The 57,120-nt window shown below is 54.7% G+C and carries 52 protein-coding genes (1 of these 52 only partly in view); 33 read left to right on the forward strand and 19 right to left on the reverse strand.

Annotated elements, in window-relative coordinates; translation table 11 throughout:
• Positions 1-252 precede the first annotated feature (252 nt).
• Positions 253-2,565 carry a 1,4-alpha-glucan branching enzyme gene (glgB, locus tag AC0QHF_RS24485; RefSeq protein ID WP_324706883.1) on the reverse strand — a complete coding sequence of 771 codons (2,313 nt, stop codon included), beginning with the start codon at positions 2,563-2,565 and terminating at the stop codon, positions 253-255.
• 1,041 nt (positions 2,566-3,606) lie between these two features.
• Between glgB and AC0QHF_RS24490 the strand changes: the two genes are divergently transcribed.
• Together AC0QHF_RS24490 and AC0QHF_RS24495 are read left to right on the forward strand one after the other, a co-directional pair.
• Positions 3,607-4,188, forward strand: coding sequence for a hypothetical protein (locus AC0QHF_RS24490; protein ID WP_324706884.1), 582 nt, complete (start codon positions 3,607-3,609; stop codon positions 4,186-4,188).
• A gap of 74 nt (positions 4,189-4,262) precedes the next feature.
• A complete protein-coding gene (locus AC0QHF_RS24495; RefSeq protein WP_324706885.1) occupies positions 4,263-6,113 on the forward strand; it encodes a peptidoglycan D,D-transpeptidase FtsI family protein in 1,851 nt (616 codons plus the stop codon).
• Positions 6,114-6,156: 43 nt separating this feature from the next.
• Here AC0QHF_RS24495 and rnhA read toward each other — a convergent pair whose 3' ends face one another.
• From rnhA to AC0QHF_RS24515, 4 genes are all read right to left on the reverse strand, one after another.
• Positions 6,157-6,666: a ribonuclease HI gene (rnhA, locus tag AC0QHF_RS24500; protein ID WP_324706886.1), complete on the reverse strand. Its 510-nt coding sequence runs from the start codon at positions 6,664-6,666 to the stop codon at positions 6,157-6,159.
• Positions 6,667-6,783: 117 nt separating this feature from the next.
• Entirely contained in the window at positions 6,784-8,274 is a 1,491-nt protein-coding gene (locus AC0QHF_RS24505) for a TldD/PmbA family protein (RefSeq protein WP_324706887.1), read from the reverse strand.
• Positions 8,275-8,422: 148 nt separating this feature from the next.
• The gene (locus AC0QHF_RS24510; protein WP_324706888.1) at positions 8,423-8,989 is read right to left on the reverse strand and encodes a hypothetical protein; all 567 of its coding nucleotides are present in this window, start codon (positions 8,987-8,989) and stop codon (positions 8,423-8,425) included.
• A gap of 198 nt (positions 8,990-9,187) precedes the next feature.
• Positions 9,188-10,108, reverse strand: coding sequence for an ABC transporter permease (locus AC0QHF_RS24515; RefSeq protein ID WP_324706889.1), 921 nt, complete (start codon positions 10,106-10,108; stop codon positions 9,188-9,190).
• An 80-nt stretch (positions 10,109-10,188) separates the two neighbouring features.
• Between AC0QHF_RS24515 and AC0QHF_RS24520 the strand changes: the two genes are divergently transcribed.
• Complete coding sequence (locus AC0QHF_RS24520; protein WP_324706890.1) at positions 10,189-10,908, forward strand: Uma2 family endonuclease; 720 nt, start codon at positions 10,189-10,191, stop codon at positions 10,906-10,908.
• Between the two features lie 200 nt (positions 10,909-11,108).
• On the opposite strand, the gene AC0QHF_RS24525 is transcribed toward AC0QHF_RS24520, so the two are convergent.
• Both AC0QHF_RS24525 and AC0QHF_RS24530 read right to left on the reverse strand, forming a co-directional pair.
• Positions 11,109-12,107 (reverse strand): nucleoside hydrolase, encoded by a 999-nt coding sequence (locus AC0QHF_RS24525; protein ID WP_324706891.1) that lies wholly within the window; start codon positions 12,105-12,107, stop codon positions 11,109-11,111.
• 16 nt (positions 12,108-12,123) lie between these two features.
• Positions 12,124-12,912 carry a hypothetical protein gene (locus tag AC0QHF_RS24530; protein WP_324706892.1) on the reverse strand — a complete coding sequence of 263 codons (789 nt, stop codon included), beginning with the start codon at positions 12,910-12,912 and terminating at the stop codon, positions 12,124-12,126.
• A gap of 197 nt (positions 12,913-13,109) precedes the next feature.
• On the opposite strand from AC0QHF_RS24530, the gene AC0QHF_RS24535 reads away from it, so the two are divergent.
• Positions 13,110-13,244 (forward strand): hypothetical protein, encoded by a 135-nt coding sequence (locus AC0QHF_RS24535; protein WP_324706893.1) that lies wholly within the window; start codon positions 13,110-13,112, stop codon positions 13,242-13,244.
• Positions 13,245-13,290: 46 nt separating this feature from the next.
• On the opposite strand, the gene AC0QHF_RS24540 is transcribed toward AC0QHF_RS24535, so the two are convergent.
• Both AC0QHF_RS24540 and AC0QHF_RS24545 read right to left on the reverse strand, forming a co-directional pair.
• Positions 13,291-13,584: a TIGR03792 family protein gene (locus AC0QHF_RS24540; protein WP_324706894.1), complete on the reverse strand. Its 294-nt coding sequence runs from the start codon at positions 13,582-13,584 to the stop codon at positions 13,291-13,293.
• 124 nt (positions 13,585-13,708) lie between these two features.
• Positions 13,709-14,233, reverse strand: a complete 525-nt coding sequence (locus tag AC0QHF_RS24545; RefSeq protein ID WP_324706895.1) for a DUF937 domain-containing protein — start codon at positions 14,231-14,233, stop codon at positions 13,709-13,711.
• Positions 14,234-14,468: 235 nt separating this feature from the next.
• On the opposite strand from AC0QHF_RS24545, the gene AC0QHF_RS24550 reads away from it, so the two are divergent.
• From AC0QHF_RS24550 to AC0QHF_RS24590, 9 genes are all read left to right on the forward strand, one after another.
• Entirely contained in the window at positions 14,469-15,521 is a 1,053-nt protein-coding gene (locus AC0QHF_RS24550) for an anthranilate phosphoribosyltransferase family protein (protein WP_324706896.1), read from the forward strand.
• A 300-nt stretch (positions 15,522-15,821) separates the two neighbouring features.
• Entirely contained in the window at positions 15,822-16,445 is a 624-nt protein-coding gene (locus AC0QHF_RS24555; protein ID WP_324706897.1) for an alpha/beta hydrolase, read from the forward strand.
• Positions 16,446-16,521: 76 nt separating this feature from the next.
• Positions 16,522-16,734: a protein IsiD gene (gene isiD / locus AC0QHF_RS24560; protein WP_324706898.1), complete on the forward strand. Its 213-nt coding sequence runs from the start codon at positions 16,522-16,524 to the stop codon at positions 16,732-16,734.
• A 9-nt stretch (positions 16,735-16,743) separates the two neighbouring features.
• Entirely contained in the window at positions 16,744-18,024 is a 1,281-nt protein-coding gene (gene coaBC / locus AC0QHF_RS24565; protein ID WP_324706899.1) for a bifunctional phosphopantothenoylcysteine decarboxylase/phosphopantothenate--cysteine ligase CoaBC, read from the forward strand.
• Between the two features lie 19 nt (positions 18,025-18,043).
• A complete protein-coding gene (locus AC0QHF_RS24570; protein WP_324706900.1) occupies positions 18,044-18,394 on the forward strand; it encodes a VOC family protein in 351 nt (116 codons plus the stop codon).
• A gap of 196 nt (positions 18,395-18,590) precedes the next feature.
• Positions 18,591-19,847, forward strand: a complete 1,257-nt coding sequence (rodA, locus tag AC0QHF_RS24575) for a rod shape-determining protein RodA (RefSeq protein ID WP_324706901.1) — start codon at positions 18,591-18,593, stop codon at positions 19,845-19,847.
• 188 nt (positions 19,848-20,035) lie between these two features.
• Positions 20,036-21,229, forward strand: coding sequence for a hormogonium polysaccharide biosynthesis glycosyltransferase HpsP (hpsP, locus tag AC0QHF_RS24580; protein ID WP_324706902.1), 1,194 nt, complete (start codon positions 20,036-20,038; stop codon positions 21,227-21,229).
• Between the two features lie 698 nt (positions 21,230-21,927).
• Positions 21,928-22,872, forward strand: a complete 945-nt coding sequence (locus AC0QHF_RS24585) for an RNA polymerase sigma factor (protein ID WP_324706903.1) — start codon at positions 21,928-21,930, stop codon at positions 22,870-22,872.
• Between the two features lie 137 nt (positions 22,873-23,009).
• The gene (locus AC0QHF_RS24590; protein ID WP_324706904.1) at positions 23,010-23,429 is read left to right on the forward strand and encodes a PEP-CTERM sorting domain-containing protein; all 420 of its coding nucleotides are present in this window, start codon (positions 23,010-23,012) and stop codon (positions 23,427-23,429) included.
• 751 nt (positions 23,430-24,180) lie between these two features.
• On the opposite strand, the gene AC0QHF_RS24595 is transcribed toward AC0QHF_RS24590, so the two are convergent.
• Positions 24,181-24,693 (reverse strand): REP-associated tyrosine transposase, encoded by a 513-nt coding sequence (locus AC0QHF_RS24595; RefSeq protein WP_324706905.1) that lies wholly within the window; start codon positions 24,691-24,693, stop codon positions 24,181-24,183.
• Positions 24,694-25,278: 585 nt separating this feature from the next.
• On the opposite strand from AC0QHF_RS24595, the gene AC0QHF_RS24600 reads away from it, so the two are divergent.
• From AC0QHF_RS24600 to AC0QHF_RS24645, 10 genes are all read left to right on the forward strand, one after another.
• On the forward strand, positions 25,279-26,022 hold the full coding sequence (locus tag AC0QHF_RS24600) for a DUF502 domain-containing protein (protein ID WP_324706906.1): 744 nt from the start codon (positions 25,279-25,281) through the stop codon (positions 26,020-26,022).
• A gap of 33 nt (positions 26,023-26,055) precedes the next feature.
• Positions 26,056-26,685: a transcription antitermination factor NusB gene (nusB, locus tag AC0QHF_RS24605; protein ID WP_324706907.1), complete on the forward strand. Its 630-nt coding sequence runs from the start codon at positions 26,056-26,058 to the stop codon at positions 26,683-26,685.
• 196 nt (positions 26,686-26,881) lie between these two features.
• Positions 26,882-27,727, forward strand: coding sequence for a YaaW family protein (locus tag AC0QHF_RS24610; protein WP_324706908.1), 846 nt, complete (start codon positions 26,882-26,884; stop codon positions 27,725-27,727).
• On the forward strand, positions 27,727-29,040 hold the full coding sequence (locus tag AC0QHF_RS24615; RefSeq protein ID WP_324706909.1) for an O-antigen ligase family protein: 1,314 nt from the start codon (positions 27,727-27,729) through the stop codon (positions 29,038-29,040). The genes AC0QHF_RS24610 and AC0QHF_RS24615 overlap by 1 nt, the downstream gene beginning before the upstream one ends.
• A gap of 61 nt (positions 29,041-29,101) precedes the next feature.
• Positions 29,102-30,934: an N-acetylmuramoyl-L-alanine amidase gene (locus tag AC0QHF_RS24620; protein WP_324706910.1), complete on the forward strand. Its 1,833-nt coding sequence runs from the start codon at positions 29,102-29,104 to the stop codon at positions 30,932-30,934.
• A gap of 60 nt (positions 30,935-30,994) precedes the next feature.
• Entirely contained in the window at positions 30,995-32,038 is a 1,044-nt protein-coding gene (locus AC0QHF_RS24625) for an aromatic ring-hydroxylating dioxygenase subunit alpha (RefSeq protein ID WP_324706911.1), read from the forward strand.
• An 83-nt stretch (positions 32,039-32,121) separates the two neighbouring features.
• A complete protein-coding gene (locus tag AC0QHF_RS24630) occupies positions 32,122-32,457 on the forward strand; it encodes a hypothetical protein (protein WP_324706912.1) in 336 nt (111 codons plus the stop codon).
• Positions 32,457-32,756 carry a hypothetical protein gene (locus tag AC0QHF_RS24635; protein WP_324706913.1) on the forward strand — a complete coding sequence of 100 codons (300 nt, stop codon included), beginning with the start codon at positions 32,457-32,459 and terminating at the stop codon, positions 32,754-32,756. Before AC0QHF_RS24630 ends, AC0QHF_RS24635 begins: the two co-directional genes overlap by 1 nt.
• A 37-nt stretch (positions 32,757-32,793) precedes the next feature.
• The gene (locus AC0QHF_RS24640) at positions 32,794-34,845 is read left to right on the forward strand and encodes a serine/threonine-protein kinase (RefSeq protein ID WP_324706914.1); all 2,052 of its coding nucleotides are present in this window, start codon (positions 32,794-32,796) and stop codon (positions 34,843-34,845) included.
• A gap of 112 nt (positions 34,846-34,957) precedes the next feature.
• Positions 34,958-36,169, forward strand: a complete 1,212-nt coding sequence (locus AC0QHF_RS24645; protein WP_324706915.1) for a DNA cytosine methyltransferase — start codon at positions 34,958-34,960, stop codon at positions 36,167-36,169.
• Here AC0QHF_RS24645 and AC0QHF_RS24650 read toward each other — a convergent pair.
• Together AC0QHF_RS24650 and AC0QHF_RS24655 are read right to left on the reverse strand one after the other, a co-directional pair.
• Entirely contained in the window at positions 36,141-36,557 is a 417-nt protein-coding gene (locus tag AC0QHF_RS24650; RefSeq protein WP_324706916.1) for a hypothetical protein, read from the reverse strand. The two genes, AC0QHF_RS24645 and AC0QHF_RS24650, sit on opposite strands and share 29 nt — an antisense overlap.
• A 176-nt stretch (positions 36,558-36,733) precedes the next feature.
• Positions 36,734-36,970, reverse strand: a complete 237-nt coding sequence (locus AC0QHF_RS24655; RefSeq protein WP_324706917.1) for a hypothetical protein — start codon at positions 36,968-36,970, stop codon at positions 36,734-36,736.
• Between the two features lie 17 nt (positions 36,971-36,987).
• Between AC0QHF_RS24655 and AC0QHF_RS24660 the strand changes: the two genes are divergently transcribed.
• Together AC0QHF_RS24660 and galT are read left to right on the forward strand one after the other, a co-directional pair.
• Entirely contained in the window at positions 36,988-38,544 is a 1,557-nt protein-coding gene (locus AC0QHF_RS24660; RefSeq protein WP_324706918.1) for a HEAT repeat domain-containing protein, read from the forward strand.
• A gap of 433 nt (positions 38,545-38,977) precedes the next feature.
• A complete protein-coding gene (gene galT, locus AC0QHF_RS24665; RefSeq protein ID WP_324706919.1) occupies positions 38,978-39,982 on the forward strand; it encodes a galactose-1-phosphate uridylyltransferase in 1,005 nt (334 codons plus the stop codon).
• A gap of 757 nt (positions 39,983-40,739) precedes the next feature.
• Here galT and AC0QHF_RS24670 read toward each other — a convergent pair.
• Together AC0QHF_RS24670 and AC0QHF_RS24675 are read right to left on the reverse strand one after the other, a co-directional pair.
• Complete coding sequence (locus AC0QHF_RS24670; protein ID WP_324706953.1) at positions 40,740-41,234, reverse strand: GNAT family N-acetyltransferase; 495 nt, start codon at positions 41,232-41,234, stop codon at positions 40,740-40,742.
• Between the two features lie 122 nt (positions 41,235-41,356).
• A complete protein-coding gene (locus AC0QHF_RS24675) occupies positions 41,357-42,664 on the reverse strand; it encodes a pentapeptide repeat-containing protein (RefSeq protein WP_324706920.1) in 1,308 nt (435 codons plus the stop codon).
• Positions 42,665-42,767: 103 nt separating this feature from the next.
• Between AC0QHF_RS24675 and hypF the strand changes: the two genes are divergently transcribed.
• From hypF to AC0QHF_RS24700, 5 genes are all read left to right on the forward strand, one after another.
• Positions 42,768-45,185, forward strand: coding sequence for a carbamoyltransferase HypF (gene hypF / locus AC0QHF_RS24680; protein ID WP_324706921.1), 2,418 nt, complete (start codon positions 42,768-42,770; stop codon positions 45,183-45,185).
• A gap of 48 nt (positions 45,186-45,233) precedes the next feature.
• The gene (locus tag AC0QHF_RS24685) at positions 45,234-47,060 is read left to right on the forward strand and encodes an ABC transporter ATP-binding protein (protein ID WP_324706922.1); all 1,827 of its coding nucleotides are present in this window, start codon (positions 45,234-45,236) and stop codon (positions 47,058-47,060) included.
• Positions 47,061-47,342: 282 nt separating this feature from the next.
• Complete coding sequence (hpsE, locus tag AC0QHF_RS24690; RefSeq protein ID WP_324706923.1) at positions 47,343-48,359, forward strand: hormogonium polysaccharide biosynthesis glycosyltransferase HpsE; 1,017 nt, start codon at positions 47,343-47,345, stop codon at positions 48,357-48,359.
• A 7-nt stretch (positions 48,360-48,366) separates the two neighbouring features.
• On the forward strand, positions 48,367-49,398 hold the full coding sequence (locus AC0QHF_RS24695) for a hypothetical protein (protein ID WP_324706924.1): 1,032 nt from the start codon (positions 48,367-48,369) through the stop codon (positions 49,396-49,398).
• Positions 49,395-50,276, forward strand: coding sequence for a polysaccharide pyruvyl transferase family protein (locus tag AC0QHF_RS24700; RefSeq protein ID WP_324706925.1), 882 nt, complete (start codon positions 49,395-49,397; stop codon positions 50,274-50,276). Before AC0QHF_RS24695 ends, AC0QHF_RS24700 begins: the two co-directional genes overlap by 4 nt.
• On the opposite strand, the gene AC0QHF_RS24705 is transcribed toward AC0QHF_RS24700, so the two are convergent.
• Complete coding sequence (locus tag AC0QHF_RS24705; RefSeq protein ID WP_324706926.1) at positions 50,262-51,062, reverse strand: tetratricopeptide repeat protein; 801 nt, start codon at positions 51,060-51,062, stop codon at positions 50,262-50,264. The genes AC0QHF_RS24700 and AC0QHF_RS24705 overlap by 15 nt on opposite strands.
• 5 nt (positions 51,063-51,067) lie before the next feature.
• A complete protein-coding gene (locus AC0QHF_RS24710; protein ID WP_324706927.1) occupies positions 51,068-51,679 on the reverse strand; it encodes a cysteine dioxygenase family protein in 612 nt (203 codons plus the stop codon).
• Positions 51,680-51,833: 154 nt separating this feature from the next.
• On the opposite strand from AC0QHF_RS24710, the gene AC0QHF_RS24715 reads away from it, so the two are divergent.
• Entirely contained in the window at positions 51,834-52,352 is a 519-nt protein-coding gene (locus tag AC0QHF_RS24715; RefSeq protein WP_324706928.1) for a peroxiredoxin-like family protein, read from the forward strand.
• Positions 52,279-52,509: a DM13 domain-containing protein gene (locus AC0QHF_RS24720; protein ID WP_324706930.1), complete on the forward strand. Its 231-nt coding sequence runs from the start codon at positions 52,279-52,281 to the stop codon at positions 52,507-52,509. The genes AC0QHF_RS24715 and AC0QHF_RS24720 overlap by 74 nt, the downstream gene beginning before the upstream one ends.
• Positions 52,510-53,011: 502 nt before the next feature.
• On the opposite strand, the gene AC0QHF_RS24725 is transcribed toward AC0QHF_RS24720, so the two are convergent.
• From AC0QHF_RS24725 to AC0QHF_RS24735, 3 genes are all read right to left on the reverse strand, one after another.
• On the reverse strand, positions 53,012-53,905 hold the full coding sequence (locus tag AC0QHF_RS24725) for a polysaccharide deacetylase family protein (protein ID WP_324706931.1): 894 nt from the start codon (positions 53,903-53,905) through the stop codon (positions 53,012-53,014).
• Positions 53,906-54,026: 121 nt separating this feature from the next.
• Entirely contained in the window at positions 54,027-55,385 is a 1,359-nt protein-coding gene (locus AC0QHF_RS24730) for an FAD-binding oxidoreductase (RefSeq protein WP_324706932.1), read from the reverse strand.
• 39 nt (positions 55,386-55,424) lie between these two features.
• Complete coding sequence (locus AC0QHF_RS24735) at positions 55,425-56,018, reverse strand: Uma2 family endonuclease (RefSeq protein ID WP_324706933.1); 594 nt, start codon at positions 56,016-56,018, stop codon at positions 55,425-55,427.
• Between the two features lie 138 nt (positions 56,019-56,156).
• Here AC0QHF_RS24735 and dprA point away from each other — a divergent pair, with 138 nt between their 5' ends.
• On the forward strand, positions 56,157-57,120 hold the 5' portion of the coding sequence (gene dprA / locus AC0QHF_RS24740) for a DNA-processing protein DprA (protein ID WP_324706934.1). It continues 176 nt past the right edge of the window; 964 of the gene's 1,140 nt are visible here — the first part of the coding sequence; the start codon lies at positions 56,157-56,159; its stop codon lies off the right edge, out of view.

Here is a 57,120-nt window from a genome sequence, read left to right on the forward strand (position 1 = left end):
TCTTGCTCTCTGCGAGACAGAGTAACAGGTTAGGGCTAGAAAGCCCCGTCGCTGTCTTCGCGGGGATTGGTTACCCTTCCCCCTTGCCAACACCCGACACCCCATCGGAGTCGGTCTGCTCCGAAACCCGGTCTGATCTCATGTCCGCTCAAATCGTTCGGATGCCAACGATTTCTAGAATTCGACCGTCAAAAATTGGTGCGATCGATGAGGGTCCGAACTTGACATGACATCAGACCGGCGGCGGTTTATTTAACTGTCCGCACCCTCCTCAGCTTCCACCTGCTGATAGGCTTCGGCCGTTTTCTCCCGGTCCAACTTGAGAATCAGTACCCCCAGGGGTGGCAGGCACAGATCGATGGAGTGCGGATAGTTGTGGAACCACCACTCGTCCGTCCACTTGCCACCCAAGTTCCCCATGTTGCTGCCGCCGTACTCCCCGGAGTCGCTGTTGAACAGCTCCGTATAAAACCCGGGTTCCGGAACCCCCACCCGGTAGTGGCTGTGGGGCTGGGGCGTGAAGTTGCACACCACCACCACAAATTCATCCGTATCCTTCGCACGGCGGATGAAAGAGACCACGCTGTGGCGGTTGTCGCTACAGTCGATCCACTGGAACCCTTCCTCGGAAAAATCATTTTCGTACAGAGTTGGCTCGTTGCGGTAGAGGGTGTTGAGATCCTGGAAAAAGCGCTTGATCCCCTGGTGCGGCGGAAATTGCAGCATTTCCCACTCCAGGGTACCCCAGGCGTTCCACTCCTTCCACTGGGCGAACTCCATGCCCATGAAAATGGTCTTTTTGCCGGGATGGGCGAACATATAGGTGAACAGTGCCCGCACGTTGGCAAATTTCTGCCAGTCATCCCCCGGCATTTTGCCCAGCATATTGCTCTTGCCGTGTACCACCTCGTCGTGGGACAGGGCCAACATGAAGTTTTCGCTGTGGTGATACCAGATGCTGAACGTGACGTTATTTTGGTGGAACTGGCGGAACCAGGGGTCCATGTGGAAGTAGTCCAACATATCGTGCATCCAACCCATGTTCCACTTCAGGTTGAAGCCCAAGCCACCCACATAGGTGGGCCAGGATACCATCGGCCAGGAGGTGGACTCCTCCGCGATGGAGAGGATGCCGGGGTAGTAGCTGAAAAGGACGTGGTTGGTTTGGCGGATGAAGTCGGCCCCCTCGATATTTTCGCAGCCGCCGTACTGGTTGGCGACCCACTCCCCGTCTTCCCGGCAGTAGTTAAGATAGAGGATGGAGGCTACCGCATCCACGCGGATGCCGTCGATGTGATACTTGTCGAACCAGAACAGGGCGTTGGAAACCAGGAAGTTGCGGACTTCATTGCGGGAGTAGTTGAAGACCAGGGTTCCCCAGCCCTTGTGTTCGCCCTTGCGGGGGTCGGCGTGTTCATAGAGGTGGGTGCCGTCGAAGAAGGCGAGGCCGTGGCCGTCTTTGGGGAAGTGGCCGGGAACCCAGTCCACGATGACACCGATGCCGTTGAGGTGGCACTGGTCCACGAAGTACATGAAATCTTCGGGGGTGCCGAAGCGGGAGGTGGGGGCGTAGTAGCCCGTCACCTGGTAGCCCCAGGAGCCATCGAAGGGGTGTTCGGCGACGGGGAGCAGTTCGATGTGGGTGAAGCCGAGTTCTTTGACGTAGGGGATGAGACGGTCGGCCAGTTCCCGGTAGGTGAGGAAGCGACTGCCCGGGTCGAGTTCTACCGCTTGGACGGCGGGTTCGACGGTGCCGTCGGGCAGTTGGTGGGGTTCGGAAAAGGGGGCGCGGTTCCAAGAACCCAGGTGGCACTCGTAGACGGAGATGGGGTGGAGGAGGGGGTCATTGTGGCGCCGTTGTTCCATCCAGTCCGCATCGTTCCAGGTGTAGGTGTCCAACTCGGCGACGATGGAGGCGGTTTTGGGGCGGACTTCCTGTTGGAAGCCGTAGGGGTCGGATTTTTCGTAGATGTGGCCGTCGAAGTTTTTGATCTCGTATTTGTAGGGTTCCCCGACCCCGACTTCGGGGATGAACAGTTCCCAGACGCCGTTGCCGAACTTCCGCATCTGGTGTTGGCGGCCGTCCCAGTGGTTGAAGTTCCCGAGAACGGAGACGTTGCGGGCGCTCGGGGCCCAGACGGCGAAGTAGACCCCATCGACGCCGTTGAGGTTCATGGTGTGGGCGCCGAGTTTCTCATAGATGCGGTGGTGGTTGCCTTCGCTGAACAGGTGGATGTCGAAGTCCGTCAGTTTGGGGGAGCGGAAGGCGTAGGGGTCGTAGGTGACGCGCTCGTGTTCCCCTTCCTTGTAGCGGAGTTGGTAGTTGCTCAGTTCCGGGATGTCGAGGATGCACTCGAAGAAGTGGGGGTTGTGAACCGAGTGCATGGGGTATTCTTTGCGATCTTCCGGCAAAATGACCCATGCCGCATCAGCGTTTGGGAGATAAGCTCGGAGAGCCCACACGGTCTGCCCATCTTTTTCAATTTGATGGGGGCCGAGAACTTCAAAGGGATCGTGGTGGTGGTTCCAAACGATTCGGTCGATCTGATCTAATGCGATGGTCATGGGTCTCAAACGCTCTACAACAAAGAGATTACTAAAGAACGAATGTTTGACACTCTCCGCCCTAAAGGGACGGGGATTCTTGGTTCAACCATCATCCTTAAATCACATCGGAAGGACTCGCCTAGAACCTCTCCCCAGACACCGCACCCATCGGCTAAATGGTCTGGTTTGAGCCGTGCGACCCAGCGGGATTGATGTCCCCAAGCGTAGTTTGAACTGTTTTGGCGTGCCCCGCCATACAGTGTCAGTCTTGAGTTTTGAGCTTTGCCGGTGTTTCGGTATCTTGTTAAGATCCGTGCGTTTTTCAAGAGGTTTCTCGCGCCTCGGCTAAACTCTAGCACAAAGTCGCCCGAGAAGGGCGACGCTTGAAACCCAGATTTTCGGTCAGAATAGTTATAGCTCTCGCCATGACGGTTAGGACATCCGAAAATCCCGAAACTTGCCAACGACGGGCAGTTAACCTTTGCTGATTGCTATCAATTCTGTGACGGTTCTTGGAGATGGCTCTCTCCCGGGCGCGATCCGCGCAGCGCATCTATCGGGTTTGCCACGGTTGAATGGGGCATCTCAGGTCGGGTAATTTAACACAAGTATACAAAGCCCGGTGAAAGTTGGGGCATTCTGAGGCGATCGATTTTGAGAGGGACTCGGGGCCAGAAGCGATCCGCGCAGCGCACCCATCGCGCACTGGGGCGGATGGGGTGGGGGTCGGGGAGCCATCCGATCTGTGGTAGAATCATGCCAACTCGACGAGTAAGGCAAGGGACGGACGAAGATCCTCCTCACCCAGAGGCACGACTTTTCGAGGGAGATCAAACACCCTGTCAATCCTTTGCAGTCGGTTCATCAACGTCGGACTCCAGGTCAAAGTTTCTCCAGATCGTCGCCCCAAACGGAAACGATTTCGGGGTGTTTTCGGGCTGAACTTCCCGATGCACGGTGAGAATGCCACCTGTCGCGAGGGTTGACAGTTTTTAATCAGACACCATCGCTTCGCCCTGGCAAGTGATGGAGCATTCAAGTTGAGTTGAGGTATGAGTGATGACGGTTGCCTTCAAGCCCCGCCGCCCCACCAAACGGGTCGAGGCGAATCCCTTCGTGCCGTCCCGGACACCGAGCAATGTCATTCCCTTCAGCCGCGCCCCCCAGAGGCCGATCGTCATCCCCGACCCCTACGGCCCCAGACCGCCCGTGACGACGGTCGAGGTGAGGCCGACGCGGGTGGAGGTGCTGCCGCCCCCCCGACCGGAGCGGCCCGGGTGGCTCAAATCCCTCTCGGCGCTGCACCGACTCTCCTCGGTGGTGACGGGCTTGCTGGTGGGTACGACCCTGACGTTTTACGGGATGACGGTTTACAGCGAATCTCGCTGGACGCGGGAATATCCACAGTTGGAACACCTGCGCCACCAAGAACAACAGCTTCGCACCGCCAAGGAAGTCCTCAAGCACACCATCGTGGAATCGGCCGAAGATCCGGAGGGGGGCTTGGCCGTCCCCGATCCCGATGATATGATTTACATTCGGCCGGCTCCCTTGCGCCCGGCGGTTTCGCCCGAACCCGCCGCGACTTTGAATCCCCTCTGGTCTCCGACCTCGGAGACGAACCGGCCGCTGGCCTATTGAGGGTTGCGCCCCGGAATGCCGGACGTGGGGGGCGATCGCATCAACTCGACCACTGACAGGGGGTGAAATAGCTCATGGCTTCTTCTAACTATTCGTCCGGTTCTCCGGGTCGGCGGCGCCACCGGAATCCCCGCCCGGTGGGGCAACTGCGCTCCGCTCCGATCCCCAAATTTGAGGTGCGACAACCGCCTCGACCCGAGCCCGCCACCTCTAAATGCATCCCCGTCCGCCTCTATTTGGTGTGGGCGGTGCTGTTGGCGGGGATATTGGGTCTGTGCGCCAATCTGTTTCGCCTGCAAATTGCCCGGGGGCCATTCCTCAAGGAACAGGCCGAATATCAGCAGCAGCAGCGATCGATGCCCTTCATCCCCCGCCGCCCCATCACCGATCGCAACGGCAATATTTTGGCGATCGACCGCCAAGTTTACACCCTCTACGCCCACCCGGTGCTGTTCAAAGATCCCCCGGAGGAGGTAGCCCGACAACTGGCCTCGGTGCTGGTTTTCGACGATCTCAGCAGCCCCAGCGCCGAAGACTTACTCGACCTGTTCGGCCTCGCCCAGAGCGGGATCAAGGTAGCCGATGCCCTGGCCGAAGAGGTGGGCGATCGCATCCTGGACCTGCGGCTCGACGGCCTGGAACTGATCCGCCGTCCCCACCGCCTCTACCCCCAAGAAGGTCTGGGTGCGGACGTGGTCGGCTACGTGGACGACGAGGGCAACGGCCAGGCCGGCGTCGAACACAGCCAGGAAAACCTACTCCGGCGCACCATGCCCTCCCTGCTGTTCCAGCGGGCCGTGAACGGAGCCTGGGTTCCGGCCAAGCTGGCCACGGGTTTCGTCCAGATGGACGACCTGGAACTGCGCCTGACCATCGATTCCCGCCTGCAGCGACTGGCCCGGAAAGCTCTCGCCGAACAGGTGCAAGCCTACAAGGCGGAGCGGGGGACCGCCATCGTCATGGACGCCCGGGACGGGTCCATCCTCACCCTCGTCAACGAACCGTCCTACAACCCGAATGAATACTTCAAATTCGACCCGGAATTGTTCAAGAATTGGGCCCTGACCGACCTTTACGAACCCGGTTCGACGTTCAAGCCGATCAACGTCGCCCTGGCCCTGGAAGCCGGCGCGATCGCCCCAGATACCTTCATCAACGACGAGGGCAGCATTCAGATGGGACCGTGGACGATCTCCAACGCGGATTTCAGCTCGGCCGGCGCCCGGGGGATGGTGTCGATCACCGATATCATCAAATATTCCAGCAACATCGGCATGGTCCGCATCATGCAGCGGATGGACCCCCAAGTCTACTACGAGGGGTTGCAGCGTCTCGGACTGGGCAAACCGCTGGACATCGACCTGCCCTTCGTGGCGACCGGAACTCTCAAAAGTTCCGAACAATTTGTCAACGTCCCCATCGAAGTGGCGACGAGTTCTTTCGGCCAGGGATTTTCAATTACCCCCCTGCAACTCGCCCAAATTAACGCCAGTTTGGCGAACGGGGGCAAGCTCGTCACGCCCCACGTCGTCGAAGGTTTGTTCAACAGCGAAGGACAGTTGTATTGGCAGATGTCCCGACCCGAACCGCAGCAGGTTTTTTCGCCACAAACCACCCAAACCGTCGTGGAAATGATGGAGACGGTCGTTGAAGGCGGAACCGGAAAAAATGCCCACATTCCCGGATATCGAATCGGCGGAAAAACCGGGACGGCGGAGAAAGCCAGTGCCAGCGGGGGTTACTATCGGGGCACCTACATCACCAGTTTCGTCGGGATCATCCCGGTTGATGCCCCCCGCTACGTGGTCGTGGCGGTGGTGGACGAACCGGAAGGGGGCAGCGGCGGCCTGGTGGCGGCACCTGTTGTCAAATCCATCATGGAGGGACTGATCACCCTCGAACACATCCCTCCGTCTCAAAAATAGGGAGTCGGGAGTCGGTATTAGGGAGTCGGGAAGATTTCACTTTTCACTTTTCACTTTTCATTTCTTGGGGTTCCGGCGGATTTTCATATCCGGGGTCGGGGGGGAGATTTTCTTCCCGGGAAGCGGCGACGGCGAGCCGATCGCACCGCTCGTTTTCTTCCACACCCGCGTGACCTTTCACCCACACAAATTGAACCTGGTGGCGATCGCACAAATCCAACAATTGCGCCCACAAATCCGGGTTTTTTGCCCACTCTTTCGGATTGCGTCGCCAGCCATTATTTCGCCACTTTTTTGCCCACCCTTTGGCGATGGCGTCCACCAAATATTTGGAATCCGTGTGCAACGTCACCGCACAGCGATATTTCAGGGCTTCCAAAGCGGCGATCGCGGCCATGATTTCCATCCGGTTATTCGTCGTCCGCCGGAACCCGCCACTCAATTCCCGCCGGTGCGGGCCGAACATCAAAACCGCCCCATATCCCCCCTTCCCCGGATTGCCACTACAGGCTCCATCCGTGTAAATCGTCACCTGCTTCAAGCCTGCATCCATTATCGGTTTCCCCGCTGTTGTGCCATCAGAGATGATATCAAAGGTTGGCGCCCCTACAGTGGAATTTCATTGTTTGTAGGGGCCTAGGGCCTAGGCTCTCCCACCGCCACATCTCCGTCAAGACGCGCCGCCAATGTGAATGTCGCGAACCCTGACGGGGACGCAGGCGTGGGTCATTTGGGCGAGTTGCATGGGTTCACCCTTGCCGCAGAAACTCGTCCCGTGCTGTTCCCATTCCGACTCGGGTCCGATCGCATCGACTTGATTCCAAAATTCGGTGGTCATGGCCTGGTAAGTCACATCCTTCAACATCCCCACAACTTTGCCGTTTTTGACCTGCCAAAACGCATCGCCGCCGAACTGGAAATTCCGCCGCTGTTGGTCGATGGAAAAACTGCCGATCCCGTCGATCAAAATCCCGTCTTCGGTGTCGGAAATCATCTCTTCCAAAGTAGCGGTGCGATCGCCGCCGTCGGGTCCAGGTTCCAAGCCCAAATTGGGAATCCGCACCATCGGGACACTAGACCAACTGTCGGCGTAGGCACAGCCGTTGCTGCTGCCCCGTCCAAGGCGGTGGGCGGTTTCGCGGTCGGTGAGATAATCGTTCAATATCCCGTCTTTGACGACGTACCATTCCTGGGCTCGAACCCCCTCGTCATCGTAGCCCATCGTACTCCGTCCGCCCGGTTGGGTGCGATCGCATTTGAAGTTCACCCAGGGGGCCGCATACTGCAATTTTTTCAGTTGGTCCGTGGTGGCGAAGCTGGTCCCGGCGAAGTTGGACTCGTAGCCGTAGACGCGATCAAGTTCCGTGGGGTGGCCAACGGATTCGTGGATGGTGAGGTAGAGGTGGGTGGGTTTGAGGATGAGGGTGGATTTGATGCCCGAGGGCCCCTTGGGCGCCTTCACCTTTTCGATCGCCTCGGAAGCCACGCGATCGACCTGAGACAGCAAATCGGCGGTGTCGATGTGTTCATACCCCAAATTCAGCGGAGGCCTCTCGTAGCCCCGATTTTGTGCGTCTCCGTCCGCGATCGCCGTGCACCCGTACCCGGCATAGCTGCGGTAAATGGTCTGTTCGATGTCGGAACCGACGGTGGAGGCGAAGCGTTTATTTTCCTGTTGAAATTGTAGGGAAGCGCTCGCTTTTTTGATGCCCTTTTCCCCGTGGGCCAGGAGTCTGTCCGTCAGCGTCAGCACCAAATCCGCCTTCTCTTCGATGGGGATGGAAAAGGGGTCGATTTGGACCGGGGTGATGTAGGTGTCCCGGTAGGCGTCCACGGGAACCAATTTCACCGGAACCCGCTGACAGAGGCGACTCCCCCGGGCGATGTCCACCGCCAACGCCACGACGCGGGCGACTTCCTCCGGGGTTTTGCGGTAGCTGGCGGCGAACCCCCAGGAACCGTTGAGGAGGACCCGCACCCCGAAACCGGAACTGACGTTATCGCTGAGGTTGCCCAAAGAGCGATCGCGGGCGGCGAGGGACTGTCGGCGGTAGGTACACAGGCGGATGTCTCCGTACTCGCATCCGGCCTTGCGGATCAGGTCAATGGCGAGGTTGACGAGTTCTGTCGGCGCCTGCTGGCGGATCGGTGCTTGTACCATTGGATTAATTATCGGTTGATTTCAGTCTCGGTATTTTGTATATCGTAATCGCTTTGGGAAATTCGGCAACATTTGAGACGGATGGGGGAAGAATTGGGGATGCGAGCCAGAAACCGGGTTTCTCAGCAGTCCCGATCGCTATTTGCAGTTACAAAAATTCAAAGGAGTCGAAAAAGCGATCGCTCTCCGTCGGAAATTTTTCCGGCTGTTCCGAACCGACTAAAATCATGTACAGGCGGGGTGCGGCCCAATACAGTCGCATTTTAAACATCCCTTCCGAACCCTCGACTTCGATCGCCCGCCCCGGGATGTCTCCCAGATAAATGTTATTTTCGGAGCGGATATTTTTCTCTTCCCAGTCTTCCAAAAAACCCGCGACCGACGCATCGAATAACTCGTCTATTTCCGTCGTACTCAATTCTCTCGGCAGTTCGCCCACGTCGTAATAAAAGACTCCATAGGCGATTGTTTCATCCTCCAACGAAATGAGATACTGGCGCATCTCGCCCCTCTGATTGGATTCCGCATCTTCCTCGGGGGTCCCGGGCATCATCACCGAGAAATTGCCGACTTCCGAGGTGAATTCCTGCCAGTCGCCGTCTTGGGTATTTTCCAATTGGGCGATCGCCGGGGGGATGTTGAAGCGATCGCCGGGAACCAGAGGAGTCAGCAAACCGACCGTCACGGCGAGGGTGAAAGCCCGAAAAATGAACATCAGTTATTTCTCCTGGGAATGGGTGTCTCCATTCTCTCATAATTTTTTTGATTTGGGCAAATATTGAGGCTTAAAATTTTGCGATCGCCATTTTTAACTCGAATAAAAATCCCCATAAAATAATTTAAAATGTCGGTCAATAAGTCCCGCAATTATTTCCCTCGAAAAGGGGATGATTGCGGTGGATATTTAATCATTTTAAAACGATTTGGAATGGGGGTCTAAAGCATCTCGCAAACCGTCTCCGATGTAGTTGATACTCAGAACCGTCAGAAAAATTGCAGCCCCCGGAAATATTACCATGTGGGGGGCGGTTTGAATGTAATTTTGGGCATCGTACAACATCCGCCCCCAGGTGGGAACGTCGGGGGGAAATCCCAGTCCCAAAAAGCTGAGAGTCGATTCGGTAATGATCGCCGTTCCGACGGCGAGGGTGGCGGCGACGATGATGGGGGTGAGGACGTTGGGGAGAATGTGAACCCAGATCAAACGCCTCGGTTTGGCCCCGATCGCCCGGGCTGCGGTGACGAAATCCATTTCGCGAACTGATAGAAAACTCGCCCGAACCAACCTCGCCACGGACATCCAATTGAGTCCCCCCACCACCAACACAATTAACAGGAAAATTCCCACTTCCCCCGACGCGATCGCCCGGGCGGATTCCCGAAATAAATAGATCACCAACAGCAAAACCGGCAGTTGCGGCAGGGATAAAAATAAATCCGTCATTCGCATCAGCAAACCGTCCGCAATTCCGCCGTAAAATCCCGCCATCGCGCCCACGGATGTCCCAAAACTAATCGCCACCAACATTGCCGCCACCCCCACCGCCAACGAAATGCGTCCGCCGATCAGGATGCGGGCGAGTTGATCCTGTCCCAAATCGTTGGTTCCGAAGGGGTGTTTCCAACTCGGGGGGGCGATAGAATTGCCGAAGTCGATCGCATCGGGGGAAGTGGTGTAAAAGAAGGGCGCGATCGCCACTGAAACGACGATAATCAGCAAGACAACGCTGCCGAAAACCGCCATTTTATCCCGGCGAAACCGCCGCCAGATATCCCCCAATAACGTGCGGTTTTGAGGGGAGCGATCGGTGGATTCGGAAACGGCATTTTTCATCCCAAAAGTTAATAAAATAGTCGTTTATTTGCAAATTATATTGTATAATCATTGGTGTCGATCGCATCTCGGAACCCGTCATGGTTTCTCAACTTTCATCCGACACCCAAACTCAGATCACTTATCCTGAACGAGATGGGAATCCCCTGTCAGACAATACCCTACAATTTCGCTGGATTACCGTCATCCAGTATAACTTAGACTGGCTGTTCGCCCCCGATCCCGAGGTATTTGTCGCCGGCGATCTGCTGTGGTATCCCGTCGAGGGGGACAACAAAACCCGCCAAGCCCCGGACGTGATGGTGGCGTTCGGGGTTCCCAAGGGGGAACGCGGATCGTATCAACAATGGAAAGAAGCAAATATCGCCCCCCAGGTGGTCTTTGAAATTCTTTCTCCAGGAAATACCCTCACCGAAATGAATAAAAAACAGGTTTTTTACGATCGCCACGGTGTCGAAGAATATTATCTCTTCGATCCGCAAAAAAACGACCTCAGCGGTTGGTTGCGATCGGGGGAACGCCTGGATGTCATTGACGACATGAATAATTGGGTGAGTCCCCGCCTGCAAATTCGCTTTAATTTGTCGGAGGATGAGTTAAAAATTTACGGCCCCGACAATCAACCCTTCGCCAGCTATATCGAAGTCAGACAACGACTCCAAGAAATGGAACAACAGTTGGAACAGACTTCAGAACAATTGAAACAAACCTCAGAACAGTTGGAAGAAGAACGGCGTCGGGCCGATCGCTTGGCGGAATTATTGCGGTCTGCAGGAATCGATCCGGATCGGGAAAATTGACAGCTTTCTCCCTCCTTATAGCCCTGTGAAATGATCAGTGAAAAATCAATCCGCTGAAAGCCCCCAGAATTGGGGGTTTGGGGGCGCGACCATTTACAAATGGTATCCGATGACTATATGAACGGGCAACCCTATAAGGTTGCCCCCACAAGCTGGGGGAAAGAGTAAAATTCTACTCCCGACTCCCGACTCCCGACTCCCTACTCCCTAGAATCAGAGCGGACGAGTTCTTTAAAATCTTCGATTAATATTGCAAAAAACATCTCCGGATCGACATCGGAGATCACCCAGGTGTTGGCATCAGGTTTGGCTGTGTGGGTGCGTTCAAACCAAGTCATGCCCCGGGTCGATTCCCCCTGAGTTTCCACCGTCACTCGGGCGCGATAAAACTTGAACAATTCGGGATAAAATAAATAGGCGACGGTGGCTGCATCGTGAACCAAAAAGCCCGGAATGCCACGGGTGCGGCGATTTTTTAGGCAGGTTTGGATCATGAAATCGATCAGGCCCAGCATAAACTTGACGATCGCACTATTTGGATTCACCTCAGCGATGCGATCGCCCACATTTCGGGTTAAAATTAAATGTTGGGTGACATCCAGCGAAATCATCACCAGATCCCCCCGACTCTCGAACACCGTCCGCGCCGCTTCGGGATTATAGGTGATGTTAAATTCGCCGTGGGGGGTGACATTTCCCCCCAAATTAAACGCCCCGCCCATGATGACAATTTCCCGCGCCAATTTGAGGATTCCCGGGCGCCGTCGTTCGGCCGCGGCCAAATTCGTCAGCGGCCCGATCGCCACAATTGTCACCGCCCCCGGATCGCGTTCCAAACACTCGATAATCAGGCGATCGGAACCCGGCGCCGCATCCCATTCGTGGGCAGGTGGCGGCAACGTTGCGGACAAATTTCCGATACCGTCGTCGCCGTGGATGTGGGCGGCATTTCCCACCCCAGAATTCTCCACCAAAACCCCCCGGCCGACGGGGATATTTTCCATTCCGCCCAACTGGAGAAGCTGACTGGCAGTGGTGAAAGTTCGCCCCGCTGCCACGTTGCCGTCCGCTGTCGCCACCGCCACCAACTCCGCGAATCCCTGGCGGATCAAACTCTGCAACCATAGCAGGGCAAAAACATCGTCCCCGCCCGGATCGGTATCCAACAAAATTTTACGGGGTGAAACTGGGGATATCATCGCGATCGCCTCCGGTTCAATTCTGTGGCTCTGACTGCGGTTTAGGAGGGCGTGGCAAAGAGGGTTTGACCCCGGTTTTCTGAAGTTCTTTGACCATCAAAATCAACCGTTTGATGTGGGGTTTGATCACCGTTTCATTCTCTTTGGAAATGCGGTCGAGTTCCGCCTGCAGGTGGCACAGATCCGCGATCGCCGCCGGAGAAACCGCCCCCGGTTCGCCCTCCCCATCCGTGATCGCCCGTTGCAATTCCGTTTGAGCCACCGCATTTTCTTTCAACTGGGCGATCGCATTTCGCAACTCATTCAAACTGTCTTGTAGCGGGATCAATTCCTGGCGAAACTGCCCCTCGATCTCGTCCAACGCCCGGGAAATTTGCTCCTGAAATGACATGACAGACTCCGTTAAAGCCGCCACCTGTTGAGATTGGCGGGCCGCCGCCAGTTCTCCTTCGCCGGGGGTTTGCAACTGTTCCCGTAGCGTCTGCATCTCTCCCCGCAGTTGTTTCCGCACCCCCACAATCGCCTGCACCGCCTTCTGTTCCAACTGTTCCACCGACTCCCGCATCTCGACGACTTCGGCTTGAGTCCGGACTGCCTCCTGTTCGTGCCGATATCGGTTAGCCACATTCAAAGACAGGGCCACCGTCAGCGGTGCCACGCCGTAGAATGCCTGGTTGGACAGGGCCACGACAATCGAGCCGATCGCGGAACTGGCCAAAGAAATATACTCAGCCCACTCTAACCAGTGTCGCCGGGGTAAATCTGGCATCAGGGCACGAGACTCGGAGCCGTTGGACTTGGGCATGGCGGTACTCGAAATAGAGTTCAGTGTAGATCGATCCGGGTGGGAAATGGGGGAAAACATAGCCATTGGTCTGTCAAAATGAGAATTTAACGGGGCGATGATGCAAAAAAATAATTGTGTTACAATCCTAGTTTAGTCCGATCGGCGGTCCGGATCGCCCCCGTCTCTCAACTTCCCACCTCGAACCGCCCTATTTTATGGAACCGAACGACAAGCCCGGTTTTGAAAAAATTCGCCCCATTCTCAGCATCGCCACCTTCATCATCTTGGCGATCGGGGTGGGATTTCTCAGCATCAACCTGATTGTCGCCCTGATCGACAAGTTCGGCTAGAGACTTAAAAGACCGGGGCGAATCGCCTTCGTCCCCATCGGAAAACTCAATGCAGGAACTTGCGAACCTGATATTCGCCGCTGTTGACGATCGGCATTTTCAGGTCGCCCATTTGGCGATCGAGTCGATCTAACTCGCTTTGGGGGATGGACTTCCACTGTTCCCGGGTTTCCCAGCGGATCACTGCAATCACCTCCTCCTTCTCCGGATCGACCCAAATTTCTTTGCCGACAAAGCCGGGAAACTGTTTGAGTCCCTCCGTCCAGACTTCCTCATCCCGCCGGATGAACGCCTCCCACTCGTCGGGAGGCACTTTGAACTGTAGCCACTCGACGACCATATCTCATTCTCCACTCCGGGCCAAGGAGGGTGAGCGAGTTAAAAGAAACACTCGACTCCCCACTCCCATTCCCTACACCCTACACCCTACACCCTACACCCGGCGCACAGCGCACAGCGCTATATTAGCGGTTCAAAAACTTGCTGGCCATTTTTAGGGTATCCGCCATATCCACATCGCCGTCCCCATCCGCGTCCAAGAAGCCGCTCAAAACCGGATTTTGAGCCTGTCGGGGGTTTTGGGTGTTCGTCCCGGTTTGCAGGAAATTCAGGATCATCGGCACCACCATCGGAAGCAAACTTTGGATGGTTTGGGAGTCGAGCCCCGTCCGCTGGCAGACGGTTTCGATCAGTTGATTTTGTTGTTGCGGGGAAAATAAACCTTGGACGGCTACGGGGTCGGGGTTGGTGCCACCGTGTTCGTTCACGAAGGTTTGCACCGATTCGTCCCCCTCCTGGCTGCGTTTTTCCTGCAAAGCCGATCGCACATAGCCCCCCGCCACGGACATCAGAGTTTGGGTGGTTTCCGGGGACGCCCCCAACTGGGTGCTCAATTGTTGGGCGGTGTTTATCAGGTTGCCGAGTTGACCCGCATTCGCCTGGGCTTGGGGGTCGTTGAGGGCGCCGACGATTTGATCGAAGAGTCCCATAGTTGTTGCTCCTGGAATTTCAGAAATTTCCTCTCAGTGTACCCGGACGGGGGCGATCTTGGATGGAGGGGGGGCGATCGCACTTTTTCAATCCCCAGGACGCGAAAATCCGCCCGCAACCCCCAACTCGACCGAATTTGATCCGTCCCCCATCAAGATGTGTTGATTTACAAACCCGGCCCGGGTGGCTTTGGGCTTAAAATTTGGGGAAGTCTCACCATTCCCCGTTGAGTTTATGAGCGATCGATTTAGAACGTTATTGAAAAAAGTGGGCAGCGGAACCCACACCAACCAACTCCTGAGTCGCGAGGAGGCGGCGGACGCCCTGCGGATGATGCTGCACCGGGAGGCCACCCCCGTCCAGGTCGGCGCCTTCCTGATTGCCCACCGCATCCGCCGGCCCACGGGGGAAGAGTTGGCGGGAATGTTGGACGTTTACGACGAGTTGGGACCCCACCTGACCGGGGCGAACCGCCCCCCCGTGGTGCTCTCTCACCCCTACGACGGCCGATCGCGCACGGCCCCCGTTACAATCCTGACAGCCCTGATCCTCACCGCCTCCGGGGTTCCGGCCATCCTCCACGGGGGCGATCGGATGCCGACGAAGGAGGGCATTTCCCTCGCCGAAATTTGGCGGGGGTTGGGCGTCGAGTGGCGGGGCGTCAGCTTGCAAAGAACCCAGGATATTTTCGAGAAAACGGGTTTGGGATTCGTTTACCTCCCTGCCCATTTTCCGGAGGCGATGACTCTGGTCGAACCCCGCCGGGACATCGGCAAGCGCCCCCCCATCGCCACGTTGGAGTTGATGTGGTCCCCCTATGCGGGGGATGCCCTGATCGCCTGCGGCTACGTCCACCCCCCCACGGAGGGCCTGTTCCGCACCGCCCTTGGCTATCGAAATCAGATCCGGTTTATGACGGTGAAGGGACTCGAAGGCAGTTGCGATTTGCCTCGCGATCGCACTTGCATTATCGGCGTCAACCACCCCGACGGCGAGTTTGAACGCCTGCTGTTGCACCCGAGCGATTACGGCTGCAACGGCAAAGAAGTGCCGTTTAATTCGACGGAGGAATTGGTCGGCCAAACCCAAGCCGTTTTGGCGGGGGAACCGGGAGAATTGATGCCGGCGGCGGTTTGGAACGGCGGTTTTTATCTGTGGCGGTCTGGCGTTGCGGAGAGTCTGGAAGCGGGGATTTCTGAGGCGAAAAGATTGTTGGCGGAAGGACACGTTTCCCGCCAGTTTGACGCGATCGCGGCGGCCGTGGGGGCGATCGCAACTTCCCCCTGATGGCGGGGGCGCAAGACCCCGCGCCCCCACAATTGATTTTTTTTAATTTTTTAAATTTTTGTGAATTTTTCGGCGAAAAGGGGTTGACAGGAAGGGGCGACGGCTGATAAGATTTTGGAATATCATCCTTCATAATGGGAGTGGTTGCAAAAATAAAAATTTACCAAATATTCCCATTATATAAAAAAGATAGCACAAGTCAAGTCAAAAATCAAGCCCCCCGCAAAATTTAGTCGCCGCCGCACCTCAAAAAAAATTAAAAAATTATAATTATCAATTGTCAATGATCAATTATCAATTATGACCCTGCATTCATACACCGTCGAACCGAAAAGCGGGGAAGCGCCCGAGGGTTTGCTGATCTTCCTGCACGGCTGGGGCGCCAACTGCGAAGATCTGACCTTTCTGGCGCCGATGTTGAAACGGCCGAACTACTGGTACGAATTTCCCGAAGCGCCCTTTCCCCACCCCCAAGTCCCCGGCGGGCGGGCGTGGTACGCCCTAGAAACGCCGGACTACCGGGGAATTGCGGAAAGTCGGGAACAACTGACCGAGTGGTTGGGGTCCCTGGAAGAACGCACCGGGGTGCCGCCAAGCCGCACCATTTTGGGGGGATTTTCCCAGGGGGGGGCGATGGTGCTCGACGTGGGGCGGACGATGCCCTTCGCGGGTCTGGTTGTGTTGAGCGGTTATCTGCACTTCCGGCCCGAACCCCAAGAGACACCCCCGCCGCCGATTTTGATGGCCCACGGAAAACGGGATATGGTCGTCCCCCTGGAAGCCTCCCACCAGGCGCGGGACGCTTTCCAAAATTTGGGCGCGGCGGTGCAGTATCACGAATACAATATGGGTCACGAAATTTGCCCGGAGGCTCTGGAGCGAATACAAAGTTTTGTTGTGGAGATTCTGTCGAAGAGTGATTGACCCCTTAGTATAGGAGGGGGAGTCGCCCGAAACCCGACGGCTCGATGCAAATGCAACTGCACTGGAGGTATTCAAGATGGAAATGTTAACCCGATCCTCACCCCAGATTTCCACACTCACGGCAGATGACGTGGCAGAGTTAGCCTCCCGTTTGGAGGGAGATAATTACAGCAATGCCTTCGAGGGGTTGCAGGACTGGCATTTGCTCAGAGCGATCGCCTTTCAGCGTCCGGAGTTGGTGGAACCTTACATACACCTGTTAGATCTCGAAGCCTTTGACGAAGCGTAAGATCAAAGGATGAGACGAATCAACCCTTGTGCGCTGCAACGGCGCATTTTGATCGGGGTCGGTGGTGGAATTTCCGCTTACAAAGTCTGCGAAGTGGTTTCCACCCTGGCCAAATTGGGAGCCGAAGTCCGGATTGTCGTCACGGACTCGGCTCAACAATTTATCACACCCCTGACGTTGGCGACATTATCCCGCCACCGGGCCTACAGCGATCGCGACTTTTGGGAACCCACCCACGGCCGACCCCTGCACATCCAGTTAGGGGAGTGGGCCGAACTGTTCGTCATCGCGCCGCTGACGGCCAACACCCTGGCGAAACTGGCGGCGGGGATGGCGGATAATTTATTGACCAACACGGTGCTCGCCTCCACCTGTCCCCTGCTGCTGGTTCCGGCGATGAACCGGGAAATGTGGAAGCAGCGGGCCGTACAGCGCAACTGGCAGCAAATTTTGAGCGATCGCCGCGTCCATAGTATTACCCCGGTGGCGGGCGTCCTCGCCTGTGACCTGCCGGAGGTGGCGGACCCGCAAGAAATGTCCGCGTTCGGGGCGGGGCGGATGGCTGAACCCGAGCAAATTGTAGCCCACATCAATTCCCTGCTGCACACCAATGGAAAGCGGGATCTGGCGACCAAACAGGTGCTCGTTTCGGCGGGGGGGACCCGGGAGCACTTCGACCCGGTGCGGTTTATCGGCAACCCCGCCACGGGAAAAATGGGGATCGCGATCGCCCGAGCCGCCGTCCACCGGGGAGCCCAGGTGACGCTGGTGCACGGCCCGATGGACGTGGAGGCGCTGAGTTCCCTGCCGGAGGTGAAATTGGTGGGGGTGACGGACGCCGGACAGATGTACGAGGCGCTGTCGGAGGCCTTTCCCACGGCCGACATCACGATCATGGCCGCGGCGGTGGCCGACGTGCGGCCGGCCACTTTCCACCCGGAAAAATTGCCGAAGCGATCGCTCCCCGAACAACTGAAATTGGAACCGGTGACCGATATTATCAGCGAATTGGCACAGCGGAAGCGGGCGAATCAACAATTGATCGGATTTGCGGCCCAGACGGGGGATATCTTGCATCCGGCCGAGGAGAAATTGCGGCGGAAAAACTTGGATGCGATCGTCGCCAACCCCATCGACAAAGCGGATGCCGGTTTCGGCAGCGACACCAACCAGGCGATTTTACTCGACTCCACCGGGCGAAAACTCGATATCGTCGGATGCAGCAAGTTGCAACTCGCCCACTACCTGTTAGATTTTATTCAGGATAGTCCCGAACGGGGCTGGGCTTGATAGAGAGAAGGAATTGAAAATGAAGTTGAAGCGACTCGGGCACGTCGCCATCTGCGTCCAAGACATCGAGGCGGCCGCGAAATTTTACAAAAATCTCGGGATGAAGTTGGTTTGGAAAGATACCGACTGGGCCTATTTGAAAGCCGGGTCCGACGGACTGGCCCTGCTGAGTCCCGGTTACGACCAGGCCGGACCCCACTTCGGGTTTATCTTCGACGATCGCGCTGAAATGGAGGCGGCTTACCGGGAATTGAAAGAACGGGGGGTACAGGTGAGTTCGATCCACGACCACCGGGACGGGACGGCCTCCTTCTACGGCCGCGACCCCGACGGCAACGCCTTTGAATACCTGTACGAACCCGCGAATTAGGGTGTGGGGTGTGGGGTGTGGGGTGTGGGGACAATTGATAATTATAGCAGTGCGCGCTGGCGTGTTTACAGTTCCCTCCAGGGGGACAAACCTCGAAACCCTTATCCCAAGGGAATTTCCTATCCCTACACCCTACACCCTACACCCTACACCCTCTTCTAGCAGCGCTATATCAATTATCAATTATCAAAATTGTATGTTTCAAAGAGTACGATTGGGAAGTTATCGGCGATCGCCCCTGCAAGCCTGGGCCGAAGTGGACTGGTGGCTGTTATTCACCTGCGTCGGCCTGACCGTACTGGGGGGCATCATGATCCGCAGCGTGGAACTCAACCAAGGCTTGACTGACTGGTGGCAACACTGGGTCACGGGGGGCGTGGGGTTGGTGTTGGCCTTTGCGATCGCCCGCAGCAACTACGAAAAATTGTTGGCGTGGAAGTGGGTCATCTACATCGGTGTCATCCTGCCGCTGATCGCCGTGCAGTTCATCGGCACTACCGCCCTGGGGGCGCAGCGCTGGATCAACATCGGCGGCTTCCACGTCCAGCCCTCGGAGTTCGCGAAGGTGGGAATTATCGTCGTGTTGGCGGCCCTCCTCAACAACCTGAAAACCCCCGCCATCCCCGACATGGTGAAAATGCTGCTGATCGCCGCCGTACCTTGGGGCTTGGTGTTTATCGAACCCAACCTGGGGACGTCCCTGATCTTCGGCGCCATCACCTTCGGGATGCTGTACTGGGGCGACGTGCATCCGGGTTGGCTGCTGCTGCTGATTTCTCCGATTTTCGCGGCCATTTTCGCCAACGTCTACGAACCCGCCTGGATTGTCTGGGCCGTGTCGATGGGGTTCGTGGGGTGGTGGAGTCTGCCCTGGCGGTGGCTGACCGGCCCGATGGCCCTCGGGGTGAATTTGGGAGCCGGGAAAGTGGGACATATGTTCTGGGACCTGCTGCAAGACTATCAAAAGCAGCGGTTGATCGGATTTTTAAACCCCGAAAATGACCCGCAGGGGGCGGGATACCACCTGATCCAATCCCGGATCGCCATCGGGTCCGGACAGTTGTACGGCCGGGGACTGTATCAGGGGACTCAAACCCAGCTCAATTTTATTCCCGAACAGCACACGGACTTTATCTTTTCGGCGATCGGGGAAGAATTGGGCTTTATCGGTTGTATCATCGTGTTGGTGGCATTTTGGTTCATCTGCCTGCGACTGGTGACGATCGCCCAGACTGCCCGAGACAGTTTCGGCTCGCTGATCGCCATCGGGGTGCTCTCGATGCTGATCTTTCAGGTATTCGTCAACATCGGCATGAATATCGGACTGGCCCCGGTGACGGGCATTCCCCTCCCCTTCCTCAGTTACGGGCGATCGGCGCTGTTGAGCAATTTTATCGCGATCGGTTTGGTGGAGTCCGTCGCCAACTTCCGGCAGCGACGCCGATTTTTTTAGGGAGTCGGGAATCGGGAGTCGGGAGTCGGGTGTAGGGTGTAGGGTGTAGGGGGTAGGGGGTAGGGAGAAAAGAGAAGAGGGAAAATTCTCATTTCTAATTCCGATACCTCCGCACTTCTCCTCCAACGGGAAATCTGAAATTAGGGCGCAAGCCTTGCGCCCCTACAATCTAAAATCTAAAATTCTCCATGCGGATCTTACAGATCGTTCCCTCCATTTCCCTCGTCTACGGCGGCCCGAGCCAAATGGTGCGGAGTCTCTCCAAAGCCTTGGCCGATCGGGGGGTTGACCTGACCGTTGTTACCACCGACTCCAACGGCGACAGCGGCCAGCCGCCCCTCGACGTACCCCTCGATCGCCCCGTCCCCCAAGATGGCTACCAAGTCCGCTATTTTCGCTGCTCCCCCTTCCGGCGTTACAAGTTTTCCCCGAAACTGCTGGGGTGGCTGTGGCAAAATGCCGGAGAATTCGACCTAGCCCACATTCACGCCCTCTTTTCTCCCCTGAGTACGGCGACGGCGACGGTGGCCCGGACGCGACAATTACCCTACATTCTGCGCCCTTTAGGAACCCTCGATCCCGCCGATCTCCGCAAGAAAAAGCGACTCAAACAGGTATATGTGAAGTTATTGGAAGGGGCGAACATTGCGGGGGCGGCGGCGTTGCATTTCACCAGCGAACGGGAAGCCGAAATTTCGGAGCGGTTCGGGGCGGAGACGCGGGATCTGGTGATTCCCCTCGGGGTCGAGTCGCCGGAACCGGTGGCGGATGTCGGGGATTATCTGAATCAATTGCAGGTGAAGGGGGATGAAACCGAGCCACTGATTTTGTTTTTGTCCCGTGTCGAACCCAAAAAGGGGTTGGAATTGTTGATTCCGGCGTTGGAGAAGATTTGGGACGGGGGGGGACGGTTCCGGTTCGTGCTGGCGGGGGCGAATCCCCAAGATCCGGACTACGATCGCCAGATTCGGGAGCGGATCGCGCGATCGCCCCTCGCCGGACAGACGACGCTGACCGGGTTCGTGACGGGAAAGGCAAAAACGGCCCTGTTGCAGGTGGCGGACCTGTTTGTGTTGCCCTCCTACTACGAAAATTTCGGCATCGCGGTGGCGGAGGCGATGGTGGCGGGGACGGCGGTGGCGATTTCCAACGGCGTCCACATTTGGCCGCAGGTGGAACAGGCAGGAGGGGGATGGGTGAGCAATTGTGAGATCGACGAAATTGCGACAATGATTCAGACGGCACTCGGCGATCGCGACGAGTTGCGGCGGCGGGGGGCTCTCGCCCGCGATTACGCTCTGGAACATTACAGTTGGGGTGCGATCGCCGAGCAGATGATTGGGGCTTATGAAGACATTCTCCGCTACCGTCAGCGTCAATAATAATGGCGAAATTGCTAATATCACTTGCCGCCGTCAGGTCGGCAATTTCAGCCTCGGGAAACATGGAAATCAACAGAGTCATGTCCTGCGACTAAGTTTGTCGGCGGTGCGTTGCGGCTAGGTCAACATTTATCGTGAAAACCCATGATTTATCGAAGCCGCAACACACCCTACCGGGGGCGACACCATCATAGGTAGGGTGTGTTATAGCAATCGGAAACCATTTGTAAAATTGTCTTGCCCCCAAACCCCCAATACTGGGGGCTTTGAGTCGATCGATTTTTCACGAATCATTTCACACTGCTATATGCGACCAGAAAATGCGAATGGTTACAAATCAATGGTATTTCCGCATAACGCACCGTCCACGGAACCCCGAATTCAATTTTCGGTTAAATTCACATATTTATTGATGAGGTTTGTTGGTGAGGGTGGTGCGTTGCGGCAAGGTCAATATTTATCGTCAAAACCCATGATTTATCGATGCCTAAACACACCCGACCGGCGGCGACACCATAATAGGTAGGGTGTGTTATGCGGTCAGAAAATGCGAAGGGTGACAAATCAATGATATTTCCGCATAACGCACCATCCACGGAACCCCGAATTCAATTTTGGGTTAAATTCACATATTTATTCATGGGGTTTGTTGGTGGGGGTGGTGCGTTGCGGCAAGGTCAATATTTATCGTCAAAACTATGCTTAGGGCTAGGGAGGGTTGGCGAACCAGCAGCAAACCTATTGATAATGTGAAGGCGTGGTTGGTCAGATTGGTGAATAATCTTTGCACGAACCTGCTTAAAAAGCGCGATCGCCTATTTTCCTGTGACGTTGAGGACGAGCTATGGGTTAGCCAGGAAGAAGAACCAGATCTTGCCGCTATGCGGCAAGATCTCGAATTATTTTTTGAGGGAGAAATAAATAATTTATCTCCCAAGTTGCGGGAGACTTTTTTTCTCTACTGGAAGGAGGAGCTGTCTTACAAGGAGATAGCGGAACGGTTGGCGATTTCTCAGGGGACTGCCCGCAAGCGGGTTTCTAATGCCAGGGCCATTTTGCGAGAGCGATGGAATGAGTATGAGGGAGTGACAGAGGACTCTGGTTCTTCGTTGGCAACGGATGTGGAAGAGACGAGTGCGGATGAGTTGTCGGTGGGGGAACCGGCCTCTGGTAGGTTGGATGAAGCGAAACGGAACCCAACAAGGCTTAATCCAGCAGAACTGAGGCCAAAAGAGGAACTCCAACGGTCATTTCTGTCGTTGCCGAGGGGAGAGCAATCTCAAAGTTCCAAATTTGGTTCCTTGTGCGTAAGTCCCGAACCCTGGCTCAAATCTAAATTGCGATCGAGTAAGTTGGCCTTGATTCTTCGACCCCAGGCAGTCGGGGCTATCTTTGCCAATGCAAGGTTATCGCTTCGGATTAAGAATAGATTTGAATTGCCCGGGAGATGGGTCTGGTGCTATTTTGCGTCAGGCCAGATTGGACGCGGGAAAAAAAGGTTAATCGGCAAGGGGCGATCGGTATTTGGTGGAACCCAGCTTCTTTCTTTGCCTTTCAGGGGGCCTTGGGTTCCGGTTCCCAGCAGCTTACCTACGGAAAAAATGACCCTGTTATCGGGAAAATGGCCCTGTCGTCCTCCTTAAGAAAGAAATTTTCTCTATTTTGAGGCAGAAAAGTTCACAAACTGCCACCCAAAACTGTCTTATTAAATAGAAGGAGCGATGAAGTCAATCCTACTTTTTTGTTGAATTGTTCAAAATTGTTGATGAGGTCAGAAATAATGTTGGTTAAGACTGCTCAAAAATTGTGTGCGGCTTTGACTTTGGGAATGACAATGGCGATCGCCTCTCAACCCTCTGCTCTGGCTTTCGGCTCCTATGAGGAATGCAGAAATGTTTTTGGCCCTATTCCCTTTTGCTTAAATTTTCTTGATTTCGACGAATCTTCAGACAACTCTGCGGACAGTTCCACAGGGGACGAGTCAGGGCAGTCCATCAGCGCAGAGGGGTCAGATGAAATTTCTGAATCTCCAGACAACTCCGCGAACAGTCCCACAGGAGACGAGCTAGGGCAGTCCATCAGCGGAGTGGGGTCAGGAGATGGGGCGGAGATGGTCTCTGTCCCAGAGCCTAGCCTAATACTAGGTTTGATTACACTGGGCGGTTTTATGCTGGGAAGCAGAAAAAAGGCAAAAGCCTAACTGTTTGAACGCCCACCTTGTCACAACCCAAATGAGTAGGGAAGTTAGGTAGGGTGCGTTACGGCGACAATAAACATTCGTGCGCCACGAGAAAATGGAAATCGCCGTAACGCACCACCTCAACATTTCCACCATTACGGTCATTTATAAAATCATCATCACATCATCCCAATTTCACAAACACCCAGAAATAATATGTTTTTCTGGGTCGGTTTTGTCTGTGTAAAACCAATATTTATTAATGGAATTTTTCGGTGGGGGTGGTGCCCTGCGGCGATGTCAATATTTGCGTCAAAACCCATCATTTATCCCCGCCGTAACACACCCTACCGGGGGCGATACCATCATAGGTAGGGTGTGTTATGCGGTCAGAAAATGCGAAGGGTGACAAATCAATTATATTTCCGCATAACGCACCATTCCAAATCGCGCGATCCCATCATAGGTAGGGTGTGTTATGCGGTCAGAAAATGTGAATGGTGACAAATCAATGATATTTCCGCATAACGCACCATCCACGGAACCCCGAATTCAATTTTGGGTTGAATTCACATATTTATTTATGGGGTTTTTTGGTGGGGGTGGTGCGTTGCGGCTAGGTTAATATTTGTCGTAAAAACCCATGATTTATCGATGCCGCAACACACCCTACCGGGGGCGACACCATCCACAGTGGGGGTGGTGCGTTGCGGCTAGGTCAATATTTTCGTGAAAACCGATGATTTATCGATGCCGCAACACACCCTACCTGCTACCTGCCCCAATTGGGGGGATAAATGCCTTGTTGAATAAACCGATGAACGCTCGACCACGGCCAATCTGTTGGTGATTTACATAACCCATGTTTCACCGGGTTAATATGAATATAATCACAATAGGCGGCAAATTCTTGTTCGTCCCGTACCCGATGTTCCCAAAACCGCCGTTGCCATAAATTCCGTTCCCGACGGGCTTTTCGCGATGCGGTTATTGTTGCCTCCAAATTCAAGCGATCGCCGATCGCTCTGGTTACATGGCTTTTGACCAAACGCATTCGGGTTGAAAAATCCCCGTCGTTTTCTGGTAGCGTCCACAAACAATGAAAATGGTCGGGTAGTAAGACAAAAGCATCGATTTGAAACGGACGTTTACGGCGAACTGTTGCGATCGCCTGTCGCAACGCTACCCTCGCAATATCGTCGCACAGCCAAGGCTGGCGATCGCACGTCACCTGTGTAAAAAAATAGGTTGCCCCCTGCCAATATTCTCGCCGATATTCTGCCATTGTAATCAGTCGAAACTTGCGATAATATTATTATGATAGGTAGGGTGTGTTACGGCGACAATAAACCTTCGTGCGCCACCAGAAAATAACAATCGCCGTCAACACCGCCCCCACATTTCCACCATCACGACCGTTTCTGATATCATCATCGCACCATCCACAGTTGGCGGTGCGTTGCGGCTAGGTCAACATTTATCGTGAAAACCCATGATTTATCGAAGCCGCAACACACCCGACCGGGGGCGACACCATCATAGGTAGTGGACCGACACACCTTAAACGGTGGGTTACGGCGGATTGCTAGATTGCCATCACAGCCTGGGTTTGAGTCGCCTAACCCACCCTACTGGACTGACACAGCTCAAATTGTGCTTGAGCGTAGCGGCTCGGTTGCGATCGCCGGAAGCCGAGTTTGGTGGTTCACAGGCTCCTCAAAGTCGGAGTTTGAGGTATTCTAGTCATTATCGCCTTGCAACATTTCTTTACGTTCGTTCAGAATAGGATGGGGAGAACGAACCCGAGTTCCCCGGAAGCTCCCGATCCGTGGAGTCAACCCGTCGTCTTAATGAGGAGAGTGGACACCCCGTGTTTCAAAACCTGAAGCAGGATTTAAAAAACGATCTGATCGCCGGTCTGCTGGTGGTGATACCCCTGGCCACCACGATCTGGTTGAGCATCACCGTCGCCAGTGCGGTGATCGAATTTTTGACCCGCATCCCCAAACAACTCAACCCCTTCGACGGGTTGCACCCCATCCTCGTCAACCTGCTCAACGTGTTGGTCGGGTTGGCCGTCCCCCTGCTGGGCATCCTGTTCATCGGCTTGATGGCCCGAAATATCGCCGGCCAGTGGTTGCTCAACCTCAGCGAACAGATTTTGCAGGGGATTCCCTTCGCCGGGTCGGTGTACAAAACCCTCAAACAGCTCCTCGAAACCCTGCTGCGGGACTCCAACGACAAATTTCGGCGGGTGGTTCTGATAGAATATCCGAGGCGGGGCGTGTGGTCCCTGGCATTCGTGACCGGGGCGGCGGACAGTTCCATCCAATCCCACCTTCCGGAAGACACGATCGGGGTTTTCGTGCCCACCACCCCCAACCCCACCAGCGGTTGGTACGCGATCGTCCCCCGCCACGAAGCGATCGACCTGTCCATCTCCGTCGAAGAAGCGTTCAAAATTATCGTCTCCGGCGGTATCGTCAATGCGTCCACCCCCCTGAAACCCGGCACCGCCCCGTCCATCGAAACTCCCCTCGATGCGGTGTTCTCCGAGGAAAACCGGGAACAAACCGTCGCCCGAGAAGAACAAGAATTGAGCGTCCGAGATTAGCCTTTTTTCCAGTTACCACTTACACCGATCGCCATGCAAGCTCGCCGAACCGCCAGAGAACTCGCCCTGTTGGGGATGAGCCAACTCCCGTCCGCCCCCGAACGACTCGAAACCCAAGAAATCGAAGATATCGTCCTCGCCGCCGTCCGCACCCTCACCCTGGAGGGGCAGGAATCGTTGGAAACCGCGATGGCGGAACTGCAGCGGGGGAACGATCGCCTGTTGAGCAGCCAAACCCGGGCCGCGGATCTGCCCAGTGCCCGGACGATGGTGGGGGAGGCGATCGCGCTGGCCCAGGTGGCGATCAACCGCTTGGGGACCGCCGTGGAGTTGCCGGAACTGATCCAACTCGCGAAGCAGGAGGACGTCCGCTCCTATGCCGTGGAAATTTTGATGACAATCAACAACAACCGGGAGGCGATCGACGGCACCCTGGAAGGGGCGATGGTGGACTGGCAGTTGAACCGCCTGCCCCGCATCGATCGCGACATTCTCCGCATCGCCACGGCCGAATTGCTCCATTTGGGCGCCAAGGAACAGATCGCCGTCAACGAGGCGGTGGAGCTGGCCAAACGCTACGGCGACGAGGACAGCTACCGGTTTATCAACGGGGTCCTGCGTCGGGTGGTTGATCGCCTGAAAGCGGAATCTCGCCCGTTTTGAGGGGGAGTCGGGATTGATGGGGAGTCGGGAGTCGGTATTAGGGAGTCGGGAAAAATCTAAAATCCAAAATCTAAAATCTAAAATCCCCTCGTCCCCACACCGGGCGAGTCCGAGCGGCGGACAATTGGTTTTGGGCGGACAAATTCGCACTAGAATATGGGTATAATCTCATCCGCGGCTGAGGAGGGCATCGATTTTGGATGAACTGAGAGCAGCATTGGAATTGGCGACAGAAGAGGAGTTGCAGCAACTCACCGAACTTCTGTTCGGCCGCCGGTTCAATCCGTTAGATTATGTAAACACGCCCCAACCCATCGACGTGCAGAGTCGCGATCGCGATGCCTGGTTGGACGCCCTGGAACGGCGTTTCCGCTACCTGGCCGCGGACGGCATCACCGTGTTGCGGGGCAAAACCGGCCAAGTCACCTACCGCCAAGCCCTGATCCAGGTCTGCCGCTATTTGAAAATCCCCTATTCCAAACAACTCTCCACCACCGATTTGGAAGCGGAAATCTTTCTGTCCCTGTTGGGTCGGGCCTGGAAGCGCCTCCCCGCCTCGGAACAAGAGGCCCTCACCGGGCGCGTTCAAGATGCCCTGGCCAAATCCGAACCCATGACACCCCTGCCGATCTCCGTTCAAAAAGATCCCCTGGGGTTGCTGTTCAAAGCTGGCAGCGCCCTGGCCGTCAGCTCCCTGATCCGGCCCTTCCTGCTGGGACACATCGCCCGCCAGTTCGCCCTCCATTTTGCCCAATATCAGGTCGCCCGACAAACCCTGATCCGGGGCGGGGCGGCCGCGGCTACCCAAATCCAGGGACATCTCGCCGTCCAGGCCGCCAACCGGGGCATGGCCGTCACCGCCGCCCGCTACGGCGTCACCCGCAGCGTTTTGGGATTTTTGGGTCCGGTGTTGTGGACCTGGTTTCTGGCCGATCTCGGCTGGCGGGCGATTTCCACCAACTACGCCCGCATCATCCCCACCATTTTCGCCCTAGCCCAAATTCGGCTGACCCGTTCGGACTACAGTTGGCAGATGGCCTGATGCTGTTTCAACCCCACCGCGATCGCGATTTGCACAAACCCTGGAATTGGACGCAGTTGGGAGTCCTCATTTTGCCCCTGCTGCCGACGTTCGGGGCGATCGCGATCGGTCTGGCACTGGTGCTCACCTGGAAACGCCGATACTCGCAAATCCTCAACCGACCCATCATCCGGGCACTGCTGGGAGTCGCGGGGCTATTTTTGTTGACCGCCTGTTTCGCGGAAAATCGCGCCGATGCCTTCCTGGGATTAGGCAATTTTATCCCCTATTTCGGCCTATTTGCAGGATTGGCAGTTCTGATCCGAACTCCCGCCCAACTGCAATGGCTGTCTTGGCTATTAACCATCCCGGCCATTCCCGTGGTGATCTTAGGCCTCGGACAGCAATTTTTCAACTGGTCCGGCATCGAAGCCCTACGCGGAATTCTGGGTTGGGTGTTGGAAGCCGGAGGATCTCCCCCCGACCGGATGTCTTCAGTATTCATGTACGCCAACATCCTCGCCGCCTATCTGGTCATTATTTTCGCCCTCGCCTCGGCGTTGCTGATTCAGGAATTGGGGTGGGTCGAAAATCCCGAACCACCGGAAATGCTGGCAAAAGTACCCCAAACCGTCCGCCTAGCTGCCGCGGGCACCGCCGTCCTCGCCACCGGGGTGGGTTTACTCGTCACCAACTCCCGCAACGCTTGGCTAATGGCAGTTTGCGTCAGTTTAGCCTATGCGGTGTATTTGGGTTGGAATTGGCTGTTGGGAATCGTGGGAGTCGTTGTCGCGGCCGTCGGAGGCGCCGCCTTCGCCCCGTCGCCGGTTCGGGAGGGGTTGCGGGTGGTGGTGCCCGCCTATTTTTGGCAGCGGTTGACGGATCAAAATTTCGATCGCCCCGTGGAAACCCTGCGAATCACCCAGTGGAAATTCGCGGCGGACCTGACCCGGGAACGCCCGATGACCGGGTGGGGACTGCGAAATTTCACCCCCCTCTACGAGGCCGAAATGGGGGTTTGGATGGGACACCCCCACAATCTTTTGTTGATGATGTCGGCGGAAGTGGGAATTCCGGCAACTCTGGCATTTTTCGCCGGGGTGGGGTGGGTTTTTGCGGTCGGAGTCCGGCGTTTATCGGAGGGAAAAATAGACGGGTGGGAACGTTTAATTTTCTTCAGTTATTTGGCGGCGTTCGGCGCCTGTATCCTGTTCAATTTGGCGGATGTGACGATCTTCGATTTGCGGGTGAACGCTTTGGGGTGGCTGCTGTTGGCGGCGATTTACGGTGTGGCGGAAGGGAATGGGGAAGGGTCTATGATCCATGGGGAATAGGGAACTTTTCATTTTTAACTTATAATCTAATTTCGTGAGGATAGGAAATTCGGGATCGGTGATGAAACGGATATTGGGATTGGCAGCGTTGAGTTGGATCGCGATCGCAGCCCCGGCATGGGCTCAACAGCCGTTATTTCTGGCCTATCCCCCCGAGGGACACAAAACCCGGTCCGATCGCATCTTTCTGATCGGCAGTGCCGCCCCCGAAGGGGAAGTTTTAATCAATGGGGAAGCGATCGACCGCAGCCCGGGGGGACATTTCGCCCCCACCTTCCCCCTGGAATTGGGGGAAAATGAATTTATCATCCGCTACGGGGACGGCGAAATTCGCCGCACCATCACCCGCCTATCGAACCAACCCCCCGTCCCCGACGGCGTGGCCTTCGTCCCCGAATCCCTGACACCCGCGGCGGATATCGCCCGACTGCCGGGGGAAATCCTCTGTTTCGGCGCGATCGCACCCCCCGGGGCTACCGTATCCGTCCAATTGGCCGGCCAAACCATCCCCCTATTTGCGGAAACCGCCATTCCCGAACTTCCCGACAACAAAGCCGTCCTCACCGGGAACAACCAACCCATCGCCACCCCCGCCGGACGGTATCGGGGGTGCGCGACGATTTCCCCCAATAGTGATTTAGCCGAAACAGCGATCGCCTGGGGACAACCGGAATATCGACTCACCCTCGGCGGGGAAACCGTCACCCAAACCGCCCCCGGCACCGTGTCCGTCCTCTCCCCCACCCAATTTGAAGTCGCCGAAGTCACCGCCGAGGCAGGCGTCGCCAGAACCGGACCGAGCACCACCTATTCCCGCCTCACCCCCCTGCCCAAGGGAACCCGCGCCCGCATCACCGGACGGGAGGGGGACTATCTCCGCCTGGACTATGGCGGCTGGATTAAAGCTGACGAAACCCGCATCGTCACCGAACCTGCCCCCCCCAATTCCGTCATCCGCAGCGCCGGAGCCCGCCGGGTCGGGGAGTGGACGGAGGTTTCTTTTCCCCTCCAGGTGCCCGTACCCATCGAAGTCGAACAGGGCGATCGCACCCTCACCCTCACCCTGTACAATACGATCGCCCAAACTGACACGATCCGCTTCGACGACAGTCCCCTGATCGAACGGATGGATTGGAAACCTGTCCTGTCGCCGATGGGAGAACCCCGGGAAGCGGTTCAATATACCTTCCACTTCAAAACCCCCCAACAGTGGGGTTATAAAGTCCGCTACGAGGGGACGACTTTGGTGTTGTCTATCAAACATCCCCCAGAGGTGGGAAGCGATGCGGAAACGGACGGATTTCTCGCCCCCATTCGCCGGGATAAACCGTTAAATGGAATCAGGATTTTGATCGACCCCGGACACGGCAGCGAGAACGATTTGGGGGCGAGGGGGCCGACGGGTTATCCCGAAAAAGATGTGAATTTGATCGTGTCTTATTTATTGCAGGCGGAACTGATCCAGCGGGGGGCGACGGTGTTTATGACCCGCAAAGCCGAGGAGGATTTGTGGCCCCACGATCGCGTGGAAATGATCGAAGAACAGGAGCCGGATTTGTCCCTTTCGGTTCATTATAATGCTTTGCCGGATAATGGAGATGCGATCGCCACCAAGGGAGTCGGGATGTTTTGGTATCACCCCCAAGCCCACAGTTTGGCGGTTTTCCTCCACAATTATTTGGTGGAAAAATTGGACCGCCCGTCCTACGGGGTGTTCTGGAATAATCTCGCCCTAACCCGCCCGTCGGTGACGCCTTCTTTGCTGTTGGAATTGGGATTTATGATCAATCCCGAAGAGTTTGAATGGATCGTCGATCCGGCGGAACAGCGGAAGTTGGCGGCGGCGTTGGCTGATGGGATTGTCGAGTGGGTGGAGATGAAAACCGACGGTTAAATCCTCTTGAATAAGCCGGATTCGCCTAAGATCAAGAACTGAGAATTGAGACGCGATCGCATGGCCGAAATATCTAAAGAAACCGCCGATATCCGACAATTGGGAATCGACCCCCATCGCTGGTATGTCGTCGCCCGCAGCGGGGAGGTGAAAGCCCGCCCTGTTGGTGTCGTTTTGTGGGATCAACCCATTGTTTTATTTCGGGATGGCGGGGGGAAAATTAACGCCCTCGAAGATCGCTGTCCCCACCGCCAGGTCAAACTCAGTCACGGGAGCGCGATCGCGGACAGTCTCGAATGTGTCTATCACGGGTGGCGGTTCGATCGCGACGGAAATTGTGTTTTTATCCCTTATTTACAGGATAACCAAAAACTGCCCGATTGTCAAATCAAAACCTATCCGGTGCGGGAATCGGACGGGTTGATCTGGCTATTTCCGGGGGAGAAAGAACCGGCGGTCGAACCGATGGCAATTCCCGAATGGGAGCACCTGAACTATATCGCCACCGTCTCGACGATTCGGGTGCGATCGCACTATTCATTTTTAGTCGAAAACCTGATGGATATGTACCACGGACATTTGCACCGGGACTGGCAGGCTTGGACGGATGCCAAACTGGAGAATATTGTGGAAACGGGCGATCGCGTCGATGCCCACTATAACGCCCAAAGCTATTATAAAATCGATAAAATTTGGTCGATCTCCCAACTCTTTTTCCCCGCCCTGCGGCGGCTGCACCCGGAACCCCTCACCGTCAGCTATATCTATCCCCACTGGGTTTCCACCCTCGGCAAAGACTTCAAAATTTACTGCCTGATCTGTCCGGTCAGCCTGACGGAAACCCGCGCCTATTTGATCCATTTTACCTCCCTGCACGCCTTCCGGAGGCTGCACAAACTGCCGATTCCCTTTCGGCGGTTCGTCAAAAATCGCCTGTTCGGTTCCGCCCAAAAACTCCTCGATGGGCTCGTCGAACAGGATGTCAAAATGATCGAAGAAGAACAGCAAGCCTATCAGAAAAACCCCGGACGGCGGGGTTGGGAACTCAATCCGGCGATCGCGGCGGTGCGGCGATCGATCCGGAATCACGGCTTTTCGGCATAATAAAAGAAGGTAGAAACCGTTTCTGTCGCCCTCCCCGACTCCGGGGACGGGCCGTGCGATATCAGGTAGTCCTCGGAGAATCCATGACATCAAATCCATCGATATTTTATGAGTCCCTGGCGTTGTTAACTCACCCTCATCTCAAAAAACAGGTTCGGATTGAAGCTCATCTGAAACAGTTAGAAAACTTGGCGGGGGACGACCCGGAAAATTATCGGCATCAATATTTTTTGGTGAAAGCGGAACTCGCCCGGATATCCGGACAGTTCGGCGAGGCGATCGACCTTTACGATCGGGCGATCGCCGAGGCAAAAAAAAATCGATACATCCGCGAATCGGCCCTCGCCAACGAACTCGCAGCCGAGTTTTTTATCGACTGGAAGAAATCCAAAATCGCCGCCCTCTATCTGCGACCGTAATGACCCACGAAATTAACAATCCCCTCGGCTTCATCGCCGGCAATTTGAATGCCGCCGAAGACTACCTGGAAGATTTGATCGGGCATTTGCAACTGTATCGAGAAACCTATCCGGAACCGGGGGAAAACCTGATCCACAATGCGGCGGAAATCGACCTGGACTACCTCTTGGAGGATTTGCCCAACTTGATGCATTCGATGGGGGTGGGGATCGAACGGATTCGGGAAATCAGCACCTCGATGCGAATTTTTTCGAGATCCGATCGCGATCGCATCTCACTTCACAATCCGAAAATTTGAGGCAAAATAGACAAAATGTCCCGAACGAGCGATCGCCATGACTTGCTGCCTCAACCCCAACTGTCCCCACCCCCTCAACCCGGACGGGATCGAATCCTGCCGGACCTGCAACACCCCCCTCATTCCCCTGCTGCGGGGACGTTACCGCATCCTCGAACCCCTCGGAAAAGGCGGGTTCAGCCGCACCTATTTGGCGGAAGATACCGACAACCTCAATCGCCGCTGCGTCGTCAAACAACTGGTCGCCGACGCCAAGGGAAATTGGGCCCTGCAAAAAGCCGCCGACCTGTTTGAGTCGGAAGCCAAACGACTGCGACAACTGGACGGAAACCCGCAAATCCCAGCACTTTACGGCTATTTCGAGGAGGATAACAGCCTGTATTTGGTGCAGCAGTATATCGACGGAGAAAACCTCGCCGCATGGGTGGAAAAACGGGGACTTTGGAACGAAATGCAAGTTCGCCAACTGCTATTAAACTTACTTCCCGTCCTCGACTTCATCCACAGTCGCGACATCATCCACCGGGATATCAAACCCGAGAATATCATCCACCGCGATCGCCTGCCGCAACCGCTGCGCGACCGCCACACCGCCGCCGCCAATCAAAACACTTTAATTCAAGATCGCACCGCCACCCAAACCACCACCATCGGCGATCTGGTTTTGATCGATTTCGGCGTCTCCAAACAACTCTCGGAAACCGTAATAATCAATAGCCGAGGAACCCGAGTCGGTTCCGACGGTTACGCGGCTTTGGAACAGATGCGCGGCGGCGAAGCGTGCCCCGCCAGCGACCTCTACAGTTTGGGTGTCACCTGCTTTTACCTGTTAACAGGAATCGAACCTTTTGAATTGTGGACCGAACGGGGTTACGGCTGGACGACGCACTGGCGGGACCACCTGAAAACCCCCGTCAGTCCGGAATTGGGGCAAATTCTCGATCGCCTCCTGCAAAAAGATCTCGAAAATCGCTATTCCGCCGCCGCTGCCGTTTTGGGGGACCTCAACTCCTCCCCCCACCCCCTCCCCGCCGTCTCTCCCGCCGCACCGCCGTTCATGGTGTCACCCCGCCGCCGACCGTTGAAAAAAATCGCGATCGCGGGGGTGGCATTATTGCTGTTGGGATTCGGCGGCAGTTGGCTGCTGAAGCGTTTCTCGCCGGCGGGGACGAATTGGCTGGCCCCCGCCGTGGCGTGGAATCAGGCGCGGTTGGGGGAAACCCTGGCGGGACACGATTCCCGGGTGATGACGGTGGCGGCGAGTCCCGACGGCAAAATCCTCGCCAGCGGTAGCAGCGATCGCACCGTGCGGCTGTGGAATATGGAAACTTTTGAACACCTCGCCACCTTACCCGGACATGAATCCGTCGTTTATTCCGTCGCCTTCTCCCCCGACGGGACGGTTATCGCCAGCGGCAGTTCCGACAAAACCATCAAACTTTGGGATGTGGAAACGAAGGAAACTATCGCCACCTTGGAAGGGCACAAAGGGGACGTTCTCAGCCTCGCCTTTTCTCCCGACGGAAACACCCTCGCCAGCAGTTCCAAGGACGATACGATTACGCTGTGGGATCTGGAAACCAACGAGGCGATTACGACCCTGAAAGGACACAAACGGGACGTGCTCACCGTCGCCTTTTCTCCGGATGGAAACACCCTCGCCAGCGGTGCCGGGGATAACACGGTCAAACTGTGGGATTTGGAGCGCCTGGAAGCGGTTTCGACGCTGTTATCCCACGATAAAACCGTCAACGCGATCGCCTTCAGCCGGGACGGAAAAACCCTCGCCACCGCCAGCGACGATCGCACGGTGAAATTGTGGGACGTGAAGACAAAAGAAGCGATCGCGACTTTGCGGGGACATTCGGAGTCCGTCAAAGCGTTGGCGGTGAGTCCGGACGGGCGAACTTTGGCCAGCGGCGGGGATGACGACGCGGTGAAATTGTGGGATCTGGAAACCGGAGATGCGATCGCCACTTTGCGGGGACATTCCTCGGGAATTTACGCGATCGCTTTTTCTCCGGACGGACGATTTTTAGCCAGCGGCAATCCGGACAAGACGATTGAAGTTTGGCAGGTTGCGGATTGATTTGATAAAAATCCACCATTATCCCCCTTTGAAAGGGGGACTTTGAACTTTGCAACATTGTCGATTAAGCCTTGACATTTTGTAGGCTATCTGTCACGATATAGCCGTGTAGATGTTTGTTTTTCAAGTGATGGACTTACAATTATCCTTATTCCCAGATGAGCCAAAAGATAACAGTGTTAGGAAACATAAAAAAGCCAAGTTAGGGCGTTACGAAAAAATTCAGCGTGAACTCGCGACAACGAGGCGCGATCCCCACCAGATCTCTGTCGATATTAATGCCGAAATAAAGCCAATTAAAACTTATAATTTTATCGACTTATTTTGTGGCGCAGGGGGGATTACCCAAGGCTTTTCACAGGCCGGTTTTAATCCGGTAGCCAGCGCAGAAATTAACCCAATTGCCTCGGCAACTCATAAGAGAAATTTTCCAAATAGTCATCATTTCTGCGGAGATATAAAGGAGTTCCAGACTCGCGAGTGGCTTTCCCAAATTGGTTCTCCTTCTGTTCATCTCGTGGTTGGCGGCCCGCCGTGCCAAGGATTTTCTGTTGCCGGAAAGCGCGATCCAAACGATCCTCGCAATCATTTATTTAAAGAATTTATTCGCATTGTTTCCGAAGTTCGTCCCTGGTATGTCGTCATGGAAAACGTTCCGGGAATCTTGACCCTGAAAAAAGGACGAATTAAACAGACTATTTTTGAAGCTTTTGAAGCGATCGGTTACACAAACGTTTCAGTTGCAATACTTGAATCTGCGGCCTACGGCGTTCCACAAATTCGACCGAGAACTATTTTTATAGCCAATCGATTTGAAATGCAGAATCCTTATCCAAATCCTCAATTACTGCCCGAACAGTATAAGCCGATTGAATCGGCAATTTCCGATCTGCCAGCTTACGAACCCATTCCAAGTATCAACCATGAATGGACTCGTCATTCTCCCGAATATATGGAACGGATATCAAAAGTCCCTCCGGGAGGCTCTTTGTATCAAACCTATGTTGATGCCTTCAAGCGACAGTATCCGGGAAAACCCAGTATGACCATCAAAGAAAATCACGGTGGCACTCACATTCATCCCCATCTAAATCGGGTTATTTCGGCACGCGAAATGGCTCGATTGCAGACATTTCCGGACTCTTTTATTTTTGAGGGAACGATGAAAAAAGCAATGTGGCAAATCGGAAATGCTGTACCTCCACGTCTGGCCGAATGTATTGCTTATGCACTCATCCCATGCTTAAATGCGATCGTTACAAACGATCGCAGTTTTGTCGTCTCTGAAAAGCTGTTTACTGACGTTCAGCTAACGTTGCATTGAGAGCGTTACGCCATGACTCAAAATCATACCAACCGCAACCGACGCAACCGGCTTCTGCTTCGGCTCCAAATTGCGGAATGTTTTCGAGCCAGTCCTCTCCACCAGAATACCAGAAGCGGATTCCCATCGGTTCGCCTCTTTTGCCAGTTTTAATACATCTTTCACAACTTCTCGATTTTAGTAAATTATGATTTCCAGAACTATCTTTTTTGAGAAGCTGAAACTTTCTTTTAATTTCTGCTTCGTTCATGTTGACATCATGATTGGATTCGATTTTATCCCAACGCTCCATCGGAAAACGATGGTCGATAACCAATTCATGAGCCGGTCTTTTTCGATTTTCAATCACATCTTTATAATCATAAAATTCTAAAATTCTATCTGCCAATTCCCGATATATATGTTCGATCGAGGTGACAACGTAAGCCCAGTTCTTCTTGAGAGAAACCAGCAGCTATTCTATGCTGTCTCATCAGTAAACCAAAGGCTCTTAAAATTTTGGCTTTCGACTTTTCCATCAACTCATCATGACTCTTTGTTGACGATAAGTCTACGGACTATCAGTCACATCGACGATCGCAACTCGGACTCGGAATCTATCGGACGATCGCACATTTTCCGGTGTTGCGCTTTAGCGCCTCTGGCTGGGGCCAAAGCCCAACAACGGGACAGGTGGTAGAATTGGCAATTGGTAAAGTTGCGGATATAGTTTGAAAAGGCGCCAGCGATCGCGTCCCGGCGACATTCCAGAAAAATGACGTGGAACGGCCGAGACGAGGCGGGTTGCGGGCGATCGCTCATTTGATGGGACGGACTCGATGAAATTACCGACGAAGCCAAACGGACAAAAGTGGGGCGACAGATACGAAAAATGGTTGCACCGAGATCTGTTACTTGCGGGGTACTCTCTGGCGGAAGATCCCCAAAATCTCGACGCTGCCGATAGCCGTTCGGGGGAGGAGATTTTGACGCAGTTGGTGGCGTTGGAGGTTCAAACGGACGAGCGAGTGGGTCGGAAAGTTCGCGAACAGGTGTTTCAAGTTCTTCGCAGTTTCTCAGAAACGGATTTTCAGGAGCAGGCATTGGAACTGCTGAAGGCGCGATCGGAAAGTATCGAAGAAGATCGATTGCGAAAATATCGAGCCGAACTGGGAGAAAAAGAAGTCGTTATTGCCGAACTCTTGCAATCTTTGCGGGATGAAGACTCATTAATGCGGGGGAACGCTGCTTCTGCTCTGGGTGAAGTGGGTCAAGGTTCGGAGGCGGTGGTGAGGACCGTGCTCCAATCCTTGCGGGATGAAGACTCATCTGTGCGGATGTCTGCTGCTTTTGCTTTGGGTAAGTTGGGTCAAGGTTCGGAGGCGGTAGTGACGGCCGTGCTCCAATCTTGGCAGCAGGATGAAGACTCAGATGTGCGGATGTCTGCTGCTCTTGCTCTGGGTGAATTGAGTCCAGGCTCGGAGACAGTGGTGACGGCCGTGCTCCAATCCTTGCGGGATGAAGACTCATCTGTGCGGGAGCGCGCCGCTCTTGCTCTGGGTGAATTGGGTCAAAGTTCGGAGACAGTGGTGACGGCCCTGCTCCAATCCTTGCAGCAGGATGAAGGCTCATCTGTTCGGGGAGCCGCCGCTCTTGCTCTGGGTGAATTGAGTCCAGGTTCGGAGGTGGTGGTGACGGCTGTGCTCCAATCTTTGCGGGATGAAGACTCAGATGTGCGGAAGTCCGCTGCTGTTGCTCTGGGTCAATTGGGTCAAAGTTCGGAGGCGGTGGTGACGGCCGTGCTCCAATCCTTGCAGCAGGATGAAGGCTCATCTGTGCGGGGAGCCGCCGCTCTTGCTCTGGGTGAATTGGGTCAAGATTCGGAGGCGGTGGTGACGGCCGTGCTCCAATCCTTGCGGCAGGATGAAGACTCATTTGTGCGGTGGAGGGCTGCTCTTGCTCTGGGTGAATTGGGTCAAGGTTCGGAGGCGGTGGTGACGGCCCTGCTCCAATCCTTGCGGCAGGATGATGACTCATTTGTGCGGGGGAGCGCTGCTGAGGCTCTGGGTGAATTGGGTCAAGGTTCGGAGGCGGTGGTGACGGCCCTGCTTCAATCCTTGCAGCAGGATGATGACTCATTGGTGCGGGGGAGCGCTGCTGGGGTTCTGGGTCGAGTAGGTCAAGGTTCGGAGAGAGTCGTAACGGCCCTGCTCCCATCCTTGAAAGATGAGGACTCATCTGTGCGGGGGAGTGCTGCCGGGACTCTGGGTCAATGGGGTAAAAACTCTGATGCCGTCCGCCACCAAATCCTCGAATGGCTCGATCGCAACTCGGACTCGGAATCTATCGGACATGGCATCGATGCGCTCTGGGATGCGACGATTAATGAAAGTTAAATCGTTGCAGAGTTTATAACAGTTATACACATCATTTTCAGATAATTTGAGCGAGTCGGAGCCCCTGGCTTGCGCCCTCGGAAATTGATTCCCAAGCGGTGCGGATATCCAACCCGTTTTTTTTCGAGGAACCGTCTCCGAACGAACCCGCCTTGAAATCAATTTCAAGGCTCACAGCAAAAGTCCACGCTTGCGTGGACTCGGTTGGACATAGAGTGTTCCGATCGCCTTGTCAGTTGCTATAGCAGTGTGAAATCATTCGTGAAAATTTGTCAGCTCAGAACCCCCAAAATTGAGGATTGAGGCGGCTACTCCCTCCGTGTCCTCTGTGCCTCTGTGGTAAAAATTCCCGCCCCGATCGCCCCAAATGGTATGCTAGAGCCACCTTTTCGATTCGGGTAGGTGCCCCCCCCATCCCATCCTCAAAACACCCATGACTGAACTGCGACAAAACTTAGTCACCCGAGACTGGGTGATCATCGCCACGGAACGGGCCAAACGACCCCACGAATTTGCCCCCCCGGACGGCAAGCGAACCCGCCCGCCCAAATACCGGGAAGACTGCCCCTTCTGCCCCGGAAACGAACACCTGACGGGTTCCGCCGAAACCCTGCGGCTGGCTGACGATCGCGGCTGGCGGGTGCGGGTGGTGGGCAACAAATATCCCGCCCTCTCGAAAGTGGGGGAACGGGTCCGCCAAGCCGACGGCATCTTTCGATCGCTCTCCGGCGTCGGCTATCATGAGGTGATCGTCGAACATCCCCGCCACGATTTGACCACCGCTTTGATGCCGCCGGAAGACATCGCCAACATCCTCCGCATCTACCGCCAACGCTACGGCGAATTGCGGGACGATCCCCGGGTGGAAACGATCATCCTGTTCAAAAACCACGGCCGCGGCGCCGGAACCTCTCTGGAGCATCCCCACTCCCAAATCGCCGCCCTCCCCATCGTCCCCTACCAGTGGCGCGATCGCGGCAAAGAGTCGGTTCGCTACTATGACGATACGGGGGAATGTCTGTTTTGCCGCACCCTCAAGGACGAACTGAAAGCGGGCGATCGCATTATTTACGAGGGAGAACATTTCGTCGCCTTCATCCCCTACGCCGCCCTCTCCCCCTTCCACACCTGGATTTTTCCCCGCCGCCACGCCTCGTCCTTCGACGAAATCACCGACGAGGAAATCGAGAATTTGGCGATCACGTTAAAAACCGTCCTTTCCCAACTCTATTTCGGTCTAAATAATCCGGATTTTAACTATACCATCCGCTCCATCCCCACCGCCGAGCAGCGCACCGATTATTTTCACTGGTACATCGCCATCATCCCCCGCGTCTCCCTCACCGCCGGTTTTGAACTGGGCAGCGGGATGTTTATCAATACTTCTTTACCGGAAGAAAGTGCGGAATTTTTGCGATCGGTTAAAATCGATTTTTAAATAATAGCCCTCGGTTTGGTTTTGACTCCCCTCGCCCAAAATTGGGAGAGGGGCTGGGGGTGAGGGCAATCTTTAATTGTCGGGGTGTTGAATTTTAAGTCAAGTCAATAGGCGAGTTGCCCCCGACAAACTCATTCTACCATTTCCACAGTTTTTGTCAACCCCCATTCCCAACTTTTTCGCCGCCGCATCAAGCCGAAAAATTCGCGGCTTTTTCAAGGGAAATTTTGGTATCGGCAAAAATACCAACTTCTGCCTGAACCAAATTTGCCGCCAAGTCGCAATATAAAGCTTAGGTTTCTCGCGTCTCCTTCAATTAACCGATGGGTGGTTGTGTCTTGATTTAGCATGGGTTGTTTATAAAATGCGATCGCGGGTTCGTTCCACCTGGCAACACCGACGGGAGAGGTTTGGGCATCCTCGCCGTCACCGACTCAGAATCTCTTGAATAATTTGGAGATTGATACTATAATAGAGGATATTATATCGATGGCGCGATCGGCTGATTAGCCAAATGCGATCGCCACAACGGCTTCCCGAAAAGATGAAACCCGGCGGGATACGATCTTTTCTCGTATCACTTCAGCCATCCACTGGGAGGACAACACTATACATCAGTTCTGTTCCCAAAGACAAAAATTTTGAGGATAGCTATAACTCAGTCGTTTTGGCTTACTACGGTGCTTTTGCTGGCAGGGGTGAAATTTTGGCGATTATTCGCAAACTGCGAGGTTGCTGATATTTGGAATAGTATTTCTCAACCTTCCCGAATATCCCCCAACTGCCGCAAACTCTCCCCGGTGACGCGGCAAATTCGCCAGTCGGGCAACACCGCCGCCCCCATGTACTGGTAAAATGCGATCGCGGGTTCGTTCCAATCCAACACACTCCACTCCAGGCGTCCGCATCCTCTCGATACCGCCAGTTTCGCCACTTCCCTCAACAACGCTTTGCCGATTCCCCGTCCCCGGTAGTCGGGGAGCACGAAGAGATCTTCGAGGTAAATTCCCGGTTGGGTGAGGAAGGTGGAATAGTTGGGGAAAAATAACGCGAATCCGACTATCTTTTGTTCCCATTCGGCGAGGATAACTTCGGCGTAGGGACGGGTTCCGAAGAGGTGTTGTTTCAAGGTGTCGGCATCGCCGGTGACTTGGTGGGAGAGTTTTTCGTATTCTGCCAGGGCTCGGATGAGGGAAAAGATGGCGGGGACGTCGGCGGGGGTGGCGGGACGGAGGTGGAGTTGGGAGGACATGGTGGGTTTTTTAATCGTTTTGGAGTTTATAGATTCTATCATTATTTTGTAATGCGTAAATTCCGAAAATTTTACCACAGAGGCACAGAGGACGCGGAGAGATGATTCAACCGGACTGGCATTCAATCTACGGTTTTTCCGTTGGGTAATGTCGCTCCTTTCAAGTCTGCATCTCGGAGGTTGGCGCCTTTTATTTTTGCCCCCCGCAGGTTCGCACCCCGCAGGTTTGCCCCTTGGAGGTAAGCGTTTCTGAGGTCGGCATTTTTTAGGAATGCCCCCCGCAGGTCGGCTTGTTCCAGGTTTGCTCCTTCCAAATCGGCTTTTTCTAAATAGGCGCCCAAAAGTCGCGATCGCTGCAATTTTGCCCCCTCCAAATCGGCTTCTTTGAGGTCGGCATTTTCCAGGTTGACGCCTTCCATAACCGCGTCTGTCAGGTCGGCTTCCCGCAAACTCGCCCCTTCCAAATTGGCGTATCCTAGGGTTGCCTTCTGCAAATTCGCCCCGTCCAAATTGGCTTCATTTAATCTCGTCACCCACAGTTTCGCCTCCTGCAAATCGGCGTCGCCGAGGTCGGCCCGTTCCAGGCTGGCGTCCCCCAAATTCGCCTGTTGCAAGTTGGCGTTTTCCAAGTTGGCATCTTGCAGGTTTGCTTTTTCCAAATTCGCCTGTTTCAAATTGGCATTTCGCAGGTCTGCAAAGACCAGGTTTGCCCCCTGCAATTCTGCCCGCCCCAGGTTGACATCTCGGAGTTGGGCGGAGGCTAAATCGGCTTTTCCCAAGTGGGTTCCCCGCAGGTCGGCACCTTCGAGTTGGGCGTAGGCGAGATGGGCTTCTCTCAAGTTTGTATGCCACAAATTCGCCCCGGTCAAATTGGCTTTTCCCAACCGGGCTTGGAAGAGGTTGGCGTAGCCCAAATTGCTCTGTTCTAAGATGGCATTTCCGAGGTCGGCTTCGATCAAGTTGGCGCCGCGCAGGTCGGCGTTTTTGAGGTAGGATTGTCGCAGGTCGGCGTTTTTGAGGTTGGCTTTCCAGAGGTAGGCGCCGGCGAGGTTGCCCTGCTTGAAATTGCTGTTGCTCAGGTCGCACTCGGGACACTGGCGGGTTTCCAGGGTTTTTTGCTGCAATTTCTGTTTTTGGAGGGCGGTGGGAACTGGGACGGCGGCGGGGGCGGGGGCGGACTCGGTCTGGGTGCGATCGCCCAATGGGTTATTTTTCATTATCGCGGCCACCCCCAGGAGGATGCCGAAGAGGGTCAAACTGGCTACAATGGCGATCGCCAGGGGGGTGGTAAAGTTGGGGCTCGGCTGCGGTGTCTCCGGGTCGCGATCGCCGCCGGTTGGATTGGGGACGGGCAGATTTTTCGCGATCGCCGCCACGCCTTTGATGGGAAATTTGGAGTTGAGTGCCGCCTTTTTGGGAAGCCAGTTCATGGCAAATTCCTGAGTATTGAAAATCCCGTCTCTTGAGAACACATCAGTTGGGAATGCCTTTAGACTAAGGAAGAACCGAGCCATTCGTCAAGCGCCGATCGATATGTCTTTTTCTGCCCCATCCTCTCCATCCGACCCCCGCCGCCTCCGCCTCGCCATTCGGGGTGCGGTTCAGGGCGTGGGGTTCCGGCCCTTCGTGTACCGTCTGGCGACGGAGTTGCACCTGGCGGGGTGGGTGAATAATTCCGCGGCGGGGGTGTTCGTGGAAGTCGAGGGCGCCGCCGAGGTTCTGGACCGGTTCCGATATCGCATCGAAGCGGAAAAGCCGCCGCGATCGCAGATCCGGTCTTTGGAGGCGGTCTGGCTTCCTATTGTCGGCTATTCCGAGTTTGAAATCAAGGTTTCGGAGTCGGGCGATCGCCGTTCAAAATCGGCTGTGGTGCTGCCGGATCTGGCCACCTGCCCGGACTGCCTGCGGGACATTTTTGACCCCCAAAACCGCCGCTTCCGCTACCCGTTCACTAACTGCACGAACTGCGGACCCCGCTACAGTATCATCAAAACTCTGCCCTATGATCGCGGCAACACGACGATGGGCAAATTTCGGATGTGCCCGCAGTGCGAGACAGAGTACCGCGACCCCCGCGATCGCCGCTTTCACGCCCAGCCCAACGCCTGCCCGGTCTGCGGCCCGAAATTGCAGTTTTGGGACCGTCGGGGGGAAATTCTGGCCGAGGGCGATCGGGCGGTGTCGGCGGCGGCGGACGCCCTCCGCCGGGGCGAAATTGTCGCCCTCAAGGGGTTGGGCGGCTTTCAGTTGTTGGCGGACGCCCGAAATGCGGCGGCGCTGCGTCAACTGCGGATTCGCAAGCACAGACCCGACAAACCCTTCGCGGTGATGTATCCGAGTTGGGAACAGGTTCGCCGGGAGTGCCGCCTGTGGGATACTGAGCAGGAGTTGTTGCGATCGCCCGAATCTCCCGTGGTTCTGCTGTCGCGGCGATCCGGGGAATCTTCCATTTTGGCGGCGGAAGTCGCCCCGAATAACCCGAATTTGGGGGTGATGCTGCCCTACACCCCCCTCCACCATTTGCTGATGGCGGAATTGGGTTTTCCGGTGGTCGCCACTAGCGGCAATTTCTCCAACGAACCCATCTGCACGGAGGAGGGGGAGGCGTTGCAACGGCTGGGGCAAATCGCCGATCGCTTCCTGGTTCACGACCGCCCTATCGCCCGCCCGGTGGACGATTCGGTGGTTCGGGTGATTGGCGATCGCGTCACGGTCATCCGTCGGGCTAGGGGCTACGCGCCACTCCCCGCCGTCATTTGGCAGGAGAATAGCCACAATACCTTATCTGATTTTATTCTATCACAAGGGGCTTCCGATTGCAAATTATCCAAAATTTTGGCGGTCGGGGGACACTTAAAAAATACGGTCGCCGTGGCGTTGGAGGGGCAAGTTTTCCTGAGTCAACATATCGGAAATTTGGAGAATCCCCGGGCGATAGAAGCATTTAAAGAAGCAATAGAAAGCTTGAGTAAAATTTACGATTTCCGCCCGGATTGTATCGCCTGCGATGCCCACCCTGATTATTATTCGACGCAGTTCGCATATCAGTTATCGGCGGATATTTTTTATCGTGAAAATCGGGAAGTTCCGGTGATTCCGGTTCAACACCATTACGCCCATGTGTTATCTGCAATGGCGGAAAATCAACTGTCGCCGCCGGTGCTGGGGGTGGCTTGGGACGGGACGGGCTACGGCTTGGACGGGACGATTTGGGGGGGCGAGTTTCTGTTAATTTCGGATACCGATTTTGAGCGGGTCGGACATTGGCGGACGTTCCGACTTCCGGGGGGCGATAAGGCGGTGTTGGAACCGCGACGGGCGGCGGTGGGGCTGCTGTATGAATTGTGGGGCGATGAGCTTTTGGAAAGGGGGAATTTAAAATTATTGAAATCTTGGCGATCGCGGGATCTCAAGTTGATGCTGCAAATGCTGGGGCGGAATATCAATTCCCCGCAAACGTCGAGTGCGGGACGGCTGTTCGATGCGATCGCGGCTTGGGTGGGGCTGGGGGAGACAATCAGCTTTGAAGGGCAGGTGGCGATGGGGTTGGAATTCGCGATCGCCGATTTCGAGACGGATGAATTTTACCCGGTGGATGTTATCGAAAATTTCGACAGTTTCATCTTGGATTGGAAACCGATGGTTTTGGGAATTATCGCCGATTTGGATAATCAAATAGATGCCGGTTTTATTTCCGCGAAGTTTCACAACAGTTTGGCGGAGGCGATCGTATCGATGGCGGGGAGATTTCCGGGAATTCCGGTGGCGTTGACGGGGGGATGTTTCCAAAATCGTTATCTGTCGGAACGGACGATCGCCCGGTTGCGGTCTGGCGGGGTTGCGGTTTATTGCCATTCTCAAGTTCCCCCCAACGACGGCGGCTTGGCGGTGGGGCAGGCGATGGCGATCGCCCGGTTATCAAAAAAAGTGCTAAATTATAGGACGGATTAAAAGGGGTGCATCCCCAACCCCGGAAATACTCAGAGCGGATTGCAGTCAATGACACCTTCATCGTCCCCCATCCAACAATTGCACGATCGCCGTCCCCAGGAGGCGGACTGGCGGCTGATTTGGCGGCTGCGAGAATACGCGAAACGCCACAAAAAGTTATTGGCGATCGCGCTAATTTTGCTCGTCCCCCTGTCGCTGTGCGGGGCGATTCAACCGATTTTGATCGGACAGACGATCTCGCTGATCCGGGAAGAACCAACCTATCAATTTTTGGAGGGATTGTCCCTGTCGGCGGGGTTGAACTTGCTGGCATTTTTATTGTTGCTGACCATTTCCCTGCGGTTTATTTTGCAGGCGTTGCAGGGGTACGTCGTGCAGACGGTGGGGCAGAAAATGACCGCCGACATTCGGAATGATTTATTCGAGCACGTCACGTCTTTGGCGGTGCGATTTTTTGACCGGACTCCGGTGGGGAAATTGATCACCCGCCTGACCAGCGACGTGGATGCGCTGGGGGATGTCTTTTCCACGGGGGCGATCGGGATTATCAGCGATTTATTTTCTATCCTGGTCATCGCCGTCACCATGTTTACCATGCAGTGGAAATTGGCGTTGATGCTGGTGCTGTCGATCTTCCCGGTCACGGCGGTGATCGTCTATTTCCAACAACAATATCGCAAAGCAAATTATAAAGCCCGGGAGGAACTCTCCGATTTAAACGCCCAGCTTCAGGAGAACTTGATCGGCATCGGAGTCGTGCAATTATTTCGGCGGGAACGGTACAATACCGAGTTATTTCGGACGACGAATAACCGCTACGTCCAGGCCGTCGATCGCACCATTTTTTACGATTCCGCCGTATCGGCGACCCTGGAATGGATCGCCCTGGTCGCGATCGCGGCGGTGCTGTGGGTGGGGGGCCGGCAGGTGTTCGGCGGCGACCTGAGTTTCGGAGTCCTTTCCACCTTTATTTTATTCGCCCAGCGACTCTTCGATCCCCTGCGACAATTCGCCGACAAATTCACGGCAATTCAGGCGGGTTTGACGGCGATCGAGCGGATCGAAGGCATCCTCGGCGAACCCATCGAAATCCGCGATCCGGAAGCCGAAAATGCCGGCGTTTTGGCGACTCACACCTCCGATGCGGTGGGGGAAATTCGCTTTGAAAATGTCAATTTCGCCTACAAAAAGGATGAGTACGTCCTCCACAATTTAGACTTCACCATCCGTCCCGGCGAAAAAATCGCTTTGGTGGGGCCGACGGGCGCCGGAAAAAGTTCGATCATCCGCCTCCTCTGTCGCCTCTACGAAACCAGCCACGGGCGAATTTTGGTGGACGGCATCGACATCCGCGATTTGCGTCAGGCGGAGTTGAGGCGCCACGTCGGCGTGATTTTGCAGGACGGATTTTTGTTCGCCGGGGATGTCAAAAGTAATATCACTTTGGGTGAAAATTACTCGATGGAGGAAATCCGGGCGGCGGCGGAAAAAACGAATGTCGCCCAATTTATCGAGAATTTGCCCCAAGGCTACGATACCGAACTGCGGGAGCGGGGCACCAACCTTTCCACCGGTCAAAAACAGCTTTTGGCGTTCGCGAGGGTCGCCATCCGCAACCCGAAAATATTGGTGTTGGACGAAGCCACGGCGAATTTGGACGTGATGACAGAAGCCCTGATTCAGGAGGCCCTCGATCGCCTTTTGGAGGGCAAAACCGCCATCATCATCGCCCACCGCCTTTCGACCATCAAAAATGTCGATCGCATCCTCGTCTTGCAGCGGGGACACCTGGTGGAGTCCGGTTCCCACGAAGAACTGCTGCAGCGGGGGGGACTGTACGCCGGCCTCTACCAATTGCAGATGCTCGGCACCTGATCGGCTTTTATCTTTACATTACCCCCCCTTTTTTAAAGCGAATTTAGAAAAAGCATCAAATTTTGTTAAAATTTCGGGATGATCATCGATAGCAGCATTGAATATCTTGATTTTGGGTTATTTTACAGACATTGCCTGTGCGGCGATCGGCGGTGTCGCGATTCGGACTCGACCCCTCGGGAAGGGATGGGCGTCGAAGGGAATCGCGGATTTCCGTCCAACTTAAAGCCTATTCTAAAAGTCTCATTTTTCAAAAATTATAACCGGGGATGTTTGCTTAAAATGCTCGATTTAACAGTGGTCATTTGCACCTACAACGGTGCATCGCGTCTGCCCAACGTTCTGGAACGCTTACTCACCCAAGAAAAGACCGAAAATTTGAGTTGGGAAATTATCGTCGTCGATAATAACAGTACCGACCAGACCGCCGAAATCATCCGAAAGTATCAGGCTCGATTTTCCGAAATTGTCCCCCTCAAATATTGCTTTGAACCCCGCCAGGGATTAGCCTACGCCCGCCGTCGTGCCATTCGAGAAGTCCCTGGGGAATTGATCGGGTTTCTCGACGACGATAACTATCCCGATCCCAACTGGGTGGCGGCGGCCTGTGACTTCGGAAAAAAACACCCCCAAGCGGGAGGATATGGCGGCAGAATTCTCGGGAAGTACGACGAGCAGCCCCCCAAAAATTTTGAACGAATTGCCAGCTTGTTGGCGGTTTCCGATCGCGGGACGGAAGCCTTTCGCTACGACCTCCTCGACCGGTGGCTGTTCCCGGCGGGGGCGGGGATGGTCGTCCGCCGTCGGGCTTGGTTGGAATGCGTCCCGGACCGTCCCCAACTCAGCGGCGTTTCGGGTCAATCTCTCTCCAATAAAGGGGAGGATATCGAAACCCTGTCTTACCTCAGAAAAGCGGGGTGGCAAATTTGGCACAATCCCGACCTGATCATCGAGCACCACATTCCCAGCAGTCGCTTTCAAAAAGCCTATTTGTTAAAACTCTGTCATGGGGTCGGCTTGAGTCGCTTTGCCACCCGCACCGTTTACCGCCCCCGATGGCAACATTTCCTCGTCATTCTCGCCTATCTTATGGTCGATAGCTGCAAGCTGATTGCCTACTATTTTAAAACCCACAAATCTTTGAATCGGGATGTCATCGAGCAATGTCAGTTCGAGCTTTTACGGGGAAGTATTGTCAGCCCTTTTTATCATTATCGAAAAAGCTTTAACCGTGGCAAAGACTCAGTTTCAATCTCCCAGCAACTGTCTAAGTTACGAAACAACAATGAATTGATTTAATCATCGAATGTTACCGCCCATCTCTTTTTACATTCCCGCCCGCTATTTGCCGGCAGAAATTCCCGCCGATGTCGAAAGTAATTGGCCGGGATTTGGACTCGGCATTCACGCCTGGACGCTGCAAACCTATTTGCGTTTGAAAGCGGACGGTTTTCCCTGCCAACTGGTGACGGAAATGCCCTCGGAAGGGATCGTTCTCGCCCACCGAAACACCCTCCACCAGTACAAATATCGATTCCGACCGGGGAAAAATTTGTTGCTGATCTGCATCAAAGCGGACGGCGACCCGTACCCCTACGCCCAACTTCACGTCGTGCAGAACCTGCAAGAGATGCTGACGGTTCCCAACAGCTACTACATCCCCCACTGGACCCAACCGGGGTTGATTTCCCGCGATCGCCACCGGGGCGATCGCTTTGAAAATATCGGCTTTTTCGGACACCAAAATAACCTCGCCCCCGAACTGCTGGACCCCACTTGGGAGCGGCAGCTCAAGGAACTGGGTTTGAACTGGCGTCCGGCGATCAACTGCAACCACTGGTCCGACTACCGGGGCATCACGGTGCCCTGGAACGACTACTCCCAAATCGATGCCGTGGTCGCCGTCCGCAGTTTCGGCACCGAGAATTATTACCTTTACAAACCGGCGACAAAATTATATAATTGTTGGTTGGCGGGAGTGCCCGCAATTTTGGGTTGGGAATCGGCATTTCGCGCTGAGGGATGGTCGGATCGGGATTACTTGGAAGTGACTTCGCCATCGGAATTGATCGCCGCTTTAAAACGGTTGAAAGCCGATCGCGAATTGAGACATCGACTGGTTCAAAACGGCTGCGCCCAAACCCACCGCATCCGCACCGACGCGATCGCCTCAGAATGGCGCAAATTTCTGACCACCATCGCCGTCCCCGCCTGGGAAAATTGGCGCGTTCAATCCTTCTGGGAACAGCAGAAAAAATTGACCGCAGACTTTTTATCCTTCGCCATCGACAAGGGGCGATCGAAACTGAAAATTCCCAGTTTGGTGGGGAACCCATGAAACTCTATTACTACCGACGCCGGGACAACCTCCCCAACTTCGGGGACGAACTCAACGCCCAGTTGTGGTCCCACCTCCTCCCCGGTTTTTTCGACGGGGATGAAACGGAAATATTTGTGGGGTTCGGAACCTTATTAAATGACTTGCTTCCCGAACGGGTTAAAACTGCAAAACGGGTCATCTTTTTCAGCACCGGGGCGGGTTACGAAAGACCCCTGAAAGCGATCGCGCCCCACTGGGAAATTCACTGCGTCCGCGGCCCCCTTTCCGCCGGGATGCTCGGTTTACCTCCCCAAATGGCCGTCACTGACGGGGCAATATTGGTCCGGCATCTGTTTCAACCGGCCCCCAAAAAACGCGACTCTTTCGCCTTCATGCCCCACGTCCACCACGCCAACTTCGCCAAACCGGTTTGGCAGGAAATTTGCGATCGCCTCGGTTGGCGGTATATCGACCCCACCGACCCCGTGGAAACCGTCATTTCCGCCATTTCCGAAACCGAGGTGCTCTTAGCCGAGGCCATGCACGGGGCGATCGTTGCCGACGCCCTGCGGGTGCGGTGGATACCCGTCGTCACCAGCCCCAGAATTTTGGAATTCAAATGGCGGGACTGGTGTGGGTCCGTCGAGGTTCCCTACCGCCCCCGATATCTGCCCCCCCTGAGCCCCTATCCCCGCTACGGACGGGGCATCCGTTCCGGCATCGCCGCGAGTCGCCACTGGGGCAAGCATCTGCTGCAATTTCCGGTTTCGGATTCGGTGGCCGAGAATTTGTCGCAGATCGCCAAAAATACGCCCCCCCAACTGAGCTCGGACGCCCGTCTCGAACAATTATTGACCGAACTTGAAACCCGCTTGGAAGCATTAAAACGCCATTGATCGTAAATTCAGAAACCGATCCAGGGCGACGACCAGCGTCGGGGGCCAGCGCCGCACGTTGGCAACCCAATCGAGATCTTTGTAGCGGGGATCGAGTCCCACGACGGCCACCCAGTTGCTTTCGGCTTCTCCTACTTTTCCATTCTCCCACAAACAGGCAGTTAATGCCGCCCGCATATCGGCGAAATTGGGATATTTCCGAATCAAATTTTTGATAGTCCGAATGGCGTTTTCGGTTTGGCCGGTTTCGTACAGGGCGAGGGCATAATTAGCCCGGGCGAAGGCATAACCGGGATCGAGTTCGGTGGCTTTGGAATAGTCCGCGATCGCATTTTCCCACCGGCCCCGTCCGGCTTCGGCGTTGCCCCGGTTGTTGTAGGCGATGGCGTCGTCGGGAGTCAGTTCTAAGACTCGATTATAGTCGGCGATCGCGTCGTCCCAGCGTCCGAGTCCTTCGTAGGCGATGCCGCGATTTAAATAGGGGTCGGGGGCATCGGGGGCTAATTCAATGGCTCGGTTAAAATCTGCGATCGCCTCCTGTAGCAGGTTTTGGCTGACCCGGACGTTGCCCCGGTTGCTCCACATTGCCGGGTTGTCTGGATAGCGATCGATGATTTGACTCCAGTAGTCCTCAGCCCGGGCGAACTGCCCCGCCTGACTGGTGGAAAAGGCGCGATTCAGGAGTTCATCCAGGGTCAAATCTGACGTCGCCGCCCGAGCGATCGGACTCCACAGGAGGCACAATAATAGTATCAGAAGGGTAAGCAATAATTGGGGTTTTTTCATGGTTTTTAAAAGTTTTTGGCGGTGTGGCGATCGCGATCGAACTCAAATCGTCGTTGAAAGTCGGTTTCGCCATATAGATTAAAGCTGATGGTCGGTTCGGTTCCGATCGCTTCGACTTGATGAATTGCATCGGGCATCAAACAGAGAATGTCTCCCGGAGTTAAAAGTTCTTCTCCGACCCATTCGATGCGATCGGGATGGTCGGCGGTCGGCGATCGCCGCCAGAAGGTATTTTTTTCCTGCCCGCTCAACATCGCCACGACTCCCCAGGTGCCGTGATTGTGGATGGGTGAAACGCGATCGGGGGACCAAACGACTGTTTGAATTGTGATTGGAAATTCGGGTTCATTATAGAGCATCAAAACAGACCAGCCTGTAGCCGTATCGGGTGGTAAAAAATTATAGTGCAGCCACTCGGAACTGTTCAACAACTGCCGCACCAGGGGACGAATCAGGTGCAGTCGGGTTGGGTTGTCTTCGACTCCTATCAGCAGATCTTCTAAATCGGTGAGAAACCGATACAGCCGATAGGGACGCACCCACTGGCGATCGCTCTCGACCGCCTCGACTTCCACACATTGCCCGTCATCCATGACCAACCGATCTCGGTTTACCATAACTGTTCTACCCCGTCAACTGTTCTAGAAGGTGATCTGATCTGCGATCGTCGTCGCCGAAACTGATCAATTGCTCGATCTCACCTGAGTTTTGGCTGAGAAATTCTCAAACCCTCGATGACAGGGGCCTGACAACGCCAGGGTCGATCGCGCCTTGAAACCCGGAGATACCATCCCTGATTTTGTTTTACCTAATGCGATCGGTCAACCGATTAAAATTCAAGATATCTTGAAATCGGGTCCCGTGGTTCTGTCTTTTTATCGGGGCGGTTGGTGTCCCTACTGTAGTTTGGAATTGCGTGCATTGCAGCGATCGCTTCCCCTGTTTAAAACTTTCGGGGCAACTTTAGTTGCCCTGACTCCGGAAACTCCAAGTCATGCCCTTTCAACCCTGGAAAAGAAACAATTATCTTTTGAAATACTCAGTGATATTGGCAATGCGATCGCCCGGGAGTTTGGTTTGGTGTTTACTCTCCCCGAAAAACTCCGACCCATTTATCAAAAGTTGGGCATCGATCTGGAGGCGGCTAACGGAAATCAAACCTTTGAATTACCCATACCTGCAACTTATGTTGTCAATCAGGATGGGGTAATCGTCTATGCTTTTGTCGATCCCGATTATACAAAGCGATTGGAGTTTGAATGGAACTCAACGCTATGCCATCCCAGATGATGTGAACCCAGCCGACTATGGTTCAGTGGTGATTTGGTGTCGGGAATTTAATGTGACTATGGGTTACGCATCTATGGATGGCAGCACCGCAAACAATGCCAATCCCTGTGCGGGTGCCAATCCCTGTGCGGGTGCCAATCCCTGTGCGGGTAAATAAGGAAAAAAATCATCTATCCTTCCATTGTGATACATCCCTCTTTTTAATCCCGGATTTTGATCGTAAAGATTGCATCCTGGTTTGATGAAGAGGGATGGTTCAGTCCCATCCGATTATCCCCGAACAAAAGCCATTTTTGGTCAAAATTAGAGATAGATAAAAGGTGTTCAACCGAGTTCTCAATCCCCTATCGGATACCATAAGTTTTAAAAATAACTTATGGCATTAAAGTTTTAATATTTCTATCAAACTGGCTCCTTAACAAAACGAAATGTGTAAAAATAATTCTCAATTAGCCACGAAGTTGCGTCATTTCAGCGGTTCTGATAACATAATAGTCTCAGGCTTGGTGTGCGATCGCTCCAAACCCTCCCCCGAAACCCCTATATCTTCGTCAACAGGTGAATCAGTTTGTCGCAAAACCCGTTTCCGGAGACACGAATTTTGAAGGGGGGATTGTAAACTTATATTGCGGGATTTGACAAATCTGTCGCTTCATGCATTAGAACCGCGCCGGTGTCGCCGTTTCGGCGAGATTCACCAATTCGCGGGGAGTGGTGCGGAGATTGACGGGAATACGGGAAATGCGGAAGGGATTTTTCAGAAGGGCGGGTCTGGATACGATATCATCGTAAAGATACCCCGTCAGGTGATAGCCGGGAAGGTAGCGTTCCACCCGTCGCGTCAGGGCGCCGAAGGGATAGGCGATGTGGGCGCCGACGAGTTGGTTGCGATCGAGATCTCGGGTACATTCCCGCAATTTAGACTTCCCTTTTTCCAACTCCAACTGCAACGTCTGGGCATTCAGCCGCGCCAAATTTTGGTGAGAATAACCGTGGGATTGGATGTCGTAAAATCCATTTTTAAATCCGTACCGCAAATCCTCACAACTCATGTGGGGGACATATTCCGGGATATTGACTCCCATGTAAGCCGGATTGACAAAGACGACAATTTTGACTTTTTCTCGATAAATATACTCCAAATCCTTCAAAATCGGCAGCACATTTTCGTGAACTCCGGAATAACCGTCGTCAAAGGTGATCATCACCGGCTTTCGCCCCCGATACTCGGGCGGAATCGGTTTTGACTTTTGAATAAAATAGACGAATAAATCCTGGCTGGACAGGAACCAATAATCGTTCACCACCAGGTAATTGAGAAAATGATAGAGATTCCGTTTTTGGTAATCCGTACTCACCGGGGGACGCCGGGTCATCTGTTTGTCCGCATCGGTGGTATCGATAATGTCGTGAAACCCGAAAATCGGGACGCGAACCGAGGGAGATTTCGCCGCGGCGGATAGGGTCAGACTCAGAAGCAACAGCAGGACAGTGCGGAGGGAGGTGTGGGTTAAGAACGAAAGTAAGCGAAGGGAATTGCGAGATTTAGCCATGAACGTTCTATCACTGAAAGCATAACAGAATCCTACTATGGCTTCAGTATCCGTTCAGAAAGTTTTAAAAAAATTAACGATTCGCGCCCCACCTAGACCGGGATAGCTGGTTTTTTCTCAATCAAGATTGAGATTCCCACCAACCTCGCATTTTACCCGGATTCAACAACCCGTGGGGGTCGTACTTTTGTTTGAACTGCAATTGTCGCACGTCGATCGCTTTCATCCCCCCATCTTCTAAAATATAGGTGTGGGGATTGAAAATTATCGCCCCCCGTTCCTCGTGGTAGCGGATAATTTCATTCAGTCTCGCTTCGTCCGTAAAGCGGACAATTTGCAACCCCGACGGCCGCAGGTTTCCCCCCGACCTCACAAACTCCAAATGCGGGATCACTTCGTCCCCGAAATGATGGTAAAAATGTTCGACCAGTTTCAACTCCGGGTCCTCGGGAAATCCGGTTTGTAAATAGGTCAGAGACGAGTCGGAGCTGCGGGCGTGCAACGTGGTATGATTCCAGGTAAACTCGGCGATCGCCGTGCCTTTGGTCGCTTCTTGAGCCGATTTGTGATAGCAGATATCCCCCCCGAATTCTTTGACCAATTCTTGAAACGGCTCCCAACTGGGTTCGGCGACCATCAACAATGCCGCGTGTTTGCCCTGGGGAAGAATATCGCGAAAGGGGGCAAAATAAGACGGAATCGGCCAGGCGCAAATACAAACCAATTTTTTGATAATTCCGTCCGACCGGCCCAGGGCTTGACCGAATTTCGCCGATGTCATAAAATCGTCGAAGGTGACAATCAATTCCGCCCAGGGATAGGCCGGTGCGAGGGGGATTTCTAACTCGGTGATAATCCCATTCGTGCCGTAGGCGTGGTTGACATTTTGCACCTCATCCCCCCGCAATTCGACGATCTGCGGTTCGTCTTCCAGGGTGACGATGCGGACAGCGTGGAGGTTGCCGCGATCGCGCAATTGTCCGTAATTAATCGAACCGATGCCGCCGCTTCCACCGCCGATAAAACCGCCGATAGTCGCCATGCGGTAGGTGGAAGGAACCATCCGCAATTCCCACCCCATATCCCGGGCTTGTTTGTCGATCGCCACCAGTTTAACCCCCGGTTCCACCCAAGCAACACCCGGTTCGATGCGGCGAATTTGATTCATTTTTGACAGGTCTAAAATTACCCCACCTTCCAGGGGGACACACTGCCCATAATTGCCCGTTCCCGCCCCACGAACCGTGAGGGTAACTCGATGTTTGACACACAGTTGGGCAACTTTCAATACTTCCGCCTCCGAGGTGGGACGGACGACGACATCCCCAATTTTTTCCTGGAGAATTGATTGTAAAATCGGGCTGAAATGGTTGTAGTCCTGGGACAGTTTCGCCACCTGGGCGCGATCGCGGATCGTTTCGATATCGCCGAGTTCGGCACAAAATTCATCCCAGTTGCGGGGGTTGGCGGATGCGGTCATGGTTGCAGTTATTTTCAAGGAATCTCTGTCTATTCTATTTTATTTGAATCCATTTCGCAAGGTTTTCGCCGCCTCCAGGCGAGAGGTTTGTGCCATCAAGACACAACGTCCGAATAACTCCAAATCCAGCTTAATCAATTCCGGGATTTCGCTGCGGACAATGTCTTCGTAATCCGAACCCCGCAGGTGATAGAGATGAAATGTACCCTCTCGCCAGAACCAAACTTCGGGAATTTCGAGCGATCGGTAGCGGTGCAACTTGTCGGGGCCGCCGCTGGTCAAAACGACCTCGATCGCCAAATCCGGTCTATTTTTCAATTCGCCAAAACAGTAGGACTCATCCGGTTCGACGGCGACTTCCCCCTCCCGTTCTTGGGTAGTGGAACCGAGGGGATAAAATTCCGTTTCCGTTTCCAAACAAAACAACTCTATCAACATCCCTATGATAGTTTTAAAAAACTCGTGTTCCCGCCCCGGCATAATAATTTCGATGGTATTGTCCGAGTAAAACAGCCTCACCCGCCGCGACTCTGCGAAACCCGCCTGAATCAGTTTAAACTGTTCCCAGTTCAGACCGGAATGGATGATCCGCTGATCGGAAGATGGAGGATTTTCGAGTTTAGCTTGAGTCATGGTAAAATGCGATCGCGATCGTCCATTTATTATACTCTCCCCATCAATCCTCCGTGTCCTCTGTGCCTCTGTGGTTCATTCCCCAATTCCATCAAATTGCGATAAATTAATCTAAGGGTTCAGAATCAACTGGGAAAAATGTCCGAAGAACGGGTCTACTGGCTGGCGTGGTCGCAAATTTCGGGAATCGGCCCGATCGCACTGCAACGACTCCAGGAACAGTTCGGCACACTCAAAGCTGCCTGGGAAGCCCCCGCCGCCGAATTGCGTCGCGTGGAAGGGTTCGGAAAACAGACGGTGGAGAAAGTCGCCGGAGAGCGATCGCAACTCGAACCTGCCCAACTGTTCGAGAAACACCTGGAAAAAAACCCAAAATTCTGGACTCCCGCCGACGCCGACTATCCCCGTTTGCTGCTAGAAATTCCCTCCCCGCCGCCCATTGTGTACTACCGGGGCATCACGAACCCCGACGAAATTCAAGGGAAAATACCGACAATTGCGATCGTCGGCACCCGCAACCCCACCGAATACGGACGCCGCTGGACCCGCAAAATCAGCACCACCCTCACCCGCAGCGGATTCGCGATCGTCTCGGGCATGGCGGCGGGCATCGACACGGAAGCCCACCGCAGTTGTTTGGACGCGGGAGGGCGAACCCTCGCCGTTTTGGGGACGGGGGTTGACATCGCCTACCCCAAGGAAAATCGACCCCTTTGCGAACGGGTGATGGAGTCGGGTTTATTAATCAGTGAATTTCCCAGCGGAACCAAACCGAACGCCCGCAATTTTCCCCGCCGCAACCGCATCATCGCCGGGTTGAGTCGGGCGGTATTTGTAATGGAAGCCCCGCAGCGATCGGGTGCTCTAATTACCGCCCACATCGCCAACGATTTTTGTCGGGATGTCTACGTTTTGCCGGGACGTTTGGACGATGAAAAATCCCACGGCTGTCTGAAGTTAATTGACGGCGGGGCGGGGGTAATTCCGGTGGATCTCGACCAGCTTTTGGAACAGTTGGGGGCGATTCCGCAGTTGGATGTCCCCGTCCAATTGCCTTTGTTTGAACCGGAACCGCCGCCGAAATCGGAACCGGAACGGCCGA

Source organism: Lyngbya sp. CCY1209 (assembly GCF_055795065.1).

What these genes read in the sequence shown, in the direction of transcription:
- glgB (WP_324706883.1), bottom strand. Translation starts at nt 2,565, where the DNA reads ATGACCATCGCATTAGATCAGATCGACCGAATCGTTTGGAACCACCAC.
- AC0QHF_RS24490 (WP_324706884.1), top strand. Translation starts at nt 3,607, where the DNA reads ATGACGGTTGCCTTCAAGCCCCGCCGCCCCACCAAACGGGTCGAGGCG.
- AC0QHF_RS24495 (WP_324706885.1), top strand. Translation starts at nt 4,263, where the DNA reads ATGGCTTCTTCTAACTATTCGTCCGGTTCTCCGGGTCGGCGGCGCCAC.
- rnhA (WP_324706886.1), bottom strand. Translation starts at nt 6,666, where the DNA reads ATGGATGCAGGCTTGAAGCAGGTGACGATTTACACGGATGGAGCCTGT.
- AC0QHF_RS24505 (WP_324706887.1), bottom strand. Translation starts at nt 8,274, where the DNA reads ATGGTACAAGCACCGATCCGCCAGCAGGCGCCGACAGAACTCGTCAAC.
- AC0QHF_RS24510 (WP_324706888.1), bottom strand. Translation starts at nt 8,989, where the DNA reads ATGTTCATTTTTCGGGCTTTCACCCTCGCCGTGACGGTCGGTTTGCTG.
- AC0QHF_RS24515 (WP_324706889.1), bottom strand. Translation starts at nt 10,108, where the DNA reads ATGAAAAATGCCGTTTCCGAATCCACCGATCGCTCCCCTCAAAACCGC.
- AC0QHF_RS24520 (WP_324706890.1), top strand. Translation starts at nt 10,189, where the DNA reads ATGGTTTCTCAACTTTCATCCGACACCCAAACTCAGATCACTTATCCT.
- AC0QHF_RS24525 (WP_324706891.1), bottom strand. Translation starts at nt 12,107, where the DNA reads ATGATATCCCCAGTTTCACCCCGTAAAATTTTGTTGGATACCGATCCG.
- AC0QHF_RS24530 (WP_324706892.1), bottom strand. Translation starts at nt 12,912, where the DNA reads ATGCCCAAGTCCAACGGCTCCGAGTCTCGTGCCCTGATGCCAGATTTA.
- AC0QHF_RS24535 (WP_324706893.1), top strand. Translation starts at nt 13,110, where the DNA reads ATGGAACCGAACGACAAGCCCGGTTTTGAAAAAATTCGCCCCATTCTC.
- AC0QHF_RS24540 (WP_324706894.1), bottom strand. Translation starts at nt 13,584, where the DNA reads ATGGTCGTCGAGTGGCTACAGTTCAAAGTGCCTCCCGACGAGTGGGAG.
- AC0QHF_RS24545 (WP_324706895.1), bottom strand. Translation starts at nt 14,233, where the DNA reads ATGGGACTCTTCGATCAAATCGTCGGCGCCCTCAACGACCCCCAAGCC.
- AC0QHF_RS24550 (WP_324706896.1), top strand. Translation starts at nt 14,469, where the DNA reads ATGAGCGATCGATTTAGAACGTTATTGAAAAAAGTGGGCAGCGGAACC.
- AC0QHF_RS24555 (WP_324706897.1), top strand. Translation starts at nt 15,822, where the DNA reads ATGACCCTGCATTCATACACCGTCGAACCGAAAAGCGGGGAAGCGCCC.
- isiD (WP_324706898.1), top strand. Translation starts at nt 16,522, where the DNA reads ATGGAAATGTTAACCCGATCCTCACCCCAGATTTCCACACTCACGGCA.
- coaBC (WP_324706899.1), top strand. Translation starts at nt 16,744, where the DNA reads ATGAGACGAATCAACCCTTGTGCGCTGCAACGGCGCATTTTGATCGGG.
- AC0QHF_RS24570 (WP_324706900.1), top strand. Translation starts at nt 18,044, where the DNA reads ATGAAGTTGAAGCGACTCGGGCACGTCGCCATCTGCGTCCAAGACATC.
- rodA (WP_324706901.1), top strand. Translation starts at nt 18,591, where the DNA reads ATGTTTCAAAGAGTACGATTGGGAAGTTATCGGCGATCGCCCCTGCAA.
- hpsP (WP_324706902.1), top strand. Translation starts at nt 20,036, where the DNA reads ATGCGGATCTTACAGATCGTTCCCTCCATTTCCCTCGTCTACGGCGGC.
- AC0QHF_RS24585 (WP_324706903.1), top strand. Translation starts at nt 21,928, where the DNA reads ATGCTTAGGGCTAGGGAGGGTTGGCGAACCAGCAGCAAACCTATTGAT.
- AC0QHF_RS24590 (WP_324706904.1), top strand. Translation starts at nt 23,010, where the DNA reads ATGTTGGTTAAGACTGCTCAAAAATTGTGTGCGGCTTTGACTTTGGGA.
- AC0QHF_RS24595 (WP_324706905.1), bottom strand. Translation starts at nt 24,693, where the DNA reads ATGGCAGAATATCGGCGAGAATATTGGCAGGGGGCAACCTATTTTTTT.
- nusB (WP_324706907.1), top strand. Translation starts at nt 26,056, where the DNA reads ATGCAAGCTCGCCGAACCGCCAGAGAACTCGCCCTGTTGGGGATGAGC.
- AC0QHF_RS24615 (WP_324706909.1), top strand. Translation starts at nt 27,727, where the DNA reads ATGCTGTTTCAACCCCACCGCGATCGCGATTTGCACAAACCCTGGAAT.
- AC0QHF_RS24620 (WP_324706910.1), top strand. Translation starts at nt 29,102, where the DNA reads ATGAAACGGATATTGGGATTGGCAGCGTTGAGTTGGATCGCGATCGCA.
- AC0QHF_RS24625 (WP_324706911.1), top strand. Translation starts at nt 30,995, where the DNA reads ATGGCCGAAATATCTAAAGAAACCGCCGATATCCGACAATTGGGAATC.
- AC0QHF_RS24630 (WP_324706912.1), top strand. Translation starts at nt 32,122, where the DNA reads ATGACATCAAATCCATCGATATTTTATGAGTCCCTGGCGTTGTTAACT.
- AC0QHF_RS24635 (WP_324706913.1), top strand. Translation starts at nt 32,457, where the DNA reads ATGACCCACGAAATTAACAATCCCCTCGGCTTCATCGCCGGCAATTTG.
- AC0QHF_RS24640 (WP_324706914.1), top strand. Translation starts at nt 32,794, where the DNA reads ATGACTTGCTGCCTCAACCCCAACTGTCCCCACCCCCTCAACCCGGAC.
- AC0QHF_RS24645 (WP_324706915.1), top strand. Translation starts at nt 34,958, where the DNA reads ATGTTTGTTTTTCAAGTGATGGACTTACAATTATCCTTATTCCCAGAT.
- AC0QHF_RS24655 (WP_324706917.1), bottom strand. Translation starts at nt 36,970, where the DNA reads ATGAGCGATCGCCCGCAACCCGCCTCGTCTCGGCCGTTCCACGTCATT.
- AC0QHF_RS24660 (WP_324706918.1), top strand. Translation starts at nt 36,988, where the DNA reads ATGAAATTACCGACGAAGCCAAACGGACAAAAGTGGGGCGACAGATAC.
- galT (WP_324706919.1), top strand. Translation starts at nt 38,978, where the DNA reads ATGACTGAACTGCGACAAAACTTAGTCACCCGAGACTGGGTGATCATC.
- AC0QHF_RS24670 (WP_324706953.1), bottom strand. Translation starts at nt 41,234, where the DNA reads ATGTCCTCCCAACTCCACCTCCGTCCCGCCACCCCCGCCGACGTCCCC.
- AC0QHF_RS24675 (WP_324706920.1), bottom strand. Translation starts at nt 42,664, where the DNA reads ATGAACTGGCTTCCCAAAAAGGCGGCACTCAACTCCAAATTTCCCATC.
- hypF (WP_324706921.1), top strand. Translation starts at nt 42,768, where the DNA reads ATGTCTTTTTCTGCCCCATCCTCTCCATCCGACCCCCGCCGCCTCCGC.
- AC0QHF_RS24685 (WP_324706922.1), top strand. Translation starts at nt 45,234, where the DNA reads ATGACACCTTCATCGTCCCCCATCCAACAATTGCACGATCGCCGTCCC.
- hpsE (WP_324706923.1), top strand. Translation starts at nt 47,343, where the DNA reads ATGCTCGATTTAACAGTGGTCATTTGCACCTACAACGGTGCATCGCGT.
- AC0QHF_RS24695 (WP_324706924.1), top strand. Translation starts at nt 48,367, where the DNA reads ATGTTACCGCCCATCTCTTTTTACATTCCCGCCCGCTATTTGCCGGCA.
- AC0QHF_RS24700 (WP_324706925.1), top strand. Translation starts at nt 49,395, where the DNA reads ATGAAACTCTATTACTACCGACGCCGGGACAACCTCCCCAACTTCGGG.
- AC0QHF_RS24705 (WP_324706926.1), bottom strand. Translation starts at nt 51,062, where the DNA reads ATGAAAAAACCCCAATTATTGCTTACCCTTCTGATACTATTATTGTGC.
- AC0QHF_RS24710 (WP_324706927.1), bottom strand. Translation starts at nt 51,679, where the DNA reads ATGGTAAACCGAGATCGGTTGGTCATGGATGACGGGCAATGTGTGGAA.
- AC0QHF_RS24720 (WP_324706930.1), top strand. Translation starts at nt 52,279, where the DNA reads ATGCTTTTGTCGATCCCGATTATACAAAGCGATTGGAGTTTGAATGGA.
- AC0QHF_RS24725 (WP_324706931.1), bottom strand. Translation starts at nt 53,905, where the DNA reads ATGGCTAAATCTCGCAATTCCCTTCGCTTACTTTCGTTCTTAACCCAC.
- AC0QHF_RS24730 (WP_324706932.1), bottom strand. Translation starts at nt 55,385, where the DNA reads ATGACCGCATCCGCCAACCCCCGCAACTGGGATGAATTTTGTGCCGAA.
- AC0QHF_RS24735 (WP_324706933.1), bottom strand. Translation starts at nt 56,018, where the DNA reads ATGACTCAAGCTAAACTCGAAAATCCTCCATCTTCCGATCAGCGGATC.